Raw genomic sequence first — 52,228 nt, forward strand, 5'->3', positions numbered from 1 at the left:
TACCCATCCTACAGACCCATACATCACGCGCCGAGATAAGCCTTCTGCACCTGTGGGTCCTGCGCCAGCGCGGCGGCGGTGCCTGACAGCACGCTCCTGCCAACCTGCAGCACGGTGGCGAAGTCGGAGACTTCGAGGGCGAGCTCGATCGATTGCTCCGCAAGCAAGATCGTCAGCCCATCGCGATGCAGCCGGCCGAACGTCTCGTACATCGACTCCACGACGGCCGGCGCGAGGCCGAGCGACGGCTCATCCAGCATCAATAGCTTCGGGTCGCTCATCAGCGCGCGACCGACCGCCAGCATCTGCCGCTCGCCGCCGGACATGGTGCCGGCGCGCTGGCTGCGGCGCTCCTTCAATCGCGGAAAGATCTCGTAGACGCGCTCGAGCAAGGTCCTGATGCGCGTCTTGTCCTGCAGCGGAGTGGCGCCAAGCAGGAGGTTGTTCTCGACGCTCTGCTGCACGAACAGCCGCCAGCCCTCCGGCGACAGTGCGAGCCCCTTGCGCACGATGGCGAAGGCGCTCTGGCCCGCGATCTCCTCGCCGTTGAAATGGATGCTGCCGGCATGCACCGGGATCAGGCCGGCGATCGCATTCAGCGTCGTGGTCTTGCCGCCGCCATTGGAGCCGAGCAGCGCGACCACGCTGCCGGCGGGCACTTCCAGCGAGACGTCGGAGACGCCGATCAGGTCGCCGTAACGGACCTCCAGATGTTCGAGCTTCAGTAGCGGTCCGGTCATGTCGCGGGGCCGCCCATCAACTCGATCGGGGTGTGGCCGGCGGCGGCCTTGGCCGCGCGGGTGCCGAGATAGGCCGCGATGACGGCCGGATCGGACGTCACCTCGCGCGGGCTACCGCGCGCGATCTCCTTGCCCTGGTGGAACACCATCACCCGGCTCGCCAGCGACATGATCACTTCCATGATGTGCTCGACGATCACGAGCGTGATGCCGGAGCGATGGATGTCGCGCACCAGGTCGATCGCGAGTTGCACCTCGCGCTGCGTCAGCCCGGCCATCGCCTCGTCGAGCAGGAGCACCTTGGGTTCGGTCGCGAGCGCTCGCGCAATCTCCAGCCGCTTGCGGCCGGGGGTGCCGAGCGAGCGCGCCGGCGCATCCGCCAGGCGCATCATGCCGACGCGCTCCAGCACGGAGCGCGCTCTCGCCTCGGCCTCGGCGCGATGCGGCGTGCGCAGGAAGGCGCCGATCATCACGTTCTCCAGCACCGTCATGCCCTCGAAGGTCTGCGGCACCTGGAAGGTGCGCGCCAAACCGAGACGCGCGCGCGCCTCCGGCAGCAGCTCCGTGATGTCATGATCCTCGAACAACACCTGGCCCGACGTCAGAGCGAGATCGCCAGTCAGGCAATTGAAAAAAGTGGATTTACCGGCGCCGTTCGGCCCGATCAGGCCGAGGATGTCGCCCTGCTCCAGCGTCACCGACGCCGCATCGACCGCCTTGAAGCTGCCAAACGCCTTCGTTACTCCGCGCGCATCAAGAAGCATGGCTGGCCTCTTTCGAGATGCTTTCTTCCGTCGGTTTGGCCCGGCGCTTCGCCCACAGACGGTTGATCAGCGCCAAGATGCCGCCGGGCTGGAAGCGCGCGATCAGCACGATGATGGCGCCATAGACGACGAAGGTAAGACCGGCGCCCTTGCCGCCCAGGAGACTGTTGGAGATTTCCTCGAGCGGCACCAGGATCGCCGCACCAACGAATGGGCCGAACAAGAGGCCGGCGCCGCCGAGCGCAGCCATGATCAGGATCTTCACCGAGATCAGGATGCCGAGCCCGGATTCGGGATCGACGAAGCCGAATATCATCGCGTAAAGCGCGCCGGCGACGCTGGTGAGGCCCGCGCTCAGCATGTACGCGTAAAGCTTGGTGCGGCTCGCGGGCGCGCCCAGCGAACGCGCCGCGCGCTCGGAATCCTTGATGGCGCGCAGATAGAACCCCATCCGGCTGCTCGTCATCCACCAGGTGATGCCCAGCGTAATGATCAGGATCGCCAGGAACAAGTAATAGTACGGCAGTGCCGAAATGAAGGACATATCGAAGACGTTGCGCGGCACGGTCGGGCCGCTCAGGCCGACGGCCGCGCCGAGATATTCGGTGTTGGTGACGATGAGCCGTGCGAGTTCGGCAACCGCGATCGTCGCCATGCTGAAATAGTGGCCCGACAGCCGCAGCGTCGGCCCGCCGATCACGGCCGCGATCAGGACGGCAAAGACGATGCCGGCGGGAATTCCGATCAGCGGCGACAGCGCGAAATGCGCATACGCGCCCATTGCGGCATAGGCGCCGGAGCCGAAGAACACGACGTGGCCGACCGAGATCTGTCCGGCGTAGCCGCCGACGATGTTCCAGGCCGAGGCCGCGATCGCATAGAGCAGGACCAGCGCGCCGAGTCGCTGCTGGAACGGCGTCGTGAACACCAGCGGATAGGCGACCACCAGCGCGAGCGCGATCAGGAGCCAGAGAGTGCGCCGCATCAGGTCTTGCCCATCAGGCCCTGTGGCCTGAACCAGAGGAAGCCGAGGAAGAGCGCGTAGACCACGATGTCCTTGTAAACAGCGCCGATCAGATAGCCCGACAGCGACTCGATGACGCCGATCAGGAGCCCCGCGACCAGCGCGCCGGGCACGCTGCCGAAACCGCCGAGCGAGACCGTGACGAAGGCGACGATGCCGAGCGTCTCGCCGACCGTCGGCACGATGTAGAAGAAGGTCGCGATCAGCGCGCCTGCAAGTCCGGTGGCGCCGGCGGCGATCGCCCAGGCGATCGCCTGCATGCCATCGGGCCGGATGCCCATCAGCTGCGCGGCCGTCGCATCCTCGGCGACCGCCAGCATCCGCGAGCCGAGCGTCGTGCGCGTCAGCAGGAGATGCAGCCCGAACGTCACCAGCAGCGCGACCACGCCGGCGAGCAGGCGCGAAGCCTGGATGCGGATGCCGAAAATGTCAAAGGTGCCGCCGACGAGGTTTTCCGGCAGCGACAGGAAGTTGGCGCCGAACCACCAGAACACCGAATAGCGGAGCAGCAGCGCGAGCCCGAAGGTGCCAAGGATCTGCGCCAGCATCGGCCCCTTCATGATGTCGCGGATCAGGCCGAAATAGACGATGACGCCGAGCGTGGCGAGCAGCAGCGTCGCCAGCGGCGCGCCGATGAGCGGCCCGCCGCCGAGCAGCGTGTAGACGACGAACGCGACATACATGCCGAGCATGACGAAATCGCCATGGGCAAAGTTGACCACGTTCATCATGCCCCAGACCAGCGTCAGCCCGGAGGAGAACAGCGCGTAGACAGCTCCCAGCAGGAGGCCGCCGACGATCACCTGAACAAGTGTGAAGGTCATGAATTGGCGCGTGATGCCCCTAGTTGAATGAGTTCGCCGGGTGCCTCGGATCACCTCTCCCATCGGGAGAGATCGATTTGCGCAAGCAAATCGGGTGAGGGGTTACGCTCTACCGATAGACCTGATCCCCTCACCCGGCGCTTCGCGCCGACCTCTCCCGATGGGAGAGGTGAAAACCTCCATCACCAGCCCTTGTAAGGCATGATCGGCGCTTTCTCGGCGCTCGCCTTCGGCCAGACCGAGACGTAGTTCTCGCCGTCCTGGAGTTGAATGATGAGGCCGGACGCCAGGATGTTCTGGCCCTTGTCGTCGAACTTGACGCCCTTGTAGCCCATCATGATCTGATCGGGCTTGAGGTCGGTCGCCTTCAACGCGGCCTGGATCTTGGCCGGTTCCGTCGAGCCGGCGCGGTCGATGGCTTCGCACAGCACGAACAGCGCCTGCATCTGGCGCGCGGTGGTGTCGTCCATCTCGTCGCCGCTCTTGTCCTTGTACATCTTGGCGATGACCGCGGTCGGCGAGCCCGCAGGGCCGAGGCTCCAGGACGAGCGGTTGAACGCTCCTTGCGAGAGCTTGCCGGCCGACTTGATGAAGGATGGATCGGAATAGCCGGAGTCGTCGGCCAGCAGCATCGGCGGCTTGTAGTCGAGAGCCTGCATGGTCTTGGAGAACAGGATCGCATCCGACGTGTAGGAGATCATGATGACGACGTCGGGCTTCTTCTCCCTGAGCTGCAGCACCTGACTCTGCACGTCCGTCGCGTTGCTGGCATAGGCGACATCGAGGGCGATCGGGATGCCCTTCTCCTTGAATACCGTGGCGATAGTGTTGGCGACGGAGGCGCCATATTCGGTGTTGTCGTGGACGATCGCGATATTGTCGGTCTTGTTACCGGCGGCCTTCATGTCGGTGAGGAATTCGTAATAGACGCGCGCGAAATCGGTCGCGATCGGCGTGACGCGGAAGAACCATTTGAAGCCGCGCTCGGTGAGGTTCTGCGCCACCGACTCGCCGTTGACGAAGGGGATGCTGTATTTCTCGGCGATCGCACTCGCGGTCAGCGTGATGCCGGACTGATAGGCGCCGGTCAGCGCCACCACCTTCTCTTCCGTGATCAGCCGCAGCGCCTGGTTTTGCCCCGTCGCGGGGCTGCCCTGGTTATCCGCGTAGACGATCTCGACCTTGGCGTCACCCAGGCCTGCGAGACCGCCATTCTTGGCGAGTGGGAAGTTGCCGAGTTCGGGATGGGGATTGTTGATGATGTCGAGCGCGACGTCGAACGCGTGCTTGACGTGAACGCCGATGGTCGCGGCATTGCCGCTCATCGGGAATATTCCGCCGATCTTGACGGTCTTGCTTTGCGCCGCGGCGTTGCCTGCCAGCGCGACCGACATGACGGCAGCCGAAAACACCCCGATGACATGTGAAAATCTCATCTTCGAACGTCTCCAATATCCCTTGCCCGGTGCCGGGCTTTTTATGCATGGGAAGGCCAAGAGCCGTTGCAGCCCCCGCTCCCGCTGTTTTCTTGGTACACCACCATCGCATGGTGCCCTGACCTCGGCAAGCCGAGCAGACCGCGAGCGCACGTGCGCATCGCGTAACGGATCGCGCCGTCGCTGCTTCAACGCTAGGCAATCGCGCAATGCACGCACAGCGTGCGCATGTGAGTGCGAGGTGAGACGTCAGCGTCCGCGTCGCGCGCCATCAACGTGAACCCTGATGGCGACGGCCGCCACGCATGTTGCGCGCAAGAATCTGGGGCGCATCAAAGCCGGCGGCTGCTCGGCGCTGACCGTTCATCGCCTGCGGTGAAAAGCCAGTTTCGTATCAAGCCGTTGAGGTTAGCCTAATCTGGCTGGGGAACCTGGATTCGAACCAAGACAAACAGAGTCAGAGTCTGTTGTGCTACCGTTACACCATTCCCCACCTAAGCCATTGTTATTGCAGAGCTTTTCCTGAGAGTTTTGCAATAACGCCCAGGAGTTTTGCAAATCAAGCCTTCGGCCGACGTTCGTATAGCCGCGCTGACGTTCGCGGTCTAGTCCCTTTGCCCTCTCTGATCGAGAGGAACGGATAATGGCCCCGAGACCGAAGCCCCGATATGAGCGGTACGACGCGCCTAGCCCGTTCATGGGACCTCGCCCGACGGCGGACAGAGTTCCTGTTCCACGTCATGCGATTCGGCGAGACGCCGCTGCACAACATCCTCGCATCGGCCTACCTGCAAGGCTGCGCCGATGCCGGCGAGGCCATCCATCATCGTGCCGAGAAAATGGCGCCGTCCCTCATACCGTGGCAGTGCTGAAATGAAGTTCGACCCCAAAGAAGAAGCGCAAGGCTGCACGAACGAGCTGTTTTACCGTGACTGCCCGACGCCGAAGCCACTCGCGCTGACCGATGCCGTTTACATAGCGGAAACGATCGAAAACTCCCTTCGAGAGGCTTTCGAGGCCGGCAAGCGGGCCGCTACACCGGTATGGCCCGACGTCGCGGAGGACGACCCCGAGGTGCTCATAGCGGCCCGCGCGATCGCGGAGCACGGTATCGGCCGCCCTTGGGATGATTTCAAGGCAGTCGACGCCTACGGCGTGGATCATGGCGACCTAATCGAATACGGCCGCGCTGCGGTTGCGGCATTGCGCGCGCAGGGGACCAAGTCATGACCGACAACGTCCCCGAGGAATGGAAGGATTGCGAGCACTGCGGAGGCGAAGGCGGATTCGAAAAGCACTGCATGGTCTATGAGGCCGGTTGCGGCTTCCCTCACGACGACTCGGAATGGGTACGGTGCGAGGAGTGCGACGGGCGCGGCGGTTGGATTCAGGACTCGGAAGGCGATCCAGATCGCATCAGGCCGTGATCTTGGTCCGCGTCGTCGCGCCGCATTTTGTCGCCGGCCTCGAGACTGACGGCACGGTGCGGCGCGCGGCACCGATCCTGAAAAAGCTGGTTGGCATGACCGACGCCCAGGCCCGCGCCTTCATCGCCTCGAAGGGCTGGCGAGCGAGCATCGTGGAGAAGAGCCCATGAACGACGTCCCCGAGGAATGGAAGGATTGCCCCGAGTGTGGCGGCGAAGGCGGCTTCGAGCGGCACATTCGCGTCATACCGCGATCGTGGTGATGCCGGTCGCGCTCGACTTGTTTCTGCGGGATTTTGCGATGTCCCGGCGGCGTCCCCAACACAGTCCCCAACACGCGCGGGCCATCGGAGTGACCGGGCCTAGCCATAGAAAAGCCCGGCCAAGTCGCCTTGGCCGGGCCGCTCCCACGTGCACATGCCCTCTGAGAAAGGGCCGTGGATTTACTGAAGGCCGGTGTTCACAGCTTCCAGCTTAGTCTTGAGACTAGTTCCGATGTTCGTCAGAACACCGATGATCACGACGGCAATAAGAGCGGCAATCAAACCGTACTCAATGGCGGTCGCGCCGGACTCGTCCTTAATGAAACGGGAAACAAGGTTACGCAAGGCTGGTCTCCATGGGTGTTGTGTTGGTGTGGCCCGAACGCTGCGACGGTATGCGCACCGGCCTAAAGTTCCGTGAATCCAAGCTCGCGAACTCCCTTAAGACGCGTTAACCTGAATCGATCGCAATGCCCGCCGCCGGCTAACCGGCCGTTAACCAACGGTGCCGCGATCCCGGAGCCGGTGGCCGGCTATTGAGGCTGATGGAGCGCCGCAAGGTATCCCCGGAATCGGTGCAGAAACTCGCCAGCCCGGCGGCGTGATGCGTTATTTCGGGCCGGGCTGGACCCCCGCCGGCGGAAGGCCGCTCCACGGGCCCCGCTAGGCCCGCGTCCTACGGTGCCGGGAAAAGCGCCGCATATCGGCTGCGGAATAGAAGTTGACCGACCCGAACCCACCGCGCCATGCGCAGCCATCCATGCCGCAAGGTTCGCTTCGCCGGCAGAGGGAGAGGCAAAAGCGGAGGCTATCGAACGGTGCACTACTTTGCGGGAGATGACGTGCCCGTGCTTCTGCTGGCCCTGATCGACAAGGGCGAGCGCGCCAATCTAAGCAAGGCGGAGCGAAATGCGTTGCGTGTCGAGTTGGAAGAATACGCGGACGACTACATGTGAGCATGAACACGCTAACCCGCCGCCGCGACAAGGACAGCCGAGAAGAATGCTGGCACGTCTTCTATGGAGACGTGCACGTTGGAACAATTAATATCCGGGCCGGCGTTCCCCGAGATTCCCCGCGGTGGGGGTGGTCATGCGGCTTCTATCCAGGGCTAGAGCCGAACCAGCATCGGGCCGGTGAGGCCGAGACGTTCGAGGGAGCGCGAGCCGAGTTCGAGAAGGCATGGAACGATCTTTTGCCACGCCTCTCCGAAACCGCCTTCCAGGAATGGCGATTCAAACAGGCTGAAACCGCATGGAAACATCGCATGTGGGACGAGGGCCTTAAGTTGCCGACCCAGGAGCGTTCCGGAATCGCAAAATGCTTCTGCGGAGCCGTTATTTCGATCGCTGGCCTAGATGCCCACATCGCTGAAGCCCATAGCGACATGAGATGACTGCAATGAAATACGCCGAAGACCGTCCATACGCCGATCCGGAGAAAGCCGCCCGCCGCATCATGGAGCTAGCGCACGCCGTGGAGCCCGTCCAAGACGGGCGCATCCACGTCGAAAAAATCAACTACCCGTTTATCTTCCGAGACAGGGGATCGCCGGCCGAATATGGGGCTGGGCGAAAGCTGGCGATCGAGCGCGGCTGGCTCTGGATGCACGAAAGCGGCACCTACGTGAAGATCACGCCGGAAGGCGCCAAGCTGTTTGCCTAGCGACCTAGCTCGATGATCAGCAGGCCCAGCATCACGGTGGGCGCGCAGGGTCATGTTGTCGGCAAGAAGTGAATACTTGTTTGATATGTGTATATTGATGTAGGTACGCGCTCAGGTTGGGGGAGCATCACCATGAACATCTTGGAGCAAGTGGACGACTTTTGGCGCGAGGCTCTCCAATGGAGCGTGATCGACTGGAGTTCGCTCCAGAGCAAATACGCTGACCTTGTCCAAAGGATAGGAGATCAGGTCTCCCATCTGCCCGACGAGGAGCAAGCAGTGCTAATTAGGCAAGCCTTTGATCGTAATGCAGAGTACATCGCTTTGGCAAAGCAGGACCGAAACGCATTGAAGGTCAGATTAGGCCTGCCTGCTTCATCTGCCGTGGACCAATTGGACGACTTTTGGCGCGAGGCCCTCCGATCGAACGCGTATGATCAAACGAAATATACTGACCTCCTGAAGCGGCTGCACGATCAAGTCTCGCATCTGCCGCAATCGGAGCAAGATAAGTTCTTTCTGCCTTTTGTGGCTCGTAATGCGGAGTACATCGCGATCGCGAAGCGGGACAAAGACGCATTGAGGGTCAGACTGGGGGTGCCTGTTTCATCTCCATCTCCCGTCAACCCTGATCGGTTAGTTCAAGTCGCCGCTGACACGGTCGTTCGCGCGACCATATGGCAAAGCATTGCAGCGCTTTTCCGGGCCTTTCGATGAGGTTGATCATTTGCGCCGTGATGGTTTTGGTCGCTTGAGACTCGCATTCCACGGGCAAATCCCTACGTTCAGAAAATGAAGTGCTTACTGTGCGAGGATAGCGGCTGGGTTTGTGAGAACCACCCGAAGCGGGCGTGGGAGGGAGAACACGCCTGCGGTTGCGGCGGTGCCGGCGCCCCCTGCCCGGTCTGCAATGTCCCGGCCGCTGGCGAAGCGCCCCGTCTGCCGGAGGGCTTCAAGACAGACATCGATAAGGACGGTTGGCGCCACTGAGAGCCGCCATCGTGCAACCTGACTCGCGTTCCAACTGGCGATGACATAGCTTTGACTCCATCCAAAATGGAGTTTGGGTATGCGTACCTCGCCCTCGATCATCCCGACCGATCGGCTCGACCGGGACATCTACCTCGTATTAGAGGACTTCCGGAGCGGCCCAGCGTGGCGTGAGACGGACGAAGGCGAGACCGACTATCGAACCCTGATCGGTGACCTGCTCGCCGGACAGTACGATGAGCCGTTGCGCGTGGTGGCGTTCAATCCGGTCGAGGGATGGTCGCGGGACGCTTCCGAGGACGTTGCGCTTGATCTGGCCCGCCGGGTTGACGAGGAAGGGCGGGAGATTTCCGACGCGCTGTGGGAGTTCATCGAAAGCCACACCGGCCGGCCGATAGGCGTGCAACTTGCCCTGCCGTTCGGCTTGGTCAACTGAATGCGAATTCGGTATTATTATACCGAGGAACTGCAATTATATGTTGACAGTTGACCCCCACTGTACAAGTCTCTGTACAGAAACCCTGTACAGTTCCCTGTACCAAGAGGGTTGGGAGAGAACTATGGCATACGTTTCTTACACGGAACTCCGTGGCAACCTTGCTTCCTTCATGGACGGGGTTTGCGACGATCGTGCGCCTCTATTTGTCACCCGCCAGAACGCCCGCACTGTTGTTATTATGGCGGAGGATGAATACGAGGGCCTTATGGAGACCGTTCATCTCCTGAAGAGCCCGGCCAACGCTGCGCGCCTTCTTCGCTCTATTCGGGAGGCGAACGAGGGCAAACTAACTGAGCGCGAGCTAATCGAGCCAGCAAAGGCACGCTAGGTTGCGGCATGAAAACCGCATGGTCTGAGGATGGTTGGCAAGACTATCTTCATTGGCAAAAAGAAGACCCAAAAGTCCTCGAAGCCATCAACACCCTGATCAAGGACATCAAGCGCGATCCGTTTAAGGGGCTCGGGAAACCGGAGCCCCTTAAACATGATCTGGCGGGTTGGTGGTCTCGGCGGATCACGAACGAACATAGGCTCGTCTATCGGCTCAATGGGAAGGGTGAGACCCAGCAAATCGAAATCATTCAGTGTCGCTACCACTACTGACCTGATTCGCAATTCCCGCTCCGATACATATCTCCGGAGTATGCTCAAACCGAAGTACCTTCCCTGCATCCCTACCCGCGGGACCAAAGTTCCGGACAGGCCGGAATGGCTCCATGAGATCAAGCATGACGGCTATCGCCTGATCGTCCAGCGCGAGGGCAAGGTTGTGCGCCTATGGACCCGGAACGGCTACGATTGGAGCGAACGCTTTCCGCTGATCCGCGAAGCCGCGTTGCGCAACCAGCAAGACTCGTTTGTGGTCGACGGGGAAGCGGTCTTGCTGGGCGAGGATGGCCGGTCGGATTTCGACGGCCTGCACAGCCGGCAATATGACGATGAAGTCCATTTTTACGCCTTCGACTTGCTTGTGGCCGATGGCGAGGACATGCGCCCGCTGCCGCTCAGCATGCGAAAGGCGAATCTCGCGCGGCTGCTTGCCCGGAGTGTGGACGGCATCCACTTGGCGCCCTTCGAGGTGGGCGAGATCGGCCCGGACCTATTCCGGCACGCCTGCCTGATGGGGCTAGAGGGCATCGTCTCCAAACACCAGGATCGCCCATACCGCGCGGGCCTCTCGCCGCATTGGGTGAAGGTGACGAACCCCAAGCACCCGGCGATTCATCGCGTGAAGGATAGCTTTTCGTGAGTGAAGGCAACGCGCGCTGATGAAGCGCATATGTACGGGCCATGCTTATACAAGATCAATGGGGTTCTGCCCCGCTCAGGTTCGCGAAAGGAAACTTTGGATGCTCATCCCCCGCCAGAAAGCTCCGGCCCTTGTCGTCGAGACGCTCGGCCATGGTCGCTTCGATCTCGCAACAGAACGCCCAGAGCGCATGACGCTCGTCTGTTTCTATCGCGGCTTGCATTGCCCGATCTGCGCCAATTATCTCAAGGAATTGGACCGCCTGACCCCCGAATTTGCCGCGCGCGGTGTTGCGACCATCGCCATCAGTTCAGATGTGGAGGAGCGTGCGCGCCAGATGGCGGATAAGATCCAAGCCAAGGACCTGCGGGTCGGCTATGGTTTGAATTTGAGGGATGCTCGCGAGTGGGGACTTTTCATATCTGCCTCGCGAGGGAAGACCTCGATCGGCATCGAGGAACCACATCTGTTCTCCGAGCCCGGTGTCTTTTTGATCAAGCCAGACCAGACGATTTACTATCTCTCCGTGCAGTCTATGCCGTTCGTACGGCCTAATTTCGCTGAAATGGTCCAGGCTTTCGATTTCATCGTCAAGAACAACTATCCGGCCAGAGGCGAATACACCGGCACCGTATGAGATTCAGTGAAGCGCCCACTCTCGCATGCGCGAAGATGAATGGTGGCGCTCGATCAAATGACCCTGCGGAAATACATGCTGATAATCACGAAGGCTTGTCGCGAATTTAGACAGTACACTGCCTATCTCAGCAATGAGACTTAACGCGTTGGAGATGAGCCTACGGATGTCTACGCTTACGCTGTTCGTGATTATTTTCCTTGCGATCTGCGTCGCTGCCGGCGTTTTGTTCATAGTGTTTATCTTGTGAGAAAATAAAAAAGGCCCCGACTCCGATGAGGAGCCGGGGCCGATTTTCATTTTACGACGTGCGGCAGACTATCGAGCACAAAGCCCTTCAAGTCTTCCATCGTCAGATGCCACCGCTGGCAGGCATGGTCACCAGGACCGACGTTCAGTATCGGCTTGCCCGGCTCCGGAAAGGTGATCCGGGAAAAGCGAGCCCCTTGCGGCTCAGTCTGATTCGCGCTCGCGAACCCATCCAATGCGCTCATTTCGCGAACGGCAGGTGAAGGTATTTGGCCGCGAAAGAGGCGCAGAACCCCGCAAACGCAGCCATCCCGATAATCATCCACCGCACTCCTCTCGCCTGCATCAGAAGTTCGTACATGCAATTTACCTTCTTCTGCATGTCCGCGAGTTGAGCGGTGACAGCTTCGAGCTTGGTTTCCAGCCGGATAACCCGGTCCCGAGTATCGGTGTCGTCGGTCATTTCTTGATCGCCCTGATTGCGGCGACCGCGGCGACTGCCGTTGATGCACCGATAAAAAACGAGGTGAAGATGGCTTGTTCGGTTCGGTCCCAGGCGGATTGACCATCAAGCCCCGGCTTGCCGATCGACGGGACGCCCCAGGAGCCCGGCCGGTGATGGATCAATTTCGGCAGCGGGATGTACCAGTCCCAATTGAGGCCCAACAGGAAGGGACACGAGTCGAGAACAACCTGCCACTCATGCCAGACGAACGGAGCCAGGATAATCGACATCATGATGATTGTCGGCCCCCATGTCCCTTCCTTCATCCGGATTGCGGCGTTCTGGTTGTCCGCGTTTTGAAGTCCGCCGAGCGCGATGTTTGCGACCGAGCCAACGGTTTGAGTCGTGGTGATTTGGATTTGCTTGTCGGCATCGACCATGCCGTTAAGCCACGTGAACAGCGGCCCAAGCACCACCTTGAAGAGGGACAGAACCCCGCCGATGATTCCCGCGATCATTTGCCGGCATCCTTCCGGATGGAGCGCATGCGTGCGGCGATCGTGACGACGGAAACACCGATCAGGAAATAGCTCGCATACTGCGGATGATCCTTCAGCAACTCCAAAATCTGTTGCTTGATATCCGGAGCGCCGAACAGTTGCGCCAGCGGATCAAGGATTGACCAGACGGCCGCCAAGAAGGACAGGACGTAGCCCCAGAGCACGGTCGCGGACTTGCCGCATACTGCCCAGGCCTTGCGCCAGAACGTATCCGCGTCGTCGTAAAAGGCTTTGAAGGCCGGTATAGCGTGGAAGGCCGGACGCACTATGAGATACGCCGCGGCGAGCCCGCACGAGAGCAGGAACCACTTCATTTTTTCTTCCCGAAGACGGAGGAGATCGCCGCAGTCAGATCGGACAGCCAGGAGCTTTCCGGGGCGGGAGCCGGAGCGGGAGCCGGCGGTACCGGGGCGGAAGTCGGCGGCGCATCAGCGAAATACGGCCGGATATCGACATCATGGCCTTCGCTGTAAACCGGATGGCGGCTGCTGTTAACCGGGAACACCAGGACCTTGCCATTAGTGTTCGAGTACACTCCGGTTTTGAAAAGTTTCTGCTCAGCTTCCCGGCGCGGGATGATTTCCGGCGGGATTTTGTAGAGCATGATCGCATCGCCGATTTGATCGATTGTGCGATGGTGGCAGAGCGTCTGTAGATTGCTCTCGCCAAAGTTGTAGCAGCAAGACGACAAGGCGTCGTACTGATATTGGGTGAGATGCAGCCCGAGCTTGTCCACCGCATCGGTGTAGACCTTGATCTTGCGCTTGAAGAGGTCAACCGCCTGTTGCAGCGTCAACGTTCCCATCGTGCGCGGATCGATATCATCGGATTTCGTCTGGCCGATGCCGATGGTAGGGACACCGACGGAGTCCAAATACCAACTCAGGCAAATGCCTTCATGGGAGATGATATCAATCATTCCCTGTGTGGAGATGCTTAAGTTGGGCATGGCGGCTCGTACTCTCCGAACAAGGAAAGCCGTCCCTAAGAGCGGCTTAACCGTTGTTCTTTGACGAGCCGTTACTGCCGGTCGCGTTTCTGCGCAGCCGGAGCCACTAGCCGTTGAAAAGGTGCCATCAACTGCGCTTGCGAGAGCGGCACACCTTGCTTTGTCGCGATCAGCGCGAGCCGCCCGGACGCGCGAGAGAGCGACGCCGCGCGCTCCGGAGACATCCCGAGTCGCGCAACGCTCGCCGCCTTGCTCCAATTCGCCACTGCGCGCGCCGTTGCCGGCGCGGCCAGGAGGCGCGCGCCGATGGCGCCGCCGATGAGAGTCGCGATTGTGATGTACGGATGAGTCACAAGCCCAGCGCCAAGACCCACAAGGCCAGTCATCTTGCTTGTGCCGCTGGTGTTGCCGTATTTCTTCCCGACGGTCTTATTCCGCTGCGCGATCATCGCAATATCATCGAGCGCCTGCCGGTGAACAGGATCAGTGATAAGCAGCCGCTTCGCCGCGTCAGAATATTTGTTCCATTGCGTCACGAAGGCATCGAGCGAGAAGCCGCCTTCCTTTTGCGTGGTCTCGCCAAGCCGGCGGATCATCGCGCCAGTGAGGTTGCCGCGCTCCTCTTCCGGAATGGCGGCCAGGACCTTGCCGAGAGTTTTGACGTCGCCCGAGGCGCCCGAGCGCACGTAGCGGTCGAGCGTGGCGAACAGCGCTTCATCCGACTTGTTGCCGTGGCCGAGCACGGCATCAGCGAGTTGCTGCATCGGCCCGGCTTCCGGCTTCATCGCGGAAGGCTTCGTGATCTTGCCGAACTCCGCCAATTGTTCGCGCGCCGCCGCGCCCTGCCGCAACGTGTCAGCATAGGCGAGCGCGATTTGCCGCTGTGACGGCGTGAACAAGCGATTTGCGAGATCGCGGCCGGAGCCGTCGAAAAATTCGTGGATATCGTCCGCTACCTTCGCGGCATTCTTCCCGGTGACGCCAGCCGTGTTCTGCGTCAGCCGATTCCACACGCCGCCGCGGATGGCCTGCGCGGCCTCCGGATGGTCGCCCGTCGCTTCCATCACGCGCGCCAGGAGTCGCGAGGAAGTGCCCTTCGCGCCCACCTGCGTATTGCCGACCAGCCAATTCGAAAACTCTTGCGGCGTGACTTCGCCCGTCACCACCTTGTTAATCAGCTTGTCGCCGTCGTCGCGTTCGTTCCAACCGAACCGCGTGCGCCAGTCACGATTTGCCGCGCGTGCTCTCCGGAATGCTTCGAGCGCTTCCGGGCTTCCGGACATCAGATGATTGTCGATTGCGTCGTTTACCCAATCCTCATAGGCGCGAACAATTTGCCGCGCCGCCTCGCGATCGGTCGGAGTTGCAGCGTCTTGCGAAAACGCATTGAGACGCTTTCGCAGCCGTTCCAGGCCGTGAATGTTCACGGTGCCGACCACCTTCGGAGCTTCCGGAGCCGCGGCGCCAGCTTTCGGCTTCAGAGCCTCCGGAGAGATTGTCTCCGCCGTGCCGGCGCGCTTGCCCGAGATATCGACGATATCCGCCGGCTTGACCGGTTCGAGACCGAGCCCCAGGCCGGGCGCAGCCTCGACCTTCCCGGCTTCCTGCGCGTAGTGGCGGAGCGCCGTGGAAATCTGCGCGCTCGACGCCGCCCGCTTGCCGTCCGCGTCATAGAACAGCTTCATAAGCTGTTGAGACAGCGGAGATTGCTGCGTGAAAGCGTCTTGCTGCGCCAAATCCTCCGCCAGATCGCCGCCGCGAGCGCGGAGCCGCGCGGTGCGCTCGACCGCGTCAAGGAGATCGGCCGTAATGTCCATTTCCGGAGCCACATAGCCGGCAGCAACGCCCTCGCGTAGCGCCGCCATCTCCGGAGCCGCAGCGGTCAACGCGTTCGAGATCGACTTGATTGCGTCGTTCGTCGACTCGGCAATTCGAGACAATACCGGGCTGTCCCCATATGCCTTCGCCAGGATGGCGTTCCGGAGCCGCGTCGCGCCCTCCGCCGACAACCGCCCTTGCTTGTCGACGAAAGCACCCTGCTCCGTTTTTGGGAGCCGCTGCGCGAAAGAGCGGTGGAAATCCCGATTTTCGGGAGAGGCAATATCCGCCGGGTTTTTGATGCCGGCGAGAGATTCGGGAGTGATTGCGCTCGCATCCGCCAGCGCGCGCTCCGGCGCCGACATGGCGAGAGTCGCGGACTGGTTTGCGCCGACCGTGAAGGCCCGGCGCTGCTGTTCGGACATCGGAGTCGTGCGATCGCGGATCAGGACCGGCTCGCGCATGCCCGTCGTGTCAACGCCCTGCCCGGCCAGCCAGCGGCGATATGCATCCGCCGACTCGCCGTTCTCTCGATACGCCTGCCGGATCGCCTGCACGCGGCCGTTGCCGCTCTCGACCATGCCATCCGGCCCGACGATGGGCGCGCCACGGTCAGCCTCCGCCGAGCGACCGAGCCGTTCCGGGTTGAGATTGCGCGCGAGGTCTCGCACCTGCTGCTGCGACGCGGCGCGCGAGCGGTCGCGCGGCTGCAACGAAGCGTCATAGCCGTCATCGGCAGAGGTGAGGAGATCGGACGCCTCGACAACGCGCGGCTGCACATGAACCGGGTCCATGCCAGGGACCGCGACGGAATGCGCCTCCATCGTGCCGCCGCCAGGAGCGCCGGCAGCCGCCGCCGCTTCCCGCTGCTGTACCGCGGCGCTGACATCGCGAGCAATCGGCGTTTCCGGAGCGCCAGGAGCGCCAGGACGCCGCGGGACCGGAATGCTCCGGACTTCGTCAAGCATCCGCATCAATCGAAGCGAGACCGGCGTTAACGAGCCTTCCGAGACATCATCAAGGATAGCGCCCTGCTCATTCAGCCTCCGCATAATATCGGAGCGGAGTCCCGAAGCGTGTCCAGCATTGATTTCCGCATCATGCTCGCCGGCAATGTCGTAGAGCCGTTCTTTTTCAGCGCGCGCCGCCTGTTCGCCCTGCCGCAGCCGCGCAATCAGCGTTTGCCCCATATCCTGCGGATTCATGTTGCCGACGGCGTTGCGCGCCCTTTCGAGCGCGTTGCCTTCGTGAGTCGCAATCGCTTCGTCTGCCGCGTCTATATTGCGTTGCCACTGCGCTTGCAGCGCCGCATCGCCGCGCGCTGCCGCTTCCGTCGCTTCCGACGTTTCGGCCTGCGCCTGCCGCTGCAATTCCTGCCCGATCCGGCCCGCGACCGTCGGTCCCTCGCCCTCGCCGTATTGCGAGGCGATGTTGCCGGCGGCTTTCTGCAACTGCCCGGACATATTATCGATCGCGTTCGGTACCGCCTCGCCAGCGAGAGGAACGTTTTTCGAGGCTTCGGCGAGCCGCTGCGCCAGCGGGCTATCCGTCGCGAGCGCCATCGGCACGTCAATGTCTTGCCCCGATGCCTGCGCGATGCGTTGCGCGGCCTGCGCATAGTCGGAGCCAGGAGACGGAGCCGGCGGCGGAGTGGCAGGCGCCCGCCGGACATCAATGACCGTTTTCAACGCCTGCGCGTGCGGAGCCGTGATGTTCGGTAATTCCGGTCCGATCAAGCCAGGGCTGCGCGAAGCAAGCGCCGACATCGCCGTGTCAACGTCCTTCTTCGCCTGTTCGTACATCTCCCCTTGGTCTTGCGTGGCCGCCACCTTCGGATTGATGAGCGTGCCGATGAAATGCTCCGCCTGCGCCATCGGATGGCCGATCAGCGAGCGCGCCGGCCCGGTGACGAGCGCGCCAGGGAGCGCGAGCGCGGAGCCCACGCGCTTGCCGGTTTCGAGCAAATGCCCGACCGTACCTGGTTCGGTGGTCGACGGCGCCGTTACGCCCTGCCACGCCTCCGAAGCCGCTTTCTTGATTTCCGGCCCAATGTCGGTGAAGGCGTCAGTCCAAGACGGTTCGGACTGCGTTACCGGCGTGAATGGCTTGGACGGATCAAACGCGGGCTTGCCGCCAGCGGCGGGCGATGCCGGAGCGGCGGCAGCGGGCGCAGTATCTACGGGCTGAAACGGTTGCGACGGATCAAACGGCGGCTTATCCACGCCGCCGCCGTCCGCCTTCCGCGGTTTCTTGTCCCATGGTCTCTTGTGGGAGCCGATGCCGGCGTGCGCCGCTGCCTTCTCGTTGTGCTTGATCCGGGCGATAACGAGAGCTTTCCCGAGCTTCTTCACTTATATGTCCCGTCAGGCTGTAGTGTATACGTGAACCCGTTTTGCGTGACCGTCTTGGCCGGCGAAGCCGCACCACCGCCAGCGGGCGCCGCGCCAGGAGGAGGCGGAGCCGCCGCCGCACCAGTCGCCCCGGTGTACCGGTTCGCCGTGCCCGGCCCCATCTGCGCGAGGCCCGGTACCGCGTTCACGCGATAGCGGACGAGCCGCTGCACTTCATCGAGCGAGGCGCCCAACTGATCCACGCCGAAGTCGCCGTTAATCTGCTGATTTGCGAGATGCCAAGTCGCCTCAGTCGGCGCATAACCGCCCTGCGCGAGGTTGGCAAATTCCTCTTTCAGCGTGTTCAGTGAAGTCAGATAGCGAGCCGCAAGCTGACCTTCCGGAGAGTTGCCGCGCGTATTCACCAGAGCGGCGAGCTTGATCCGGTTGAGCGCTGGAATACCGATGTTTCCGAGTTGCTTCGATAGTTCGCGCACTTCGTCAATCGTGTTATCGACGCTATTCGCGAGACCGACGAACCGAGTCATTTGCGGACCATTGAGCGAAGCAATCTGCCGCTTGGCCGTATCCCACTCGACTTGTGCCTTGGACAGGTTGAAACCCTGCCGCTGCAACGACGCGCGCACCGCCGCGCTCTGGCCGTAGAGGCCCGTAAGCGTCGGCGGTTGATCGCCAGACTTGATGCCAGCCGCGATGTTCTCCGCAATCTCCGGGTTGTTCTTGCCGGTCGCATCCTTGCCCTGCACCTTGTCGCCCGCCTGCGGGGGCTTCTTGGTGACAGCATCAAGGATTTGACCATCGGCCTGATTCAGGACCGCAGGATGCACCTGCCCGTCGCCAGTCGTGACCGATCCGGCGGGAATGAACTTGTCCCGCTGGTTGATTTCGGCCTCTTGCCGCTTCACATCGAGATAGGCTTTGTTCGGGACCAAATTGCCGCTGGCGTCGCGAATGAGCGGAGCCTGCGCATTCGTCAAGCGCTGCTGATCGATGGTTTGCGCCAGCCGCCGGCCCTCCAAGTCAATCCGCTGCTGCTCCATCTTGCGCGACTGCGCCTTGTCGGCGGCTTCCCGCTCCTCCTTCCCAAGCTCGCCGTATTCGGCAAGCCCCTTCAGGCCGCCCTCACCGAGTTGCGTAAGAGCGAACGGCGATTTGCTCGCAGCTATGCCGAGACCGGCAGCAATGAGCGCCTGACGAGTCTTGTCGGACAGGTTGAAGGGATTCCAGCCGCCCATGCCGGGCGCGGACGGCGCGGGCGTCGTCAGCCGATCGGAGCCCGAGCCGCCGGCCAGGACATCATCGCCCTGCCCGCCGGCTTCCTCATAGAGGGAGCGCGCCGCCGCCGCACGGTGGCCCGTAGTGTCTGCCGAGCGCTCATAGAGGTGGTTCACGGCGTTCGCGGCTTCTTCCGGCGTCTTCGAGGCGCGGAGCGCCAGATATGCCTTGCTCTCTGGCCCCTCCAATTCCGACCGCATGAACGCCTGCTGCGCTTCCGTCGTCTGGTACGAGTCGGGGAACATGGCTTTGAGCCGGGCGAGCCGATCGCCGCGCCACTGCGCCGCGCCCTGCGCCGTGCCGGCGTCGCCGCTCACACCCCACGGCGTGATATTCGGCGTGCTCTCGTTCACGAGGTTGCCCACGATGCCATAGGCTTGATGTGGGGCGAGCCCAAGGCCACCCTGATCGCGTGGCCGCTGCGCGAAGTTCGCCCACGAAGCCGCGTTGTCGCTCATTGCAACATCAGTTGTCGGCTGATCGGCGCCGGCAATCTCGCGCGGAGGAAGCGAAACGTCCGCGCTCATGTCGACGCCAGCAATCGGCGGCAGCGGAGCGGACGAAATCGTGTCGTCATCCACATCGCCGCCGAGCGCAAAATGTCGCCCGCCGTTAGCATAGCCGGCGAAAGGGAGGTCGACAGTTACCGTACCCCCGCGCGCCTTCCGGATGGAGCGATGAATTTCGTTCACCGCATCGACGAACCCGCCGCGCTTGAAACCCTCACCGTAATCAGCCGCCGTCAGGCCTTCCAGCGGGCTTGAGGAGGAGCCGCCATAGGAGCCGGTAAAGATGTTGCCGCCGCCATAGGAAGCCCCACCCAGCGAGCCCTTGAGGCCGCCTAGACCCTGCGAAATCTGACCAAGGCCAAACTCGTCAGCCTGCGGCTTAGCGAACTGCAATTGCGGAGTCTGCAATGAAGTCGGGCCAGGAGCGCCGCCGCCCTTCCCAACCGGGACGTATCCGGGCGCATCAAGGATGGACATGCCGAACGGATAGACCGAGCCGCCGTCCGCGAAATTCTTGCTTCGCGCGGTCGCGAGATCGTAATTCACGGTCTTGATGCCGCCGACGTTGCCAACGGCTTCCGGATGAGACTGCTCGACATCCTGCGCCATCAGGCCCATTTGCGTGAATGGCGAGCCCTTGTAGCGGTAGGTGTAAATCGGCTGTCCATCGTGCGTCTCGCCGACGTGCTGGATATTTTCCTTCACGCGTTCGTCGGAGAACAGGCCGGCGCCGGCAATGCCGAGGCCGGCAATCTGACCGAAGATATTCGGGCCGGGCGTCGTTTGTGTTCCGAAGGTGTTCGTGCCCTGCCCGAGCGCGGCCGGGAGGCCGTACTGCGCCAGGAACGCCGCCGTCTGAAACGGATAGCCCTGCTGCTGCAAATACTGCTGATAGGCCGCCGTGTCGGCTGCCTGCTGCGTCTGCTGCTGCTGCCCGCCCACGCCCAACTGTGCGCCCGCGCCCTGCAACGCCGCCGTTTGGCCGGCAACGCCGAGATTGCCGAGTTGCGCCGCGGCCGCCAGCGGATTTTGCTGAAACTGCTGCTGCGCCGTCTGAAGCGCCTGCTGATAGCCCTGCGACTGGAGTCCAGCGATAACGGGAGCCTGCGCGAGTTGCTGCGCCTTCGCTGTCTCCGCCTGCGCGACCGCCTGCCGATCGCCGCCGAGCGCGCCAGCCGCCGCGGCCGAGCCCTTAACCTGATTCTGCTGTACCGCGTTCTGTTGATTGAACTGCGCCTGAGTCGCGTCAATCACGCTCTGCGTGTACGGATTCTGATACTGCTGAATTTGCGCAGCCGTGAGCGGAGTCGCCGCGCCGGAAGTCAGGCCGGCAGCCTGATTGATGAGCGGCTGCGCCTGACCAGCGGCAGCATTGATGTTGTTCGTTGCCGTCTGCTGCTGCGGATTCCAGCCCGCAGTCAATTCCCCGCTGTATGGCGTGAAAGGCGTGCTCGCCGCGCCCTGCACCGTGTTGTAAATCTGCTGCAACGCCGCCGGATTTGCCGGCGTAGAGAACTGCTGCGTTTGCGAGGTCTGAGACTTCGAGCCCATCACCGAGTCCTGTAGAGATGCCGAGGCGGATCGATATTTTCCGGCGGCGGATGCACGAAGAACGCGCCGGCCGGCGTCAATTGTCGCTCATAAAGCCGCACCTTCGCCGCCGCGCGCTTGGTCGAAAGCACGCCAATCACGAGCCTCACTTCCGGATGGTTTACGCGAAGAAGGTCAACCATGTGTTTCGCGTATGAAATCAGCGTTTTGGCATGACCTGAGTCGCGGTGCGCCGGATCAACGAAATTCAGATGTTCGTCGACCGTGATTTGATCGGAATACCAGGGAGAGCCGAAGGAGAGCATAATCACGCCTTCGAGGCGCGCGCCGCCGATGACACCAATCAAGCCGCGCGGCCCAGCGTCCTCCGCAACGATATTCTTCGGATCAAGAAGACGGTTGATATAAAAATCCGTCTTTTTCTGCGAATACGGCACAAGGCCATTTTCGGCCCAGCACATCTTGAACAGCCGCCAAACTTCGCTTTTGTCGTCGGGAGTGGCCGCGCGCACGATTGAGGGCTGATTTTTCATTTTAGTCTTTCCGTGGCTTCGGTAGTTTCTTCAGCGTCTTGATTGTGCGCTTGCGCACGTGCTGCACCATCGCATCAAGAATTGAATGACCTCTATCCAGATCGCCGCCGCCGACTTCCGCGACTTTCTCCGGCGGAATGACCATCTCGCCACTCGCCGCAACAATCGGCACCGGAGCGCCAGGAGATTCGATTCCGCCGCCGTCGGCTTTCGCATAGGGCCTGGTGATCGCCTTGCCGTATGGCTGCGCCTCCGCATACGGCCCCATCTTCAGATGAGACGCGACAGATGCCGCGCCAGCGTGCGAATTGCCTTCGCCCAGGCCCGAGAGGATATCGGCCGGAATAATGTAGGAGCCGGCGGCAACCGAGATATCTTTGTTGTCGGTTCGGCCGCCCGTGGTGCCCGGAATGTATCCGGAGAACACACCGCCGCCGGCCGCCTTCGCGATCCGAAGCGCCTTATCGATCGCGCCGCCGTTCTTCTTGCCAAAGCTGGATTCGGGATGCATTTCGTATTCCCCTGCCGTGCCCGGATAGTGCGATTCACGCACATCGAACACTTCGGAAAAGAACGGCTCTTTCGTGCCGCCGCGCTTGGTTGAATAGCCGACAATCGCGTCATGGCCCGCGCGCCGAGCCGCGCTACCTACCGCAGCCTCTTGCAGCGCATACCGAAGCTGGTTGCCCTTTTGGCTGTTGCTGAAAATGTAATGGGCGTGATCCTCTAATTCCGGAGCGTGCTTTTCGAGGAATTGACGGACCAATTCGATCTTGTCATCTCGCGGCAGATAGTACGCGCCGACCGACCGTTGGACATCCTTCTGCATGTCTTCGAACGCCGGCTTGCCCATCAACTGCTGATAGGCCACTTCCGGGGCCTTGCCGCCCGTCGCACCCTTGACGAACAGCGGCGCCTTGATCGCGGTTTCGCCCTTGATCGGCTGCGTCCCGCCGTAGTTCGTGGCGCCGCGATAGTGCTTCGCGTTCGGCGAGCCTTCCGGCAGATAGAACACACCGCCACGCGTCGACGGCTCCAATTCCTGCTCTGGCACCTGATTCCGCTGCATCGGCAGCACAAGCGAACCGTCCTCAATGCGCGCGCCCGGCGTGCCAGCGACCGCGCGCTGGAATGTCTCCGATTCCGGCAAGCGCGACTCGACGCCCTTGAAGGCCTTCCCGATATTGACGGGCACCACGCCGAGAGCAGTTTCGCCAGCGCCTGAGACGCTCGCGAACGGAGATGCCGCACCCATCATCGTGGTTGCGGCTTCCATCGGCGCCGAAGGGTCATAGGTGCCGCTATCGAGCGAATAGGCAGAGTTTTCGATCGCACGCCGCGGGAGCGTCGCCAGACCAGTCGCCGTGTTTGCGACGAGTCGGCTTCCGATATCTGCCGCGCGATTGCCGATATCGGTACCGGGCCAGGATGGCCCTGCCGAGACCAGAGGCGGCCCCACATCGGGCAAATCATCTACCGAGCCACCATCGGCCCTGCGCTTCTTGCGCGCATCACGGGCCACGCGGAGAGCCGCGGCGACCGCTTGATTCTGCGGATGGCCGGCGGCAATCATCTCACGAATATTTTGTGAGACTACGGCGCGAGATGAGCCTTTCTTTAGCGGCATGTCAGACTCCGTAGAGCGGAATCTTGAACGATTGCCCGGAGACCGTGATCGTTAGAAACGCCTTTGGATTGGGCGGCAGCGGCGGCGCGGAGCCGCCTGTTGCCGTCGTGCTGATGGAAGCACTGGCCTGCGGGAATGCCTGCTCAAGGACCGTCACAAGCCGCGAGAGCACCTGATTTCGGAGAATGTCGGCAGTGGTACCGGCCGCGGTGCCGCCACCAGATTGCGCGCTCGAAGCCGCGCCGCCGAGCGCATTGATAAAATCGTCTGCCATTATCGCCGCCCTGCTTTCGCCGCTCGCACGCGCGGATTGCCCATGCGCCAGAATGAGCCCAGATCGCTCGAAGTGAACGTGAACGAGATTTGCCGGCCGCGAAGGCGCAGGTTGATAAATTCCTGCGCGGCGTTCATCGTGAACGGCCCGAACGTGCGGACGGGCGAGTTCGGATAGGTCACAACGTTGATTATCACCTGCACCGACGCGGTTTGAGGTCCGTTAAAGAGGCCCCATTTCATATCTGGGAACAACCAATCCACGAACGGGAAATCTTGCGCCTCGGAAAGCACGAAATAGCCCGTTGTAAATGTCGAGATCATCGGCGCGCCGTCTGCATCGTTCGAAGTCTCATGCTGGAAGACGACACCACCCGGCGATGCACCAATCGGCTGACCGATGACGCTTTGATCCATCCACGCGGAGCGGCCGAGATTTCCATAGTCCCAGGTGCCATCAGTGACGTTCAGCTTGACGTACTTGTCGTTCTCCCCGGTACCGCCGGATTTCGACGGATAATAGAAAGCGACTTCATCGAATTGACTGTTCGCAGCGGCAACGCACTTCTCTTGGTTCGCCTCATCAAGGTCTTGGAAAACCACGTCCCAGACGGTGCAAGGGATATCCTGCACGCCGTTTCCGGAGAGCACGAAGAACGAGCCCGACGACATCCAATAGGTGTTGCCGCGAAGAGACGTGACCGCATGTGGGCCGATCAGGCCGCACCCGGACGAGAGCTTGTTGAAGCCGAAGACGAAGGGCGGCCCCAGGTATTGCATCGCGTAAACGTCAATATCCGTCCAAATAAGCGATTGCTGCGGACCCTGATAGCCGGCGACAACCTTCGATCCAGTCGGAATGCGGAATGAACCTGCCTGCGTTTCGGCAGTGACTTGCCAGTTCGTGAAGTCTTCCGAGTCGGACCAGCGCACGAGAAGCAAATCCTGCTGTCCGTTCGATAGCGTCGAACCCCACGCGACAAGGATTTGCTCAGGCATCGCCACGAAGATGCCGTTGTTGAATACAGGCCCCGTCGCGACAAGCTCCGCTGTCTGAAAGCCCGTGTTCGGTTCCCAGAAATAGATTGGCCCTCCTTGTGGGTTGGCGAGAATGTCCTCTCCGAAGTTATCGAGCGACCAATCGGCGGCGGAGATCGGCGTGCCGCGTTGCGCTTGCGGAAGCACACCCGTGCCAAAGCCGCCGAGACCAAAGGGGCCGATACCAAAGCCTGCACCAGGAGGTGGAGGCCCAAGCGTGATGAAATACTTCAATTGAACGGTTCCACCGTTCATTGAGAACGTATTTGCCGCGCTCGCCTGAGTCGGCGCGGTGATAACGAATTGGTTCGGATTCAACACATCAATGACGGCAAAAACGCCGTCAATAGTTACGCCGCTGACAGCATCAGTCGTCGGAATCGGAAAATTGAATGTGTCGCCGATCGCAAGACCGTGGCTTGGAAAGTTCACCGTGACGCGTGAGCTATCGACAATCGTTGTGAAAGTCGGAACCACGCCGCCATTTGTTACGGCAGTCGTCGCATTCGCGCCGGCATCAATATTGTAAGTCGAACCACCGCTGGCGAGCGTGATCGGATGCAATCCTGTCAGGACCACCCCACCAAGCGAAACCGGCGTGTTGAAGAAAATCGCGTCATCCGTCGTCACGTTCGCGATGCTGGGATCACTTACCGCGACCATCGAACTGCCTACCGTCGTCGAAAAGGTCGCCGAGGCATTCGGCGCCACCGGCGAGATGAGCGTTTGCGGCGTGATATCCTGCAAAGCGCCGTCAGTAATCACCGCGAGTTCAAGCGTGGTGCCAACGGCCAGATGGTTGCCGCCCCGGAGATCGGACCAACCATGAACAGCGCGCGGGATTCCCGGCAACGGATTCGGAAAGAAGCGCGACCAGCCGCCGAGCTTTTGCGGCAGCCGATCGCGAAACCGGATCAGATCGCACGAAGCAATTGCGGCTTGGTTCAGCGTCGGCGTGAAATCAGCATTCACGCCCGGCACAAGCTTGAGCGAGATTTCGGGCATTTACGCCGCCCGGATCAATCGAATACCGCCAATTGTGGTTGGCTGCATGTTGAGGTGCGCAGCGCCGGCAGTGCCGTTTGTAACAACGGTGATGCCGGCTGTAGCGCCGCCAAGCGCGCCCACACCTTCAACGAGGCCGGTACCTTGAGGGGTGATAAAGCCACCCGGACCAGCAAGACCACTAAACGCACTGGCAGGCGGCGCCGTCTGGAACAAGACGCGGCCTGGTACCGTGGTCACGGTAACGCCGACACCGCCACCCGTTGACACGATGGTTGGAATGTTGCCGGTGGCAAGTCCAACAACGTCAGCACCGCCGACCGAGAATAACGCGTCGCCATTCACGCTGCCGTTTCGGCCGCTGGCAATTCGACCCGTTCCTTGGTTCAGATAAGCCGGCGAGACGCCGCGAAAATCTGGCAAAGTCGGGCCGATCATGGCCGCGAGAATCGGGCAAGAAGCTGGGACTGGCGAGCCGTCGCAGTTCAGCCAATATGACCGCGTGTTCGCAGCATACCAGCGCGGAATCGCCGTCTGTGCCAAATCTAGATATGTGCCAATCCCAGGGAGATCGACAAATCGAACATGCGTGCCGTCACAGTAGATGGTCATGACGGCGCCGTATATGACGCTGACGATTTCGCCGACGCCGGCCGCGCGGATTTGCGTGACGGGCTGTCCGGCCGCGCCAGGGAAAAGCCCGATCGCATCCACGACGTACCGCCCAGGAAGCGGCAGCGTAATAATCTGATCGGCCACCGGAGCGCCAGTGAGGCGAAGAACAGCGTTGCTTGCCTGAAACGGGCCAGCGGCCGGAGCCGCAGCGCCGGGCGGAGCGGAAAGTGTGAGCGAGCCCGCTACCGCGATGTTGGCAACGCCACCCAAATATCCGTCGATGATTCCGGAATTGCCGTTTACCGGAATGTCCCACGTGCCAGGGTCAGCACCGCGCGCCGGGGTTTCGAGGATGATATTTCCAGTGGGCACAACTCACCTGCCGAAGCTAGTGCGTCCCCACGCGAGTCAGGATTTATCAACCCGGCGTTTCGGTCCCGTTACCGAGTCGGAGTAGCCGCAGGAGTCGGCGAGAGCGACGCCCAGGCGCCCGCAGCGTATCGCTTGCGTTGCTCCTCGATATTCACCGCGGCGGACAGCGTCTTGTATTGCGACTCCCAGGACTGCGCCATTTGCGGGTTATCGCTCTGCGAGCCGAAGTTCTGTTGCCAGCCGGTCATAAAAACCATCGTGGCCGCAAACCAGACTTGCGGGAGAAAGTTCGTCAGGAAGGTGGAAGTGTTCACCGTAGGATCGAGCGGAGCCGGGCGCACCGTGCCGACCACTTCGAGCAAATACTGCTGATCGGGCCACGCCGGCCCCACGATGATATTTTGGTCCGTAATCATCGCGTAGTTCGTCGGGACGCCGATGAAAGTGTTATCGCCGCCGACGGCATCGAGATAATCGCGCGAGGCCGGAACAAGCTGATTCCGCTTGCCGCTGCTCGCGTTTTGCGCGCTCGCTGGCGTAATCAGGTTGATGCCGTTCACCACGACGAAGCGGCCGCCCTGCGTCGGCAGCGCGAAATCGCGCTGAGCCGCCGCAATGTGCGTCGCGGTGCGGACCACCGTCGAGAGCAAATCCAACTCGGAATAGATGCGCTGTTCGGCGTAATCGATGCACGAAGGCAGTTGCGCCTGAAAATCCGGGTTTGCCGGATCATCGACGATCATTTCAGCCAATGCAGCAACCCAAGTGTCGTATGTGTAGCTCATTCTCGACTCTGTGATTTCAGTCCAATTGATTTCCTACGACTCATTGTCGTAAAGGCCTCCCCGCCCAATGGGCAGAGTTTGGAAGTGGAGGCGGGTGACATGGCCCGACTTGTCGAAGCATTCTTTTTTCTGCTCGCGATCATAGGCACGACAGCGCTAATTTATTTCCACAACCCAGCGCCCCGCGTTTGCTCCGGTCCTGTCGACGAGATTTTCGCTGACTGCGTTCACCCTCACCCGCCGAAGCCACTCATATGAACTTCGATCACGACGACGAGAGCGACTGCAAAGTATCGATCCTCCGTTTTGTGATCGGCTTCAGCTTTGTGATCGGCCTTGTTTTTGTCCTGACATCAGTGGTCGCGTCGATCTTCGAATGGATATTGAGCTACCTGCTCTAGATTCATCGAACGCCGTGCGGATTCGCCGGATCAGGAAGCGGCCCATCCTCCTCCGCTTCCCAATTTCCGACAGGTTCGGCGATGAATTGATGCACCATCGGGCCTTGCGCAAACGATGGGATATTTGTCGGCGTAGACGGCCCTACGAAGCCCGGCGGCATCGCGGCCGCGGCAGGAATGAACGTCTGCGCTACTGGCGTGGTGACATCTTCCTGCGAGAATGGTTCGGGGAACGGCCGGTAAACCGGCATCGGATCAGGCGGGATAATGATCGTTTTGAGTTGCTGTTGCGGCTTGTCGTAACACGTGCGCGTGCAGACGTAGAGTTCCTGATTTTGAAGCTGGACTCCCGCCCACTCGAATTGCGGGACAAGTTCGGCCCGATTGTACCAAAATCCGCAACGCTGGCAGACGCCAATCGCTTCCGGCTTCCGAGCGCTTACCCGAGCCCGGCCCGATGGATGCCACGGCCCGCTCATTGGTTGTTCACGTAGTTGTAGAGTTGTGGGACAATGAACATGGGCACATTTTCCGTGTCCTGCGTTGCCGCCACGTGCCACGCCTCCGCCGCGTCCTGCTTGCGGGCCGCTTCAAGTTCGGGCTTCCAGATACGCGAAAGACGGTGCGCCAGTTCGGCCACCATGCAGTCAAGGAAGCGGTAAGGCACTTCCGGAATCTCGCCGCCAGGAAGGTTTGCGTCCTGAATTTGCCTCGCGCGGTAGTAGTTCAGCACATACGCATTGGATGCGTCGGGAGCCTGCCAGAGCGTGATTGTCGGGTTGATGAGCCTATCGAACCAGAACACCGTGGGCACGGCCTGCGCCATCTTATTGGGATAGGAGGCGTATTCCGTCCGCGAGATCGGGAAGATAAGCCGATCGCCTTCCGGCTGCCCGACGAACGAAATGTAAGCGTCAAGAATTTGAATCGTGGACGGGTCAACGTCGTAAGTCACCTGTCCCTGAATGAGGGGCACGGACACGAGATCGACCGTCCATAGGTTCGGCTGCAAGTTCGAGAACTTGGACAGCATCAGGTTGGTTTCGACTCGCGCGTCTTCCATGTGTTCGGCGAGCAGAGCCGTTCGCCGAATCTGGATTCGCGAATAAGCGGATACGGCAAGGCCGGCGTTCGACAGGCTGAATGTCGTGATGCCGCTCGTTGGCATGATGGCCTCAGTGATACGTCCACGCGAACGCGGTGCCGTCTTCCGACGCGCATGCAACAAAGCGCGTCGCCGGCCCCGTCGTGGTTCCTACGGCCGCGCCAAACCCGGCATTAGCCGTAGTCTGTCCATTGTTGACCGTCGCGATTTTGCCGGCGTCAGCCGTAGCCGCGCACGTCCCCAAGTTTGCTATGGTTGTCGGAGACAACTGAATAATGCCACCGTTAGCAGAGGTGGCATTAAGAATGGTGACGACTCCGGCGCCCTTCGGCACAAGCCTTATCGAAGAATCAGGCCTTGTGCTGCCGGCTGTAATAGCCACCGGGTTCGCAGCGTTGCCGCCAGCAAGAATAAGGGTGCTGTTGTTGGTAGGGCCAGAGGTGGGATTGATGTTCACCGTGCCGTTCGTCGTGAAAGCGCCCGTATGCGTCCAAGCGCCGGAACCACTATTCGATGTGATGGCGCCGGCCGCAGCCGGGACGGTAAGCCCGGCACCATGCACCGCCGCAACCGTCGGATTCGGATAGGTGCCTGCGAGATCGCCGCCGGCAGTGCCGGAGGGCGGACCGCCACCGCCGCCACCGCCACCGCCGCTGCTACCACCACCGCCAGCCGGCGGGAAGATTTGCGCGGATGCCGGCGCGATCGTCAGAGCGACCGCGACCGCGAGAGAGACGAAGAAACGACGCATCATGGCATCAGCCCTCAAGCACCGCCACGCTCGACGGATTGATCGAGCAGACCCAGATTGGATTCGACGGAATGAAATCATCCTGCCAGAGGAAAAAACCGCCCTGCCCGCCCGCGGTGCCGCCAGGGGCCAAGATGATGCCAGTCTCCGGCGTGACGGATGAATCGAACCCGACCACGATGTTATCGCCGCCGATATTCTGAATGAGCAGGTAATTCCGCAGGCTATTACCCGGAACGGCCTGCACTGCCGGCGCCGCGGCCACGGTCGGTACTACCGTGAGCCTCAGTTCACCATTTGCCATGTGGCACCTTACTGTTGGGCCGGCGCGGCCGGCGCGGGCGGAGCAACAACGATCGGGGCCGGCTTGTTCAGCACGGCAATGTCGTTCTTCAGCGCAGCGATTTTCGCCTCGACAGCGGCAACGGCCGCCTTGATATCGTTCTCCGCCGCCGTCACGAGGTATTTGTGGCCCTTGAACCACGAAACGACCTTGCGGCCGACATTGACGAAGAAGTTCTTGAAGTGCCAGACCAACGCGCCGCCTACGAGGCCGCCGATCCAAAAGCCGATGTTAGCGGCGAACATATCTGCGGGGTCGAACATGATTACGAGCCTTTCTTGCAGTGGCCGAAACGAGCGCAAAAACGATCGTACCAGCGGGGGGTTTCGAGCTTGTTGACGGTGACCGGCGAGCCGTTCGGCGTGATCGCCGTCGGAGCGGGCTTTGCCGGGCTCGCGACGGGCGCGGGAGCGCGTTTCGCCGCTACTGGCGCTTTCACTACCGGCTTGACGGCATGAACCTTGCGGACGCTCTTAACGACCGGAGCGGGCGCGACGAAGTGCGAGGCCTGCGCGGTCGGCATGAATGACGGGCGCTGACCAGCGCAGCCGGCGAGCGAGAGGGCAGCGAGCCCCACGACAACGAGATGTTTCATTTTCCTCATTCCCTTGCGAAAAGGGCCGCTCGAAAGCGGCCCCGATCACTTCCCTATGTCGGGATACTTTCCATGGACTTTCGCGGTTACGCTTCGGTGTTCTGCTTCGGAGTTGCCGCCGAGGAGAACGGGGATTTGTCGGAGCCGACGCGGCCACCGCTGGCCTTGCGCGGACGTTTGTCGCCGCGTGCCTTGGCCTTCTTGCCTTCCGGCTTCTCAACTTCCTTCCAGACCCGGCCGCCGTGCTTCTTCTCCATCGCCTCTTTGGCGACGTTCGAACCGCCACCGGCGTAGACTTCGCCGCCGCCGGCCTTCTTCATCTTGTGTCGTGCGCGAGACATCGTGTGTCCCTTTCCTTGATTACGGGGCCAGCATGCCCGCGGTGCGAAGCGCCGCGAGCAGGTTGTTGAAATCCGCTTGTGTCGGCGTGTCGCCGATGTTGGCAAACGTCGCCATCTGCTTGACGCCGCCGATCGTCGCCGTGGTTGCCGCGGCCAGGGGACCGACGGGAGTCGGATTGGTCGGATCGCCCGTCGTGAAACCCTGATCGGCATGCAGCGGGGTATCGGCGACGCGTGTGTGTACCGGTTCAGCCATCGCTTAGCTCGTTGGGTTGGAGCCGTAGAGCGAGCGTGGCTCGTTGTACGAGTAGCTGTTGCGCTGGTAGCCCTTGACCAGGAGGTTATCCGTCGAGAACTCAACCATCATGTCGGTCTCGTAGGGCACGCGGTTCATGTAGACGAGACCGTCCTGGTTCGTCTGCAAGAACCAAGCGAACTGCGAAGTCAGGTAGTTCCAGACCAGATAGCCGTCCGGAATGCCGCCCTGAGTCGACAGGATGGCGTTGACATCGTTGTTCGCGGTGCCAGGCCGGAGCTCGGTCTTGAGCAGACGGATGGCCGTCGGTTCAAGCTGCGGCGGGATAATCAGCCGGCGAGCCTTCGCGTTCATGCGCTGGTTGGCGTTGTCGCGGAAGTTCGCGTTGATGGCAACCTGACCGTTGAGCAGCGAGGTCTCGTTCAGCGACGCGGCTGGAGTCGCGAGGTTCGAGAACGAGCCACCGTCGACCGGGTGAGCGGCCGAAAGCAACGGCTGACCGTCGCCACCAATCGCCGGGTTGAACACGGTCGCGCTGTTGAACACGTCCGCGGCAAACGCCTCGTTGGTACGGTCGAAGGCCTCGTTGAGGCCCATGACGGCCGGGCCGAACTCCGCCTTGTACAGGTTGTCATCGATCGCCTTGCGGGTGATCGCGAACAGCACAGCCAGTTCAAGGTGAGTCTGGTTGTACGTGAACATCTGCCGCATGGCGTTGTCGGCAGAGGTGGTGCCACCTTCCTGCTTCACGAACGCCTGCGCCAGATAGCGCATGCTGGTTGTCTGTTCGAGCGCCATGTTGGACTGACGCTCGCGGAAAATCTGCTTACGGACAGCCGGAAGCTGATCGTACTTGCCGGTGACGGCCCACAGGCCGGGCAGAAGCAAGTTGCGGATTGCGCCTAATGCGACGGGCATGGTCTATTCCTTTCCTATCGCTTAGGCGACGCCAGCGAGTTGCTTGCGGGCCCAATTGTTGGGCGCGACAACCACGAAGTTGTTGGGAGCCGAGTCGTCGATCGCCTGTTCGGAAGGCGAGACATAATCCGTCAGAAGGCCGACGACACGGAAGCCGGCACTTGCCAGCGCCGCGCCATCAAGGGCAACGCCGTTGGTGCTGTCTCCGGTAAACACGTTCGGGGCATTGACATCCGCGAGGTTTGCGCCCGATCCGACATGAGCATCAGTTGCCGGGCCACCGACCACCTGCGCCACAAAAAGCTGATCCGAATCATCGACGATATGCGCGATGACATCGGTACCAGGAACGATTGTGTTGTCGCCACCCGGCCAGAACGGCGAGAAAACCAGCTTGCCCACAGCCGCCGAAACGTATTCGCAGCTATAGAAGACGCCCGCGAGACCCTGCGCGGGAGCCGCGCCAGCCGGAGCCATGACGATGCCGCCGGTCGCGCCATCGGTCACAACCGGGTCGCCGCGACCAATCGGAGTCGCGAAGTTGGCAGAGGCAGCGAAGATTTTGCGAGTGGTGAGGCCAGCGGTCGGAGAGCCGCCATCCTGACGGCCGAACTGCTGGAAGCCGTTCGGAGCGAGAACGTTGGGCACGATTGGAGTGTCCTTTTGCCATCTCCACTTCGCGACCCTCGCGAATTAGAGCGAAAAGAACACCAGCGCGGTGCCCAATTAGAATGTCTAAACCGTCATAGATGGGAATAATGAATAAGAAGCAAATGGCGGCGGGGCATAACTCCCGCGTATGACGGCGCATTATCTGCGTACGGGCCGTGATCCTGACTCTGATCCACGCCAACCGATGAAACTGTACCGGTTATTCGGTCGGAACGTCAATCGGCGCTTCAATCGTTCGATTGAATACGTTCTTGGAGACCGCCGTCGGATGATTGGCCTCGAAGCCCGAGGACAGGCCAGGAATGCCGGCACCGCCCTTAATCATCTTCTCTTGCGCCTTCAGCGAGGCAACGCGCGCCGCGTTCTGTTCGGCCTTGGCTTCGAGCGTCAAATCCATCGGCCGCCACATGAGGACAAGGCCGGCGTGACGCACTTCGCCGCGGACGCCCTTGCGCAGGTACATGCCATCGAAAGCGCCGTCGAACATATCAGTCGTGACGGGCTCCCAGGCGTTGATTTCGTATTCCTGCCGCATCGCGGGTTCGTCTTTGTTTAGCACCTGATCCACAACCCACTGCAAATCCGCATCGTAATTCTCGCGAATGCGGGCAATGAGATCGGCCGGGAGATCAAGCGCCGAACTCTGCGCCTGATTCTTCCGGAGGCGCGTCTTGCCGTGGTGCGGCTTGGCGACACCATCGCCGGCGGGCGCATCCACGCCCTTGGCGGGCTTCCGAATTGCTGTACGTGCCATGTTGGTTCCTTACTGCTGTACGAAGTATTTTTCCGGATTGGCCTTCTTATCGGCCTCCATCCGCTTGACCTGCCGGGCGAACTCGACATCGGTCACGCCGAGCCGGCGCGCCATGTCGCGTTGTTCCGGATCAAGCTCGACAAGGCTCGAATTGCGCTTGCCATCGCCGTTCGGCTCTCGCCGGCTGACAGGAGGTGACACGTTGACATCCCTTTCGTCGTCATGGCCCGCATCGGCTTCCTTGAGGCCGGTCGCGCGCTCGATATGGTCGAAATAGGCTTGTGAACCGCGCACAAGACCGTTCAGCATTGCGCCCTGATAGGCCGTTTCCAATTTGCGATTGAAATCGGCATCGCCGAACGCCTTTTCGTTCCGCAGCATCCAATCCTTTTCCGCCTGCATCAGGCCGGGATTCGCATGGACGCTTTCGGAGAACGTCACCTGCCGCGGTGCAGCCGGCGCCGGAGCGGGCTTGCGCTCCGCAATCTCTGCCGCGCCGCCTTCGAGCGCCAGGACTTGAGCCGACGCACGGCCAATCTTGGCCTGCGCGTCCGCCATCGCCGCATAGTCGCCAGCCTCGCCGGCGCGGACGAGATCGGCTTTCGCCGCCGCGAGATCGGACTGAGCCGCCGCCAGACCGCCGGTCACGACGTCCTTTTCGAGCGACTCGGCGCGCGCACGGGCGGCGTCAGCCTCCATGCGGCGCTGTGCAGCCTCACGCTCTGCCCGAGCGGCACGCTCGCCTTCGGCCCTCTGCGCGGCCAGGGCAGCGTCAAGCTGTTCCTGCAAGCGCTTCGAGCCGTCATCCGTTTCCGGAGCGGCTTTCTTGCCCTTGTCGGAAGGCACATCGACGTCGGCCGCAATGTGCGTCATGCCTTCGGGCAGCTCGATCAATACGGGCTGATCCAGCGGAACAGCGCCGATTTCTTCGTCAGTCTTCAATGCGCGGAGCGCCATGTCACATTCTCCTCTTAGCCGCGATGGGTAACCACGCTGGGGTCGGCAACGACCATGTCCAGCAAGGAATCCTCGACCATGCGGCAGTCGACGCCTCGAATCTGGACGCGCCGAGCATCGCCCGGACGAAACACCACCCATTCGCCCGGCTTCACGTCCTGACCGTGGAAATCGGTATTGGCGTCATCCTTGAAGGCGGTCTTGCCCTTCTTCAGGACAAGTCCGACGGTCCCCTGCCAGATCGACTCCTTGATCGTGGAATCCGACAGGATAATGCCGCCGGCAGTCTTGCGCGGCTCGATATAGATCGCGACCAAGACCTTGTTGTGCAGAACCTCGACGTTCGACAGATCGCCGACCGAGGCGAGAATTTCCGCCCGCTGATCTTCCGCGCCGGCAAGCCGGTCAATTGTTGCTGTAGCTGTACGCATTGCCTCACTCACTCTTTCATCACGTCTTCCAAGCATTCCGCCAGGATGGTACGCACATCGGCAATCGCTCTGCGATATCCGACTCTGCGCTGGTATTGGCCCCAATCGGTAAGATTGCCTGCCGCCATCCCTTCCACGGTCTTATCATCGAGAGCGTCAACCTTGGCCTTGACGCTCGCGGCCAACTTCGTATCCAGAACTTTCGCGCTCATTTCCGCCCCGTTATATTTTCGACAAGCCAGTGCTTTGCCATCTCGCATTGAATGATCGGATCATTCCGACCTTCGATGTCGCCCCAGCCGAACAGTAGCGGATAACCATCCGCCTGCGGGATCAGCAAAATCGCGCTGCTTACCTTGCCAAACTCGCCGGCTTCAACCTGATCGGCCATCCGTCGCAGCATGCCAGGGATATCAGTCAGAGCCGGCCCGCCATCCCTGATAGGGACAATGTTGCTCATTCCCGCCCCGCAAATAAATTCCGCGCCCAATTCTTGCAGCGCCAGGAATGCAGCGTCATGAACTCGCGTGCGTTCTGCTTCCGCTTGGCGGCCTTCTTCGGCGCTTTCGGATCAATCTCGCGGAGCGTCTTGACCATCACGCCAGATTGCGCGCCGATCGCTCCGGCTACGAGCGCGGCCGCATCATGCAGCCCGCCGATCGCGTCGATAATCTGCGCGTCAGCCTTCGCCCGTTCATGCTCGCGCGCCCGCTGCGTCAGGTATTGCGGCCGCTCCATCAAGGCTTGGCCGCCGTATTCGAGCCACACCGAGTTGTCGCTCACGGATTCGGGATGGCGCTCGCGAGGTACGCGCCGCCATCCCGACTTTTCGAACTTCGCCACCTCGCTGAAACTCGCATCGCCGAGCAGAGCGGTGGTGACGAGCTGGTAATCCATCCCGTCAGGGACGCTATCCAGGGTAATCATCGCCTCTCCCTTCGATGATTATTTCTTTTTGGCGTTGGCGCCGTACTCGCGACCCTTTTCGAGTCGGCCCTCGCCCGAACCCGCGCCGGCATCCATCGACGGATAGGCCTTGACGCGGCCGCCGTTGGCGAAACCCTTCTTGTTGCTCATCTGCTGCCGCACTTCGGCGGAGCGACGCTGCGCCTCGCCGACATATCGCTGACCCTTCATTTACTTTGGCCCTTTCGTCGCCGGGGAATAAGCACGCGGCTTTGCCATCGTGCGTTCGAGCGGTACCGAGCCCTTCGGCTCGCCCCGCAAGATCAGATCGGAATCCCTGACGGCCGGATCGACCTTGATCGTTTCCGTCGGGAACATGGAATTGAACAGAGCGCGGTCTTGCGCTTCATCTGCATGCTTTGCCATTTACTTTGCTGCCTTCTTTGCCGGCTTTGCGGCGGGTTGCGGTGCGGGCTTTGGTGCCAGGGCGGCATTGTGTGCCGCCATGTCCTTGGCCCTATCGTGAGCCACGGCAGCGGCTTCCTGAGCCCTTTGGTGCGCTGCTGTGTCTTGCTGCATCTTATGGGCATGGGCTTGATGGGCCGTTTCCATATCGTGCGCCTGATCGTGCGCCTGCGCCGCCGTGTCGCCGGCAATCTTCACGTTCGCCGCGCGCTCCGCCGCATCCAACTCGGAAGCGTGGATTGCGACCGTGGACGCCAGCCGGAGCCGTTCCTGCGATTCCTCGATTTGCGCAATCCGGAGATCGTTCGCGCGATCGGCTTCCTTGTCGGCCAATTCGGCATGCTTGAGCGTCATCTGCGCTTGCGTGGCCTGACCCTTGGCCGCAGCGTCTATCTGCGCTTTCTGTTGCTTGTGCGAGATATCGGCCATCTTGGCTTGGACATCGGCCGCCTTGTTCGGATCGATTTGCGGCTGTTGCGGCTGACCGAGCGTCGGCGATAGCGTCGCCTCGACGCCGGTAATCCCCATCTCCTCCGAGTACTTGAGGAGAGCCTTTTTCGGATCGAACGCCTGCGGAGCGGACGTAACCATGCCCTTGTAGGCTTCCGCCTTCGCCATGCGGTGCATCTTGGTCGGATTGTTCGGATCAGACACGGGCGATAGCTCGTATTCTTCGAGCGCCTGTAGGAATTGATCCTTTTGCCACTGCATCGCCGGCTTGCGGTTGAAGCGCCAGAACGCTTCCGGGTCCTCACGGAACCGCTCTTTCAACAACTCGAACTCGCGCGCCTGCGACGCATGCAGCCGCTTGTTGACGGCGCCGACCGGCTTGCTCGCCTGCTCAATCAGCGCCAGCGTGGTACCGACCGGAGCATCCGCGCGCCCTTCCGCGACCGCCGTTTGAGCGGTACCGCCGAGCCGCTGGCCCAATTCCTCGACATGCTGCACGAACGCCGTGAACGCCGCGTCGGGCGATTTGTACGGCAGCGGCATAACCGCCTGCCGGATATCGTCGACAGACGCATCCAGGCCCACGCCAGAGCCCGGAGCCACGCGGAATTGGTTCGTCAATTGCCGGGCCGCACCCTTGAGGTACAGGAAGCCCGGGAAATTGGCGAACATGCCGGCATCAATGAACTCGCGCCACAGCGCCGTGAGGGCTTTCGTCGTATTGCCCAGGAGATGCAATAAGCCGATGCAATAAAACCCGAATGCGCGCATATACGGGAAATCGACAAACCATTCCTTGGCTTGGCACTGCTCATCATCTTCCCGCCAATTGCGCCTGATTTCCAGCACTTGGCGAGTCCAACGCTCAATCGAGACCTTATACGGGAGCGGAACGCCCTTGCCCTTGAATTGCTTTGGCGCGTATTCGTCCAAATCCAATTCACAATAACATTCGAATACCTCGTAATCCAAATCGCGAGGATCGGTCTGAATTTGAACGCCCGAGATTTCAGCCTTCGTTTGGTCAACCTGATTTGGCTGATCGGATTGCTGCGTCGGCTCGCCGAGCTTGATATCCCGATACGCGCCAGCGATTTGCATGCGGCGCATGGTCGATTTGGACATCTTTTGACGATGCGTGATGCGGCCAGCGTCGGCGAGATCGCTGACGTTCTTCGAGACGATGAAATCCTCGATATCGATCGAACGCGAAAGCGGCCGGCGCTTCAGCGGATCATGATAGACCTTCTTCACGCCGAGCCCGCCAAAGCCGACCTTGAAGAACATTTGATCCGAGTCAGGCACCCAGCCTTTATCCACCACCGTCAAATAGTGGTTGAAGTCTTTTTCGAACGCGTCCGCCAGTTCGTCGCGCTCCTCTTCTTCATCCGGCAAGACCGGCGGAGGAACGGGCATAGGAGGCGGAGCGCCAGCGCCAGGAGGCCCGGCGGGAGCCGCGCCGGGAGGCGGAGCACCCGGAGGCCCAGCCATCGGCGGAGCGCCAGGAGCGGCTTGCGGAGGCGGCTGCATCCCGCCGGCAGCGGGAGGAGGCGGGGGACTGCCGGCGGGAGCACCAACGCCCGGTGACGGTGGGGACGGCACACCGGGCGAAGCAAACGGATTGAGCCCACCATCCAAGGCCGGCCCGTTATTGTGCCCCATCATCTCCGCCAGCATTTCGGCTTGCGCCTGCTTCGGAGTGCGGGGCTTGTCGTCGCGAATCTTGACCGGGCCAGCGGCCGGGAGCAATTCACCGAGCGCGTTCGCTTGAAATAGCTGGCAAGCTTCGAGCAACAGCGGATGGCGAACGGTCGACATGCCGGTGAGAGGCGCGGACGACTCAACAGCCGTTGCCGTCGCAGTCTCGATCACCAGGCCGAGAAGCTTGATGCCTTCGGCGAGCATTTCCAAATGCTCAGAACGCGATTGATCGTCTCTCTCAATTCCTTCAAGCAATCCGGTCGCAATCTTATTCAATTCGCCATCGGGAATTGACTCGGCCAAATTCGAATTGAATTTATCGGCCTTCGGCTTATTCGAATCCGAGCCGCCCGATAGGTCGATCACCACCGACCCGTCGGGCTGTTCCGAGACCTTCGCGCCATCTTGAAACGACACGCCGCCGCCATTCTCGCCGCCGAGGTCGACAGTGAGAGCGGGAGGCAGCGCATTCTTGTCGTCATCCCGTCGATTGAACGCAATGACGGACGGCGCGAAGGGATTTGCCATTACTTCAGCTTTCGGAACCGCGAAACGAGCCGCTGCAAGCCGATGCCCACAGCGACACAGAGCAGATAGAGCGAGACCAGCACCACAGCGTCAGTCATCTTTCATCTTCCTGCCCGTGCTGATCGTGTTCATGTTGAACAGGAGCAACAGAGCCCAGAACCCGTAACAAGTGCGCGTTGCAATCGCGACGCCGACCACAATCAACGCGATTATCATGAGCGTGATTATGTTTTCGATAACGAGCCACTTCACAACGCCAGCATTCATTTTCGCCTCACTGGTTTCGATCCGAAGAATTGTCGGAAATTCGCCCCGCGCGTAACCAGCAACAGATGCTCATTGTGGCGCATCATCGCCCGCGCCTGACGCTGTTGCATTTCCCCTACCGTTTCCTCTTGCCGAGCCGGCGGCTCATCGCCGAAGAACTTCGCCAGCTTGCGCGAAACATCTTCCTCCGGATGAAGCGCGGACAATTCATGACGGTCCGCGACTTCCGCAACGAGTTGCAGGGAAACGCCATCCGTCGCCGGATTGTAGACAAGGCCTGCATGCTTCACGCGCAGCCCGCGCACATGCTGCCCAACCATCGCCTTAACAACAGGGTTGAGATCGCGAGAGAGATCGGAACACCGGTTCATGTCCAATCCTCAGCCGCTTCCGCGATCTTGCTCAGCTTCTCCCCGATTTCTTCGAGCCGAGCGTTAATCGCTTCCATCGTTGCGACCGCCAATTCCAGGCCGTCGGCAATCCGCTTCATCGCCGCCGCCTGCGCGAACGCGAACACAAGCGCGGCTTCCTCACCGTTCAGCCTGTTCATGGGCGGGACAGCTTCGAGCCGCTGAAAGTCGAAATTCAAGTCAGCCATTTGCCTTCTCCTCTTTCACCTCGACAGCGGCGAACCGCGGCCACGAATACGAAGGGCAGGCACATTGCGCCTGCCGTTCCCCGTTCTTGAGCGTCACGATTTCCGGATAGGCTCCGCAGTGACGACAGCGGAAAGCCTTCACCGCCGGCTTCATCCCGCGCGCTCCAAATCGGATTGCTGCGCCTGTTCGGCCTTGCCGGCGTATCCCATCGCGATCAATGCGCGGGCGACCAGATGCCAGACGTGAACGGAGAGGCGCGGATAGTCCCTGACCTCGCCGCTCCGCTGCACGACTCGCCTATCGAACGCTTCCTTATCGCGGCCGCGCAGCGTCGAGACCGAATAATTGCCCTTCGTCGCGGTACCGCCGATGTTGCAGATATGCGCCCGAGCGAGTTCGGTTATACGGCCCGTGATCGCGCTATGGAGTTCAACCCGAACAACGATCATTCCGGCACCACCTGCTTTTTGGTGCGCTTCTTCCCCTTCGGCCATCCGGGCTTGCGCTTTTCCTGCGCTTGCGGGGCTTCAGGAGCGGCCGGCGTTTCGGCAGGCACATCGACAGGAGCAGCCGGCGCTGACGCGCTGGGAGCCTCCGCATAACTCGCAACAGACCACGCCGCGCCGATGATCTTGAGCCGGTCAAGGTGCGCCGTCAGAGCAACCCGATTGGCCGCCGTGAGCACATCGGTACCGCTGACGAAGTGAACCATTTCCTGTATGTTTTGCAGGAACAGCGCGCGCCATTCGGTTCGCGAGATCGCGAAGGTATTCGGCTTGTCGTTCATCGCACGTCACCGGAGCACGAGGGAGTTTGCCCGGATCGTGAGCCAGCGTAGCCAGGAGACGGACCGCCGACAGCCGCCGCGGCAGCGCGATCGACCGGACCGCCAGCGGCATAGTTCAGCCCGCGTTCTGCGGTACCGCCCACGCTCTGACGGTTCAGAGCTTCCAGAATGTCGCTCATCGAAGCGTCAATGCGCTTCACGCTTTCACCGATCGCAGGGAACGGTACCGGCCCCGATGGCGGAGCCGGACGAACAGCCGGCGGCGGAGCGGCAGTGAACGCGAACCGCGCCGCCCGCATCGAGTTGCCGAAGCACTTCACGCAAAGGTCAACCGGACCAAAGACCGTCGGCGCTTCTCCCTCCGCCTTCACAGTGCAGGTAACGTTTTCCTTGTGGCCGTCGCCCTCTTCCAGCGTCTTGAAACAATGGTCGCACGTGATGACCAGCTTACGCATGCCCGGCCCCATTCTGTGCGAGGAGTTTCTGCGCCAGCGTGAGCAGATCGGCGAGCGCAATCCCCTGATTTGGAATGACCTGCATCGCCCGATCATCCCACTGTTGCAGCATGAACCGGTCTTTCTTGCAGGTGACAGCCAGCGGCTTTCCGATATGCTGCGAGCACCACGCCGCGATAGCCATTCGAGCGGCCGGCGCTTCCACCTCATCCGCAACGCGCGCCGTGAATATGCGAACGTCCTTGCCCATCGCGAGCCAGATTTTGACGCGATCGACCATCGGCTGAATCGGCTCCCCGATATGGTCGACGCCGCGCCAATGGTCATAGAATGCAAGCGTGCCGTCGAGATCGACCGCATACCAACCTTGCGACTCGGCAGACTTCCGACCCGCCGAAATGAGGGAATCTACCATCTCACTTCCCCTCATGAATGCGATGCGCCAGGACAGCGACGCGATCCCAGCGAGTGCGAATGAACACCCGCAGCGCCTGCGCGTTCACGCCAGCGATTCCCAGATCGCCCATCACCATCCGAGCCAACAGGATTTCCGGAGCCGGCGTGACAGCCTGCCCGGTGTACGCCTGCGCGCCATAGGCATTGTCCGCGCTCGCCTGCGCGGCGTATATTGCCGGCACTTCCGCCGTGGACTTCGGCGCCTCTTCGAACCTCTTCACCGCTTCGAGCCGCTGCAATTCCAAGAACTCAGCGCGCTTGATTGTTTCGACCTCATGCGGCTGGTACCGCTTCAAGAGATCATTGACGGACAGGCTCCCACCTTCCGGCTTCTCGCCGTTGTCGATCGCTTCCGCCCGAGCCCGAGCCGCCTGCCGGGAAAGCGTGTCACGGTTCTCGTATTCGGCGAGCGTCTTCCGGACAGCGGCCAACTCCTCCAGCGCCGCTTTCGCCTTATCGCGCCACTTGTCGCGGCTTTCAGTTGCCAGATTCAACCTCTCCGCCAAAGTCAGTTCGTGCGCGTAACTTCCACCACCACACATTTTGCCTTCTCCTCATTGAATTGAAGTGAGAGTTACAGCCCCGACCCTTGCCGACACGGGACACACAACCTTGACCGCTATGAAAAACGCCGATGCCGACGCGCGCAGGGACGGAGGTTGTCTTTCTGAAATCCGACTCTCTCACCAGCCGAACGGAGTACCCCCTGCGCTAGATTTGAATTGCGCGAGGGTTATGGGCTTGGGAGGTTTCCGAGGACTAATTGAATGGAGCCGGCGGCAGGAATTGAACCCTGCATAACTTCGGCACTTCGCGCCGGCTAAGTGATTGCAGGATCAGGATTTGAACCCTGCATAAATTTGGAGCCGGCGGAGGGAATCGAACCCCCGACATTCGACTTACAAAGTCGCTGCTCTACCATTGCAGCTACACCGGCAATTGCTACGTCGGCGTCACGCCGCGCCACAGTCGATTCATCAACGCGGGAGCCAACCGCACGAATGAGAACCGCAACGCCGTCTAGCCGGACGTCTCCGGCCGCCGAACTTATCTCAATAGCCAGGAACCGGCGGAAACGGCTCGATTGGCTCACTCACGTGCGTGGCGACGTCGACATGCAACGTCACCACGCTTCCCGGCCCGACAGCGCCGGCCTTGATCGCATCGAGAAGGCTTGCGAAGCTTCGCGGCGCCCAGCCCTCGCAGCCGTTATCCGTCCACACGATGATTGGGCCGGCGATGTCCTGTTCCGCGCTCACATGACACCTTTTCGGGCAAGCCTCAACCGCTCTCCCGGCGTGGTCTCATGCCATTCGCCGCCCGCAGGATTCATTTTCATTGGCTGGGTTCCCGTGGCTGGTATGCTGCATCTAAATTGGACGGGCTCCGCTGCCGCATTATTTCAGTCTTGGGAAAACGATTACGATTGTAGTCTATTTCTCGGCTTCCCATGGCTGCCAATAAACCCGCTTGAGGATTTGGGCGCGCCCGGGACTGGCGATTGCTGCATTTGGCCGGCGGTTGCGATCGGGCCGAGGATTTCCTCGTCTCGGTCGACAACCCATTCCGGAAAGCGTGCCGGGAATAGCAGCTCGCCCGGTTCGGTCCGCGGATCACGGAAGCCGATGGACGTTTCGCAGGCCAGAACACGACAGTATCGGCCGGCGCGACCTCATCCCGAGCGCGAGCGTCCCAAAACCGGTGAATGAAATCCGGACGGCCGAACGCCCGCACCGCGGCGTGATATCGATCGTCCTTGAAGCCGATGAAATGCAGCATAGGCCGTTCATCGTACGCCGTGCCAGCGGTCGCATCGCGCCACGCCTTGGCAGTCAGCCGCACGGTACCGTCATCGTCGACCGCAACCACGCCTTGGCTTGCCAGGAGATGGAGCGCGGACACGTCAAACCTCACGAGTAAACGGCCTCTTGGGATTTATTGAGAAACCGATCATGATACCCAGCCGCGCGAGCGCGGCACCATTCTACGTCCCACACCGACTCCGGCTTTCCGCGCGCGCGCTCTCGTCTGCCGGCGTTAAAGTATCTGGCATGATCCGGATACGTATAGGGATTGGCCTGTCCGGGGACGGACTCCCAGCCAGCGAGCCACGCCTGCGCGTCCTTTTTCGTGAACTTCCGTCGCTTTCGCTTCATGGTGAGACCTCATGTGCTTATCGGTGAGAACCGGCATTTCACGCAACTTCCTTCCGCTGGCGCGGTGAGACGTCGCCATAATATTTCGTGGTCAGGTATCGTACAGCGGCTTTGGCTTGGACTTGTGCTCCATTGCCCGCGCCAGTTCGGCCGAGACCTCGAAATCCATCGGGAGGAAGCCGCGACGACGCAGCCAGCCGATCGCTTGCGTCGTCGTATCGTGAATGTCGTCGTTCTTGCCTTTGGGGAAGACTTCGGACGATTCAATGACGCGCTCCGCCCATTCGGAATCCGGAGCGTATACCATGCGAGCGGCGAACGTTGGCTCAACAGCGTGTGTACGCGCGACCTTGTCGACCTTCGGCGTCACCATCTCGATTGCCCAGCCATCTTCGCTGTACAGCCGGCGGACTTCCTGCGCCACCGTGATGCCGCTTGCCTTGGCCTCGATCAGGAGTTTGTCGACACGGAAGCGCCGGCAGGAATAGGCGACCCATTCCACAAGGCCCCAGGAAGGCATGGAGCGCTTGTCATATGCGGCTTTCGTCTCGCCCGGTAGTTTTTCCAGGGGAACGCCGTGCAGCTCGCATTTCTTCGCCCAGCCCCACATAAGCATGGCCCGCGGCCGGTCCATCTTGTCCCGGAATATGCCCCAGATCGTCAGAGCGCTAAAGTCGTTCTCCTCTTTCTCACCGTAAGCCGTGTCAAGCGATGCCAGGATGAACTCGACGGCCGGATATTTCTCGGCTTCCCATAGCTGCCAATATTCCCGCTTTAGAATCTGACCGCCGCGCGGGACGGGCGATTGCTGCATTTGCCCGGCTGTAGCGATTGGCCCGAGCACCGTTTCGTCACGGTCGACAACCCAGAGCGGGAAGCGCGCCGGGAATAGCAACTCGCCATCCTCTATCCGAGGATCACGGAAGCCAATGGAGGTTTTGCAGCGCCGCTCAGCATCGAACCGCATGGGCAGCATCAAATGCTCATAGCCCATTTGGTCGGGAGCCGAGAGGATCACGCCGCTTGTGTCATCTTGGTGCAAGCGCTGCATGATCACGATGATAGCCGAACGGTCCGGATTGTTCAGACGCGTTGTCAGAGATTCGCGGAATGTCAGGTTGATGGACTCGCGCTCAGCGTCCGACAGCGCGTCGTCGACCGACATCGGGTCATCTAGGATCACATAATCGGCGCGTTCGCCGGTCATAGACTTGAACGGCACACCCTGACGGAAGCCCGTCGCCGTGTTCTCGAACTTGGTTTTCGTGTTCTGATCGCCGGCCAGGGTGACGAGATCGCCCCAGCGCCGTTGATACCATCGGCTTTCAATCAGGCGACGGCACTTGACCGTGTCGCGGACCGCGTTGCGCTCATTGTGCGACGTCGCCAGGAAACGCTTGGAGGGCTTTGCTTTCGGCCCCCAGACCCACGCGGGAAAGAACACGCAGGTAAGCAGCGATTTCATGGTGCCAGGAGGCACATTGCCCAAGAACCGCGTTATCGGCTCGCAGTCCTCCGGATAGCCATGCTCGCTTAAATCCTCACCGCATTCACTGAGAAAGATCGCTTCGAGATGATCGGCCAGCACATCAATGTGCCAGTTGTGGGCATAAGGCTGCCCAGGCTCGACGACATGCCAGCCGCGCTTAATGAAGGTCGCTAGACTTTCCGCGCACGCGCGCCGGTCCTGACGGACTTGCTTTTCCTCGATCGCCGCCGCTATTCGCAGCTTCTCCGCCCGAGATAATTGCATCAAGTTCATCGTCACTCAGTCCCGCGAAGTCGCCCGGCTTGCCGACTTCCTTGCGATCGATGAACATGCCGAGTTCCTTGCCCAGCAGTTCGAGCGCCCGGTTAGCAACGCTGCCCTGATATTGATACTCGCCAGTCCCATTCTCGCCCGCCGGTATCGCCTGCAAAGCCCTTTCAGCGTTCTCTCGAAGTCGCTCGATTACCCATTCCTTGGTAAGCGCCGCTTTCTCGATCGCGATAGCCGTCGCTTGAGCGTGGACCTTTTCCCGCTCCGCCAGGAGTTCAGCCACCCGCTCTGAAATGCTTTGCGTCGCCTTTAGTGTGGCTGCATTACCGCTCGAAGGTTTATAGCCTGCTTCTACATAGGCTTTAGCCGCTGGCGTTCCCTTCGCTAGTTCCTGCGCGAACCTTTCGTGCTTTGCGTTCTTGAGGACGGGCATAGCTCACACTTTCCGCTTTCGGCGATGGAAGGTCGTTCCTTCTTCCTCGACCAGACTTGCAGCGTATTCGGCTTTCGAGAGCCATTTGCCGGTTGCCTCGTATTGGCTCATCATGGTGCGAAGCTTCTTGACCATCAGCGGCCCGAGCGCTTCAGCCATTCCAGGCCTTTGGAGCAGAGCCTTTGTGCGTTCGTATTCCTGCCGAGCGCTCATCTTGTCTCAGTCTTTTCAGTGAGAAATGGGAGAGGCATTGTTGTCCCCCATCGGGGTTTCGCCTCTCCCTGCTCTCTCACGGGTTATTGGTTAGATGCCGGCTCCGGATATGCCCGACCAGTCCATTCATCATGAACGACCGTATAGGCCAGAGCCGACGCCGGCCGACCGCACATCGATTCCAGCGTTGCGCTATCCTCATCATTCTCAGCAAAGAGCGTGATGGAATATTTCTTGTCGAACATATGAGAGACGGTCGCCTTCATGGTAGCTCCGGACCGAAGTTGAGTTTCTGGAATATCCAGCCGAAATCCCGCCGCTTGTCGTTGCGCTCCTCGCACCTGAAGCAGTTTCCGCCCTCGGTCAATTGCTCGCAATCGAGGAAGCAAATCGGGCAGCGAACCTTATTTGTGCCCAACCGGGATGTTTGCGGCCGCGTCGGGATACATGGCATGGTTCACCCAATTGTGGTGACGAGCCGAGCGCATGTAAGCCGTCAGGTTGATTTCTACTCGCCCAGGCGGCGCATGCTGGACAGCCAAAAAGCCCGATGCGTTCAGCATCCAGGCCGGAACATTGGAAAGGTTCGGCTTAATCTCAATCCAAAGATCGCCATTCGTGTCGAAACGCCCGATCATGCCGGCCCACCGTTCCCGTTCGTGTTCGGCGTAAGCGAGGCTTTCAGTTCCTCGATTTCCGCTTTCGTGTTGTCGAGATCGGTTTTGACTTCGGCCAGGACTCCCTTGGCCTCCGCGTCCAACGCCTCATGCTGCGACATCAGATTGCCGGTAAGCGCCTCACGCTCTTTTCGTGAGGCTGCAATCTTGTCGCGCAAATCGGAAAGCTTGCTCATTCGTTTCACCTGAATCGGTTGAGCCGCCGCCTGTATAGGCGACGGCATATCCGGAAGTGGTGTTGATGGCTCAGAGACGGGCGCCGGAGCGTCTTGGGTTGGCGCCGGCTGTTCTGTTGCCGGCGGGACGACGGGCGCCTGTATGGACGCCGCAAGCGAGGCAATCGCGCCCTTGGCCGCATCGGTCGGAACGGATTGCCGCGCCTTCTCCAATTCACGAAGCCGCATATTCATTTGCTGCGCCCAGAACTCGAAGTTGGTTTCCAGCGTCGCGATTATCAACGAACTCTCAAGTTGAGAGAGTTCGATTTCTCCAAACGACACCGCTGCTTAGCTCTCTGTTCGATACGCGAAAGAACTGAGTATCTGGTTACGATCAGAACCGCGGCAGCCATGAGGCCTGCCGATCCTTGATCGCCGACTCGACTTCGAGCGCGAGTTGCTTGGGCTGCATATTCTCATCGAACAGCGTCGGCCGCTGTTGATCCAGCCGAAGGTCCGAATACTTGTCGGACAACTCCCAGGAGATGAACGCCTTGACGTTCGAGAACGACAGCACGTCGCGAATGTAGGGACGCGCGAACGCCGCCACAAACGGGTCAATTACCGTCGGGTCGGTAACGCTGTGATCCAGCGCGCCATTGCTGCCGCCGAACATGCTGACATCGAACTCGGAAATGTGAACTTCGAGATTGCGCTTTTGCAACTCGCCGAGCAGCCACATGATGCCCTCATGCGAAACGCCGCCGGTCCACTTGATAATGTGGCTTTCGAAGCCGATGCCGTGGATTGGAACGCCCTTGCCAAGCAGGCTATCTACAAGATTGAGGAACGCCACCCGGTTCTTTTCCATGCCCCAACGCTCAATTGCTTGTTCGTTCATGAACAGCTTTGCATTGGGATCAGCGGCGTGCGCGAGATTGAATGCGCGTTCGATATAGGACGGACCAAAAACCTTTAACCAGGTTTTAGACCGCAGACAGTCCGCGCGACCGTGGGCCGGCTCAATCGGTTCATTGACCACATCCCACCAAGTGATTTTGCCGGCATATCGCGACACCGTTTCGGTGATATGCCTATCGAAGTCCGCCGCGGCTTCATCGACCGGGACATTCAGCACGCCGAAGTCTGGCGCAGTCGTGTTTGACGTCCACAGCCACGCCGGATTGCTTTCGTTCCAGGCGAGGTTATGGCCCTTCACCTTGATGCCGTTCGCCAGGGCGAAATCGATCAGCCTATCCGCATTCGTCCACACCGGGACCATGTCCCGCGTTGGGCGCACGCGCGACCATTTCAGCGCTGTGTCGGTTGTGATGAGACCACAGTGCTGCAAATAGAGCGCCTGATAGCTGGCATCCGAAAGCGTCGGAGTGTCGGCAGCGGCGCCGAACATCATTCCCTTGGTGAGCGCAGTTGCGTTCAAGCTGTCCATTTTACTTTTCCTCTCGCGGCTCATTCGCCGCGCTACAAGCGTTCGACGGCCGAGCATTGCTCGCCTCACGAACTAGTTACTATAGGACGTATTGCCCTATAGGATATTTCATCCTATACCTACATCCATCAACAACGAGGCACGGCCCCAACCGATGGAGACCAAAATGTTCAACGCAGCCAACTCCGCCCACACTGCTCGTTTCGGCCGCGGCGCAACCATTGTCCGCGCTCGGGGTAACGAACCACTTACCATCGAACAGCTTCGCGCCGCCGCCCCGTCGGTTTTCGCCGAAGAGGCACACAGCAGCCGCTCCGCGAAATATACCTACATCCCGACAGCCAACGTTCTGGCCGGCTTGCAGAAGGAGGGTTTCCAGCCCTTCGAAGTTCGCCAGGGCGGCAGCAAGGACGCGGAAAAGCGCTCTTTCACGAAACACATGATCCGCTTCCGTCACGCTTCGCTTGCGACGATGGGCGACTCTCACCGGGAAATCATCATGGTGAACGCTCATGACGGCACTTCGAGCTACCAGATGTTCGACGGCGTGTTCCGTATCGTCTGCGCCAACGGCTTGATTGCTTCTGACGGCCCGATGGACATGGTTCGCGTCCCCCACAAAGGCGACGTTGTCCATCAGGTGATTGATGCCGCCTATACCGTCATCGAAAAGGGCAAGGAGATCGCTTCCCGGCTCGACGTTATGCGCCAGATCGAATTGAAGCCCGCCGAGCAGGAGGCTTTCGCCGAGGCAGCCGCGCACCTGCGGTTTGAAGAAGAGACCGTTGCCGCGATCCAGCCCCGGATTATCAATCAGGCCCGCCGCCGCGACGACGTCGGTAACGACCTCTGGCGGACCTTCAACCGCACCCAGGAGAACCTTGTGCGCGGCGGACTGCACTACACCCAGACCAACGCGAACAACATTCACACCAACAAGACCACTCGCCCGGTCAACGGCATCGACGGCAATATGGCCCTCAACCGCGCGCTCTGGACCCTCACCGCCCGCATGGCCGAATTGAAGGCCGCCTAAACCAACCGGCCCCGCTCACAAGGCGGGGCCGCCCTCACTCTCTTGTGATGAAGATCGATATAGGTCTTATTGACCTATAGGACGTTTCACCCTATAGTCTCTTCATCAACAACAGGGAACGGCAATGTCCATCAAGATCAATTCGAAGTTCATCTCGGTCAACGGCAAGCGCGCTGGCGTCACCTACTCGGCTGGCCCCTGGATCGGAAACATCGATCCGACCACGATCAAGATTCGCCCGAAGAAGTATTCTTTCCCAGCCGAGTTCACGGAGGCTTTCGCGATCGAAAACAACAGCGACAGCATGACCGACTATTTCGAGAAAGATTGCATCCGCATCACCGCCGCCCACCCGCTCTATGCAGCGGTCAAGGAAGCCGCAGCCGCCTAAACCTCCCCACCATAGCCCACGGCCCGCGGGGAAAGCCTACGGGCCTTGAGGCGTCAGAGAGACCAGCCAGGAGCCGCCACAATGATCAAGGGACGCATCAATCTCAAAAAACTGAATTTGCTTGGCTACACGCCCGAAACTCAGGTTTTCATCGTGCAGAACGCCGGCGGCCCCAATGGCTGGTCAACCAACACCTTCCACTTCCTGAACCGGATTGCCCGGCACATGGACCGGACCACCGACGGTTATGCGATCACTGCCCCGCGCGTTGAGAAGTTCAAGGATTTTTGCCTCGCCCAAGGCTTCGAAGTGATCGAAGCCGGTTCGACCTCTTAACGACCAACGAGTCCCGCCGGCAAGGCGGGGTGCCACCCCAGGAGCCGCCCCGTGTTCACCGCCCCTTTCTCCATCGACATCGCCAAAGGCGCGATTGTCAAAATCAAGACCACCAACGGAGGAGAGACCACCGCCAAACTGCTTTTCGACTATCGGCGCACATACGACGCCGTTCTGTCCATCGGCGACGAACCCGCCATCATCCCGGCTTATCGCATCAAGAGCGTGGAGACCCTGCTCTTATGCATCCCAACCCGCCACAGCGAGGAATGACCATGACCAAAGCAGCACTCGCGCCGACCTCGACAATCGATGCAAATATCTCTGACCTGTTTTTCACCCGCGAACTCGATCACTGCACCATCACCAACAGCCGGGGACAATATCAGGGATACGACCGCCCCAAGCTTGAAAGCGAGGCCGACCTTTTCCTATCCTCCCTGTCCCGGCTTGGTGTAGATGTTCCGTCCCGCGACGATTTGCTGGCCGATTTCTTCCACCGGCTTTGAGACCGCCCAGCCCGCGCCAGACCATCGGCGCGGGCTTGCCCATAGGATCAATCAGGAGCCACACCGATGCCAAATGCAGAAGTTGAAGGCTGGAAGGCCGAAGTTGCGCGCTTGCGCCAGGAGAACGAAACCCTCCGCAACAAAGAAGACGATACCATGACCCTAACCCAAGAACTCGCCGCGTCGCTCGCTCGCGCGCTGCGCTACATCGAAGTTTCGCAAGCCTACCGCGGCGCCATGACGCCGGCCGAAGTGGAGGCCGCCATCATCCAGAACCGCGACGTCGCTACCGCGCAGATCGCCGCGAACTCAGTGACGACGCTCGCGAGCTTCAACCTGCACAAGGCCCGCGAGTTGATCGCGAAGGCGGAGGCCAGCCAATGAGCGCAATTTTCTGGGTAAGATTCGACAACGGCCAGACCGTTTCTGTATCCAGCGCCGACGCCAAGTCAATGAAACGCGCCGACCTCACCGCAGCAACACGGAAAGCCATCACCAAGGCAAAGGCGAAACTCGCCAGGCAAGGCGTGAAGGCCAAGCCCGTAGCCTGCAACTGCGTCGGATAGCCCAGAGGAACGCATTAGGGAGCCGCCCATGCGAGTATTCAAGAGAAGGGCATGGCCAGCCGCCCCCGACCAGCAACCCCGATGCCATCGCCCTCATTGACGCCGCCATGGCGAGTTGCCAAGGCTGTAAAACATGGTGGCGACTCAAGTCGAAATGGGTACACGGTGGACCGGGGAAACTCCCCTGCACCGCCATTGCCGAGCGCCAGGCGCTTTTAGAAATTGCCTTCAATAGGAAGACGACACCATGACCGGCCAGGAATTTGATGCAGCCCTAGACAAGGTTGGGCTATCCCAGAGAAGCGCCGGCCGGTCCGGTATTTTCGGCGTCGGAGATCGCCAAATACGGAAATGGGTTGCCAACGAATCAGCCATCCCCGAGAGCGCCGCGAACCTCATCCGGATCATGATAAAATACAAGATCAGCCCGGAAGACGTGGAGAAACTGGCAGAGCGCGCGGCGCGGAAATAACCACGCCGCGCGCCAGGATACTACCGATCGGCCGGAACCTTGCCGAAGAATGGCGACGCCAGCGTGATATCCGCCGCACATGCCCCGACTTGGAAACCAAGCGAAACCTGTACGGTTGTTGACGTATCAGCGGCAGCCAGCGGGGCAGTATTCGGCGGCCGAAGCACGCCAGACAACTCATCCCCAGGGATCACCTGCAAAGCGATAAGACCGTTCACCGGGAACGGAAGAACCGGCATTTGCGTGGTGTCGGACGAGCAGCCAATCGTTTCGAGGTTCTGAGACCCCGCGGCAAGCTGGAAATCCCACCACGTTTCATAAAGCTCGCCAGCCACACCGGAGTAAGTCACCGTGTTGCGGAGAATGACCGCCCGGCCCTTGGTGTCGTTGTTGCCCGAGACGACGATACGCTGAGCGTCCTGCCCGTTAAGCGTGACCTGCGAAACATCCACGGTAAAATTG

General features: G+C 60.8%; 76 protein-coding genes and 2 tRNA genes (1 of these 78 cut by a window edge). 21 read left to right on the forward strand and 57 right to left on the reverse strand.

Translation table 11 applies throughout. The annotated features are described in order from the left end of the window. Positions 1–23 precede the first annotated feature (23 nt). From J6497_RS12605 to J6497_RS12630, 6 genes are all read right to left on the reverse strand, one after another. Complete coding sequence (locus J6497_RS12605; RefSeq protein ID WP_225704587.1) at positions 24–740, reverse strand: ABC transporter ATP-binding protein; 717 nt, start codon at positions 738–740, stop codon at positions 24–26. After that, on the reverse strand, positions 737–1,504 hold the full coding sequence (locus J6497_RS12610; protein WP_225704588.1) for an ABC transporter ATP-binding protein: 768 nt from the start codon (positions 1,502–1,504) through the stop codon (positions 737–739). Before J6497_RS12610 ends, J6497_RS12605 begins: the two co-directional genes overlap by 4 nt. Next, on the reverse strand, positions 1,494–2,489 hold the full coding sequence (locus J6497_RS12615) for a branched-chain amino acid ABC transporter permease (protein ID WP_225704589.1): 996 nt from the start codon (positions 2,487–2,489) through the stop codon (positions 1,494–1,496). The genes J6497_RS12610 and J6497_RS12615 overlap by 11 nt, the downstream gene beginning before the upstream one ends. Continuing rightward, complete coding sequence (locus tag J6497_RS12620) at positions 2,489–3,352, reverse strand: branched-chain amino acid ABC transporter permease (RefSeq protein WP_225704590.1); 864 nt, start codon at positions 3,350–3,352, stop codon at positions 2,489–2,491. Before J6497_RS12620 ends, J6497_RS12615 begins: the two co-directional genes overlap by 1 nt. Before the next feature lie 182 nt (positions 3,353–3,534). Further along, positions 3,535–4,788 carry an ABC transporter substrate-binding protein gene (locus tag J6497_RS12625; protein WP_225704591.1) on the reverse strand — a complete coding sequence of 418 codons (1,254 nt, stop codon included), beginning with the start codon at positions 4,786–4,788 and terminating at the stop codon, positions 3,535–3,537. Between the two features lie 419 nt (positions 4,789–5,207). Next, positions 5,208–5,281: transfer RNA gene (locus tag J6497_RS12630), tRNA-Gln, on the reverse strand. Positions 5,282–5,456: 175 nt separating this feature from the next. Between J6497_RS12630 and J6497_RS12635 the strand changes: the two genes are divergently transcribed. Genes J6497_RS12635 through J6497_RS12650 form a run of 4 tightly spaced genes read left to right on the forward strand, consistent with a single transcriptional unit; the run spans position 5,457 to position 6,385 of the window. Next, complete coding sequence (locus tag J6497_RS12635) at positions 5,457–5,660, forward strand: hypothetical protein (protein ID WP_225704592.1); 204 nt, start codon at positions 5,457–5,459, stop codon at positions 5,658–5,660. A gap of 1 nt (position 5,661) precedes the next feature. Beyond that, entirely contained in the window at positions 5,662–6,018 is a 357-nt protein-coding gene (locus tag J6497_RS12640) for a hypothetical protein (RefSeq protein ID WP_225704593.1), read from the forward strand. Further along, positions 6,015–6,215 (forward strand): hypothetical protein, encoded by a 201-nt coding sequence (locus J6497_RS12645; protein ID WP_225704594.1) that lies wholly within the window; start codon positions 6,015–6,017, stop codon positions 6,213–6,215. Before J6497_RS12640 ends, J6497_RS12645 begins: the two co-directional genes overlap by 4 nt. A gap of 2 nt (positions 6,216–6,217) precedes the next feature. Then, positions 6,218–6,385 (forward strand): hypothetical protein, encoded by a 168-nt coding sequence (locus J6497_RS12650; RefSeq protein ID WP_225704595.1) that lies wholly within the window; start codon positions 6,218–6,220, stop codon positions 6,383–6,385. Between the two features lie 272 nt (positions 6,386–6,657). Here J6497_RS12650 and J6497_RS12655 read toward each other — a convergent pair whose 3' ends face one another. Next, the gene (locus tag J6497_RS12655) at positions 6,658–6,822 is read right to left on the reverse strand and encodes a Flp family type IVb pilin (RefSeq protein WP_225704596.1); all 165 of its coding nucleotides are present in this window, start codon (positions 6,820–6,822) and stop codon (positions 6,658–6,660) included. A gap of 613 nt (positions 6,823–7,435) precedes the next feature. Between J6497_RS12655 and J6497_RS12660 the strand changes: the two genes are divergently transcribed. From J6497_RS12660 to J6497_RS12695, 8 genes are all read left to right on the forward strand, one after another. Continuing rightward, positions 7,436–7,873: a hypothetical protein gene (locus tag J6497_RS12660; protein ID WP_225704597.1), complete on the forward strand. Its 438-nt coding sequence runs from the start codon at positions 7,436–7,438 to the stop codon at positions 7,871–7,873. A gap of 5 nt (positions 7,874–7,878) precedes the next feature. Beyond that, the gene (locus J6497_RS12665) at positions 7,879–8,142 is read left to right on the forward strand and encodes a hypothetical protein (protein WP_225704598.1); all 264 of its coding nucleotides are present in this window, start codon (positions 7,879–7,881) and stop codon (positions 8,140–8,142) included. A 132-nt stretch (positions 8,143–8,274) separates the two neighbouring features. Beyond that, entirely contained in the window at positions 8,275–8,859 is a 585-nt protein-coding gene (locus J6497_RS12670; RefSeq protein ID WP_225704599.1) for a hypothetical protein, read from the forward strand. A 352-nt stretch (positions 8,860–9,211) separates the two neighbouring features. Next, positions 9,212–9,568 carry a hypothetical protein gene (locus J6497_RS12675; RefSeq protein ID WP_225704600.1) on the forward strand — a complete coding sequence of 119 codons (357 nt, stop codon included), beginning with the start codon at positions 9,212–9,214 and terminating at the stop codon, positions 9,566–9,568. Positions 9,569–9,692: 124 nt separating this feature from the next. Further along, positions 9,693–9,959, forward strand: a complete 267-nt coding sequence (locus J6497_RS12680) for a type II toxin-antitoxin system Phd/YefM family antitoxin (RefSeq protein WP_225704601.1) — start codon at positions 9,693–9,695, stop codon at positions 9,957–9,959. 8 nt (positions 9,960–9,967) lie between these two features. After that, the gene (locus tag J6497_RS12685; protein ID WP_225704602.1) at positions 9,968–10,234 is read left to right on the forward strand and encodes a Txe/YoeB family addiction module toxin; all 267 of its coding nucleotides are present in this window, start codon (positions 9,968–9,970) and stop codon (positions 10,232–10,234) included. Between the two features lie 40 nt (positions 10,235–10,274). After that, entirely contained in the window at positions 10,275–10,880 is a 606-nt protein-coding gene (locus J6497_RS12690; RefSeq protein WP_225704603.1) for an ATP-dependent DNA ligase, read from the forward strand. A gap of 100 nt (positions 10,881–10,980) precedes the next feature. Continuing rightward, positions 10,981–11,517 (forward strand): peroxiredoxin-like family protein, encoded by a 537-nt coding sequence (locus J6497_RS12695; RefSeq protein ID WP_225704604.1) that lies wholly within the window; start codon positions 10,981–10,983, stop codon positions 11,515–11,517. A gap of 490 nt (positions 11,518–12,007) precedes the next feature. Here J6497_RS12695 and J6497_RS12700 read toward each other — a convergent pair whose 3' ends face one another. The 12 genes from J6497_RS12700 to J6497_RS12755 all read right to left on the reverse strand — a co-directional run bounded on the left by J6497_RS12700 (position 12,008) and on the right by J6497_RS12755 (position 27,472). Next, complete coding sequence (locus tag J6497_RS12700) at positions 12,008–12,229, reverse strand: hypothetical protein (protein ID WP_225704605.1); 222 nt, start codon at positions 12,227–12,229, stop codon at positions 12,008–12,010. Then, entirely contained in the window at positions 12,226–12,729 is a 504-nt protein-coding gene (locus tag J6497_RS12705) for a hypothetical protein (RefSeq protein ID WP_225704606.1), read from the reverse strand. Before J6497_RS12705 ends, J6497_RS12700 begins: the two co-directional genes overlap by 4 nt. After that, positions 12,726–13,085: a hypothetical protein gene (locus J6497_RS12710; RefSeq protein ID WP_225704607.1), complete on the reverse strand. Its 360-nt coding sequence runs from the start codon at positions 13,083–13,085 to the stop codon at positions 12,726–12,728. The genes J6497_RS12705 and J6497_RS12710 overlap by 4 nt, the downstream gene beginning before the upstream one ends. Beyond that, on the reverse strand, positions 13,082–13,720 hold the full coding sequence (locus J6497_RS12715) for a lysozyme (RefSeq protein WP_225704608.1): 639 nt from the start codon (positions 13,718–13,720) through the stop codon (positions 13,082–13,084). The genes J6497_RS12710 and J6497_RS12715 overlap by 4 nt, the downstream gene beginning before the upstream one ends. Positions 13,721–13,791: 71 nt before the next feature. Next, positions 13,792–17,889, reverse strand: coding sequence for a hypothetical protein (locus tag J6497_RS41550; RefSeq protein ID WP_225704609.1), 4,098 nt, complete (start codon positions 17,887–17,889; stop codon positions 13,792–13,794). Next, a complete protein-coding gene (locus J6497_RS12725) occupies positions 17,886–21,224 on the reverse strand; it encodes a phage tail tip lysozyme (protein WP_225704610.1) in 3,339 nt (1,112 codons plus the stop codon). The genes J6497_RS41550 and J6497_RS12725 overlap by 4 nt, the downstream gene beginning before the upstream one ends. Then, positions 21,224–21,661 (reverse strand): GNAT family N-acetyltransferase, encoded by a 438-nt coding sequence (locus tag J6497_RS12730; protein WP_225704611.1) that lies wholly within the window; start codon positions 21,659–21,661, stop codon positions 21,224–21,226. Before J6497_RS12730 ends, J6497_RS12725 begins: the two co-directional genes overlap by 1 nt. Before the next feature lie 97 nt (positions 21,662–21,758). Then, positions 21,759–23,384, reverse strand: coding sequence for a hypothetical protein (locus tag J6497_RS12735; protein ID WP_225704612.1), 1,626 nt, complete (start codon positions 23,382–23,384; stop codon positions 21,759–21,761). Between the two features lies 1 nt (position 23,385). Beyond that, on the reverse strand, positions 23,386–23,658 hold the full coding sequence (locus J6497_RS12740) for a hypothetical protein (RefSeq protein ID WP_225704613.1): 273 nt from the start codon (positions 23,656–23,658) through the stop codon (positions 23,386–23,388). Further along, positions 23,658–25,700: a hypothetical protein gene (locus tag J6497_RS12745; protein WP_225704614.1), complete on the reverse strand. Its 2,043-nt coding sequence runs from the start codon at positions 25,698–25,700 to the stop codon at positions 23,658–23,660. The genes J6497_RS12740 and J6497_RS12745 overlap by 1 nt, the downstream gene beginning before the upstream one ends. Further along, complete coding sequence (locus J6497_RS12750; RefSeq protein ID WP_225704615.1) at positions 25,701–26,687, reverse strand: hypothetical protein; 987 nt, start codon at positions 26,685–26,687, stop codon at positions 25,701–25,703. Positions 26,688–26,755: 68 nt separating this feature from the next. Beyond that, on the reverse strand, positions 26,756–27,472 hold the full coding sequence (locus J6497_RS12755; protein ID WP_446479925.1) for a phage adaptor protein: 717 nt from the start codon (positions 27,470–27,472) through the stop codon (positions 26,756–26,758). 254 nt (positions 27,473–27,726) lie between these two features. On the opposite strand from J6497_RS12755, the gene J6497_RS12760 reads away from it, so the two are divergent. Continuing rightward, positions 27,727–27,873, forward strand: coding sequence for a hypothetical protein (locus J6497_RS12760; protein ID WP_225704617.1), 147 nt, complete (start codon positions 27,727–27,729; stop codon positions 27,871–27,873). Between the two features lie 2 nt (positions 27,874–27,875). Here J6497_RS12760 and J6497_RS12765 read toward each other — a convergent pair whose 3' ends face one another. The 37 genes from J6497_RS12765 to J6497_RS12945 all read right to left on the reverse strand — a co-directional run bounded on the left by J6497_RS12765 (position 27,876) and on the right by J6497_RS12945 (position 48,480). Beyond that, positions 27,876–28,352 (reverse strand): hypothetical protein, encoded by a 477-nt coding sequence (locus J6497_RS12765; protein WP_225704618.1) that lies wholly within the window; start codon positions 28,350–28,352, stop codon positions 27,876–27,878. Further along, positions 28,349–29,041, reverse strand: a complete 693-nt coding sequence (locus tag J6497_RS12770; RefSeq protein WP_225704619.1) for a phage adaptor protein — start codon at positions 29,039–29,041, stop codon at positions 28,349–28,351. Before J6497_RS12770 ends, J6497_RS12765 begins: the two co-directional genes overlap by 4 nt. A gap of 7 nt (positions 29,042–29,048) precedes the next feature. Beyond that, positions 29,049–29,732 carry a hypothetical protein gene (locus tag J6497_RS12775; RefSeq protein WP_225704620.1) on the reverse strand — a complete coding sequence of 228 codons (684 nt, stop codon included), beginning with the start codon at positions 29,730–29,732 and terminating at the stop codon, positions 29,049–29,051. A 4-nt stretch (positions 29,733–29,736) separates the two neighbouring features. Further along, entirely contained in the window at positions 29,737–29,994 is a 258-nt protein-coding gene (locus J6497_RS12780; protein ID WP_225704621.1) for a hypothetical protein, read from the reverse strand. A 47-nt stretch (positions 29,995–30,041) separates the two neighbouring features. Further along, a complete protein-coding gene (locus tag J6497_RS12785) occupies positions 30,042–30,335 on the reverse strand; it encodes a hypothetical protein (RefSeq protein WP_225704622.1) in 294 nt (97 codons plus the stop codon). A 2-nt stretch (positions 30,336–30,337) separates the two neighbouring features. Further along, a complete protein-coding gene (locus J6497_RS12790) occupies positions 30,338–30,667 on the reverse strand; it encodes a putative periplasmic lipoprotein (RefSeq protein ID WP_225704623.1) in 330 nt (109 codons plus the stop codon). 86 nt (positions 30,668–30,753) lie between these two features. After that, a complete protein-coding gene (locus J6497_RS12795; protein ID WP_225704624.1) occupies positions 30,754–31,008 on the reverse strand; it encodes a hypothetical protein in 255 nt (84 codons plus the stop codon). 19 nt (positions 31,009–31,027) lie between these two features. After that, on the reverse strand, positions 31,028–31,264 hold the full coding sequence (locus J6497_RS12800) for a head fiber protein (protein WP_225704625.1): 237 nt from the start codon (positions 31,262–31,264) through the stop codon (positions 31,028–31,030). A 3-nt stretch (positions 31,265–31,267) separates the two neighbouring features. Further along, on the reverse strand, positions 31,268–32,152 hold the full coding sequence (locus J6497_RS12805; protein WP_225704626.1) for a phage major capsid protein: 885 nt from the start codon (positions 32,150–32,152) through the stop codon (positions 31,268–31,270). A gap of 51 nt (positions 32,153–32,203) precedes the next feature. Then, complete coding sequence (locus J6497_RS12810) at positions 32,204–32,830, reverse strand: hypothetical protein (protein ID WP_225704627.1); 627 nt, start codon at positions 32,828–32,830, stop codon at positions 32,204–32,206. A 223-nt stretch (positions 32,831–33,053) separates the two neighbouring features. Continuing rightward, on the reverse strand, positions 33,054–33,608 hold the full coding sequence (locus J6497_RS12815) for a hypothetical protein (protein ID WP_225704628.1): 555 nt from the start codon (positions 33,606–33,608) through the stop codon (positions 33,054–33,056). 9 nt (positions 33,609–33,617) lie between these two features. Further along, the gene (locus tag J6497_RS12820) at positions 33,618–34,565 is read right to left on the reverse strand and encodes a hypothetical protein (protein WP_225704629.1); all 948 of its coding nucleotides are present in this window, start codon (positions 34,563–34,565) and stop codon (positions 33,618–33,620) included. Positions 34,566–34,579: 14 nt separating this feature from the next. Continuing rightward, positions 34,580–34,996, reverse strand: coding sequence for a co-chaperone GroES family protein (locus J6497_RS12825; protein ID WP_225704630.1), 417 nt, complete (start codon positions 34,994–34,996; stop codon positions 34,580–34,582). Between the two features lie 8 nt (positions 34,997–35,004). Then, positions 35,005–35,208, reverse strand: coding sequence for a hypothetical protein (locus tag J6497_RS12830; RefSeq protein ID WP_225704631.1), 204 nt, complete (start codon positions 35,206–35,208; stop codon positions 35,005–35,007). Then, positions 35,205–35,456, reverse strand: a complete 252-nt coding sequence (locus J6497_RS12835) for a hypothetical protein (RefSeq protein ID WP_225704632.1) — start codon at positions 35,454–35,456, stop codon at positions 35,205–35,207. Before J6497_RS12835 ends, J6497_RS12830 begins: the two co-directional genes overlap by 4 nt. Then, on the reverse strand, positions 35,453–35,923 hold the full coding sequence (locus J6497_RS12840) for a hypothetical protein (protein WP_225704633.1): 471 nt from the start codon (positions 35,921–35,923) through the stop codon (positions 35,453–35,455). The genes J6497_RS12835 and J6497_RS12840 overlap by 4 nt, the downstream gene beginning before the upstream one ends. 18 nt (positions 35,924–35,941) lie before the next feature. Then, entirely contained in the window at positions 35,942–36,133 is a 192-nt protein-coding gene (locus J6497_RS12845) for a hypothetical protein (RefSeq protein ID WP_225704634.1), read from the reverse strand. Continuing rightward, a complete protein-coding gene (locus tag J6497_RS12850; RefSeq protein ID WP_225704635.1) occupies positions 36,134–36,328 on the reverse strand; it encodes a hypothetical protein in 195 nt (64 codons plus the stop codon). Continuing rightward, positions 36,329–38,887: a portal protein gene (locus tag J6497_RS12855; protein ID WP_225704636.1), complete on the reverse strand. Its 2,559-nt coding sequence runs from the start codon at positions 38,885–38,887 to the stop codon at positions 36,329–36,331. It lies immediately after the preceding gene. Between the two features lie 249 nt (positions 38,888–39,136). Next, positions 39,137–39,313 (reverse strand): hypothetical protein, encoded by a 177-nt coding sequence (locus J6497_RS12860; protein ID WP_225704637.1) that lies wholly within the window; start codon positions 39,311–39,313, stop codon positions 39,137–39,139. Continuing rightward, a complete protein-coding gene (locus J6497_RS12865) occupies positions 39,310–39,690 on the reverse strand; it encodes a hypothetical protein (RefSeq protein ID WP_225704638.1) in 381 nt (126 codons plus the stop codon). Before J6497_RS12865 ends, J6497_RS12860 begins: the two co-directional genes overlap by 4 nt. Beyond that, positions 39,681–39,911: a hypothetical protein gene (locus J6497_RS12870; RefSeq protein ID WP_225704639.1), complete on the reverse strand. Its 231-nt coding sequence runs from the start codon at positions 39,909–39,911 to the stop codon at positions 39,681–39,683. The genes J6497_RS12865 and J6497_RS12870 overlap by 10 nt, the downstream gene beginning before the upstream one ends. Next, positions 39,904–40,065 carry a hypothetical protein gene (locus J6497_RS12875; protein WP_225704640.1) on the reverse strand — a complete coding sequence of 54 codons (162 nt, stop codon included), beginning with the start codon at positions 40,063–40,065 and terminating at the stop codon, positions 39,904–39,906. The genes J6497_RS12870 and J6497_RS12875 overlap by 8 nt, the downstream gene beginning before the upstream one ends. After that, a complete protein-coding gene (locus J6497_RS12880) occupies positions 40,062–40,361 on the reverse strand; it encodes a hypothetical protein (RefSeq protein ID WP_225704641.1) in 300 nt (99 codons plus the stop codon). Before J6497_RS12880 ends, J6497_RS12875 begins: the two co-directional genes overlap by 4 nt. Continuing rightward, positions 40,358–40,699, reverse strand: a complete 342-nt coding sequence (locus J6497_RS12885; protein WP_225704642.1) for a hypothetical protein — start codon at positions 40,697–40,699, stop codon at positions 40,358–40,360. The genes J6497_RS12880 and J6497_RS12885 overlap by 4 nt, the downstream gene beginning before the upstream one ends. Then, positions 40,696–41,154: a hypothetical protein gene (locus tag J6497_RS12890; protein WP_225704643.1), complete on the reverse strand. Its 459-nt coding sequence runs from the start codon at positions 41,152–41,154 to the stop codon at positions 40,696–40,698. Before J6497_RS12890 ends, J6497_RS12885 begins: the two co-directional genes overlap by 4 nt. After that, positions 41,147–41,569: a hypothetical protein gene (locus J6497_RS12895; RefSeq protein ID WP_225704644.1), complete on the reverse strand. Its 423-nt coding sequence runs from the start codon at positions 41,567–41,569 to the stop codon at positions 41,147–41,149. The genes J6497_RS12890 and J6497_RS12895 overlap by 8 nt, the downstream gene beginning before the upstream one ends. A gap of 1 nt (position 41,570) precedes the next feature. Next, complete coding sequence (locus J6497_RS12900; RefSeq protein ID WP_225704645.1) at positions 41,571–42,104, reverse strand: hypothetical protein; 534 nt, start codon at positions 42,102–42,104, stop codon at positions 41,571–41,573. A gap of 367 nt (positions 42,105–42,471) precedes the next feature. After that, positions 42,472–42,547 (reverse strand) — tRNA-Thr (locus J6497_RS12905). A gap of 115 nt (positions 42,548–42,662) precedes the next feature. Beyond that, positions 42,663–42,869 (reverse strand): hypothetical protein, encoded by a 207-nt coding sequence (locus J6497_RS12910; RefSeq protein WP_225704646.1) that lies wholly within the window; start codon positions 42,867–42,869, stop codon positions 42,663–42,665. Positions 42,870–43,857: 988 nt separating this feature from the next. Then, positions 43,858–45,528, reverse strand: a complete 1,671-nt coding sequence (locus J6497_RS12915; RefSeq protein ID WP_225704647.1) for a hypothetical protein — start codon at positions 45,526–45,528, stop codon at positions 43,858–43,860. Continuing rightward, positions 45,413–45,958, reverse strand: coding sequence for a terminase small subunit (locus J6497_RS12920; protein WP_225704648.1), 546 nt, complete (start codon positions 45,956–45,958; stop codon positions 45,413–45,415). The genes J6497_RS12915 and J6497_RS12920 overlap by 116 nt, the downstream gene beginning before the upstream one ends. Before the next feature lie 3 nt (positions 45,959–45,961). Beyond that, positions 45,962–46,117: a hypothetical protein gene (locus tag J6497_RS12925; RefSeq protein WP_225704649.1), complete on the reverse strand. Its 156-nt coding sequence runs from the start codon at positions 46,115–46,117 to the stop codon at positions 45,962–45,964. Positions 46,118–46,254: 137 nt separating this feature from the next. After that, a complete protein-coding gene (locus J6497_RS12930) occupies positions 46,255–46,437 on the reverse strand; it encodes a hypothetical protein (protein WP_225704650.1) in 183 nt (60 codons plus the stop codon). Positions 46,438–46,575: 138 nt separating this feature from the next. Next, entirely contained in the window at positions 46,576–46,809 is a 234-nt protein-coding gene (locus tag J6497_RS12935) for a hypothetical protein (RefSeq protein ID WP_225704651.1), read from the reverse strand. Then, positions 46,806–47,306: a hypothetical protein gene (locus tag J6497_RS12940; protein ID WP_225704652.1), complete on the reverse strand. Its 501-nt coding sequence runs from the start codon at positions 47,304–47,306 to the stop codon at positions 46,806–46,808. The genes J6497_RS12935 and J6497_RS12940 overlap by 4 nt, the downstream gene beginning before the upstream one ends. Before the next feature lie 94 nt (positions 47,307–47,400). Then, positions 47,401–48,480, reverse strand: coding sequence for an endo-1,4-beta-xylanase (locus J6497_RS12945; RefSeq protein WP_225704653.1), 1,080 nt, complete (start codon positions 48,478–48,480; stop codon positions 47,401–47,403). A gap of 142 nt (positions 48,481–48,622) precedes the next feature. Here J6497_RS12945 and J6497_RS12950 point away from each other — a divergent pair, with 142 nt between their 5' ends. The 8 genes from J6497_RS12950 (at position 48,623) to J6497_RS12985 (ending at position 51,766) form a co-directional block, all read left to right on the forward strand. Next, positions 48,623–49,492, forward strand: a complete 870-nt coding sequence (locus J6497_RS12950; RefSeq protein ID WP_225704654.1) for a DUF932 domain-containing protein — start codon at positions 48,623–48,625, stop codon at positions 49,490–49,492. Positions 49,493–49,616: 124 nt separating this feature from the next. Continuing rightward, on the forward strand, positions 49,617–49,883 hold the full coding sequence (locus J6497_RS12955) for a hypothetical protein (protein WP_225704655.1): 267 nt from the start codon (positions 49,617–49,619) through the stop codon (positions 49,881–49,883). Positions 49,884–49,964: 81 nt separating this feature from the next. After that, positions 49,965–50,219 carry a hypothetical protein gene (locus tag J6497_RS12960; protein WP_225704656.1) on the forward strand — a complete coding sequence of 85 codons (255 nt, stop codon included), beginning with the start codon at positions 49,965–49,967 and terminating at the stop codon, positions 50,217–50,219. A gap of 51 nt (positions 50,220–50,270) precedes the next feature. Next, positions 50,271–50,492, forward strand: a complete 222-nt coding sequence (locus J6497_RS12965) for a hypothetical protein (RefSeq protein ID WP_225704657.1) — start codon at positions 50,271–50,273, stop codon at positions 50,490–50,492. Positions 50,493–50,494: 2 nt separating this feature from the next. Next, positions 50,495–50,728: a hypothetical protein gene (locus tag J6497_RS12970; protein ID WP_225704658.1), complete on the forward strand. Its 234-nt coding sequence runs from the start codon at positions 50,495–50,497 to the stop codon at positions 50,726–50,728. 111 nt (positions 50,729–50,839) lie between these two features. Beyond that, a complete protein-coding gene (locus J6497_RS12975) occupies positions 50,840–51,112 on the forward strand; it encodes a hypothetical protein (protein WP_225704659.1) in 273 nt (90 codons plus the stop codon). Next, on the forward strand, positions 51,109–51,294 hold the full coding sequence (locus J6497_RS12980; protein ID WP_225704660.1) for a hypothetical protein: 186 nt from the start codon (positions 51,109–51,111) through the stop codon (positions 51,292–51,294). The genes J6497_RS12975 and J6497_RS12980 overlap by 4 nt, the downstream gene beginning before the upstream one ends. Before the next feature lie 247 nt (positions 51,295–51,541). Next, positions 51,542–51,766, forward strand: a complete 225-nt coding sequence (locus J6497_RS12985; RefSeq protein ID WP_225704661.1) for a hypothetical protein — start codon at positions 51,542–51,544, stop codon at positions 51,764–51,766. Between the two features lie 20 nt (positions 51,767–51,786). On the opposite strand, the gene J6497_RS12990 is transcribed toward J6497_RS12985, so the two are convergent. Continuing rightward, on the reverse strand, positions 51,787–52,228 hold the 3' portion of the coding sequence (locus tag J6497_RS12990) for an SGNH/GDSL hydrolase family protein (protein WP_225704662.1). The gene runs 878 nt beyond the window's last position; only the last 442 of its 1,320 coding nucleotides appear in the window; the start codon falls outside the window, past its right edge; its stop codon occupies positions 51,787–51,789.

It is taken from the genome of Bradyrhizobium cenepequi, assembly GCF_020329485.1.
In the GTDB taxonomy this organism is placed as follows: domain Bacteria; phylum Pseudomonadota; class Alphaproteobacteria; order Rhizobiales; family Xanthobacteraceae; genus Bradyrhizobium; species Bradyrhizobium cenepequi.

Excerpts from the sequence above, each read along its gene's own strand:
- J6497_RS12745 (WP_225704614.1), bottom strand. The coding sequence starts at position 25,700 with ATGCCCGAAATCTCGCTCAAGCTTGTGCCGGGCGTGAATGCTGATTTC.
- J6497_RS12770 (WP_225704619.1), bottom strand. The coding sequence starts at position 29,041 with ATGCCAACGAGCGGCATCACGACATTCAGCCTGTCGAACGCCGGCCTT.
- J6497_RS12670 (WP_225704599.1), top strand. The coding sequence starts at position 8,275 with ATGAACATCTTGGAGCAAGTGGACGACTTTTGGCGCGAGGCTCTCCAA.
- J6497_RS12815 (WP_225704628.1), bottom strand. The coding sequence starts at position 33,608 with ATGGCACGTACAGCAATTCGGAAGCCCGCCAAGGGCGTGGATGCGCCC.
- J6497_RS12695 (WP_225704604.1), top strand. The coding sequence starts at position 10,981 with ATGCTCATCCCCCGCCAGAAAGCTCCGGCCCTTGTCGTCGAGACGCTC.
- J6497_RS12875 (WP_225704640.1), bottom strand. The coding sequence starts at position 40,065 with ATGAAGCCGGCGGTGAAGGCTTTCCGCTGTCGTCACTGCGGAGCCTAT.
- J6497_RS12725 (WP_225704610.1), bottom strand. The coding sequence starts at position 21,224 with ATGGGCTCGAAGTCTCAGACCTCGCAAACGCAGCAGTTCTCTACGCCG.
- J6497_RS12635 (WP_225704592.1), top strand. The coding sequence starts at position 5,457 with ATGAGCGGTACGACGCGCCTAGCCCGTTCATGGGACCTCGCCCGACGG.
- J6497_RS12705 (WP_225704606.1), bottom strand. The coding sequence starts at position 12,729 with ATGATCGCGGGAATCATCGGCGGGGTTCTGTCCCTCTTCAAGGTGGTG.
- J6497_RS12625 (WP_225704591.1), bottom strand. The coding sequence starts at position 4,788 with ATGAGATTTTCACATGTCATCGGGGTGTTTTCGGCTGCCGTCATGTCG.
- J6497_RS12765 (WP_225704618.1), bottom strand. The coding sequence starts at position 28,352 with ATGAGCGGGCCGTGGCATCCATCGGGCCGGGCTCGGGTAAGCGCTCGG.
- J6497_RS12935 (WP_225704651.1), bottom strand. The coding sequence starts at position 46,809 with ATGATCGGGCGTTTCGACACGAATGGCGATCTTTGGATTGAGATTAAG.
- J6497_RS12870 (WP_225704639.1), bottom strand. The coding sequence starts at position 39,911 with ATGGCTGACTTGAATTTCGACTTTCAGCGGCTCGAAGCTGTCCCGCCC.
- J6497_RS12885 (WP_225704642.1), bottom strand. The coding sequence starts at position 40,699 with ATGAACGACAAGCCGAATACCTTCGCGATCTCGCGAACCGAATGGCGC.
- J6497_RS12735 (WP_225704612.1), bottom strand. The coding sequence starts at position 23,384 with ATGCCGCTAAAGAAAGGCTCATCTCGCGCCGTAGTCTCACAAAATATT.
- J6497_RS12620 (WP_225704590.1), bottom strand. The coding sequence starts at position 3,352 with ATGACCTTCACACTTGTTCAGGTGATCGTCGGCGGCCTCCTGCTGGGA.
- J6497_RS12945 (WP_225704653.1), bottom strand. The coding sequence starts at position 48,480 with ATGAGCCGCGAGAGGAAAAGTAAAATGGACAGCTTGAACGCAACTGCG.
- J6497_RS12700 (WP_225704605.1), bottom strand. The coding sequence starts at position 12,229 with ATGACCGACGACACCGATACTCGGGACCGGGTTATCCGGCTGGAAACC.
- J6497_RS12895 (WP_225704644.1), bottom strand. The coding sequence starts at position 41,569 with ATGGTAGATTCCCTCATTTCGGCGGGTCGGAAGTCTGCCGAGTCGCAA.
- J6497_RS12685 (WP_225704602.1), top strand. The coding sequence starts at position 9,968 with ATGAAAACCGCATGGTCTGAGGATGGTTGGCAAGACTATCTTCATTGG.
- J6497_RS12795 (WP_225704624.1), bottom strand. The coding sequence starts at position 31,008 with ATGTCTCGCGCACGACACAAGATGAAGAAGGCCGGCGGCGGCGAAGTC.
- J6497_RS12675 (WP_225704600.1), top strand. The coding sequence starts at position 9,212 with ATGCGTACCTCGCCCTCGATCATCCCGACCGATCGGCTCGACCGGGAC.
- J6497_RS12760 (WP_225704617.1), top strand. The coding sequence starts at position 27,727 with ATGAACTTCGATCACGACGACGAGAGCGACTGCAAAGTATCGATCCTC.
- J6497_RS12690 (WP_225704603.1), top strand. The coding sequence starts at position 10,275 with ATGCTCAAACCGAAGTACCTTCCCTGCATCCCTACCCGCGGGACCAAA.
- J6497_RS12915 (WP_225704647.1), bottom strand. The coding sequence starts at position 45,528 with ATGAACTTGATGCAATTATCTCGGGCGGAGAAGCTGCGAATAGCGGCG.
- J6497_RS12980 (WP_225704660.1), top strand. The coding sequence starts at position 51,109 with ATGAGCGCAATTTTCTGGGTAAGATTCGACAACGGCCAGACCGTTTCT.
- J6497_RS12825 (WP_225704630.1), bottom strand. The coding sequence starts at position 34,996 with ATGCGTACAGCTACAGCAACAATTGACCGGCTTGCCGGCGCGGAAGAT.
- J6497_RS12835 (WP_225704632.1), bottom strand. The coding sequence starts at position 35,456 with ATGAGCAACATTGTCCCTATCAGGGATGGCGGGCCGGCTCTGACTGAT.
- J6497_RS12880 (WP_225704641.1), bottom strand. The coding sequence starts at position 40,361 with ATGATCGTTGTTCGGGTTGAACTCCATAGCGCGATCACGGGCCGTATA.
- J6497_RS12820 (WP_225704629.1), bottom strand. The coding sequence starts at position 34,565 with ATGGCGCTCCGCGCATTGAAGACTGACGAAGAAATCGGCGCTGTTCCG.
- J6497_RS12645 (WP_225704594.1), top strand. The coding sequence starts at position 6,015 with ATGACCGACAACGTCCCCGAGGAATGGAAGGATTGCGAGCACTGCGGA.
- J6497_RS12660 (WP_225704597.1), top strand. The coding sequence starts at position 7,436 with ATGAACACGCTAACCCGCCGCCGCGACAAGGACAGCCGAGAAGAATGC.
- J6497_RS12930 (WP_225704650.1), bottom strand. The coding sequence starts at position 46,437 with ATGAAGGCGACCGTCTCTCATATGTTCGACAAGAAATATTCCATCACG.
- J6497_RS12740 (WP_225704613.1), bottom strand. The coding sequence starts at position 23,658 with ATGGCAGACGATTTTATCAATGCGCTCGGCGGCGCGGCTTCGAGCGCG.
- J6497_RS12960 (WP_225704656.1), top strand. The coding sequence starts at position 49,965 with ATGATCAAGGGACGCATCAATCTCAAAAAACTGAATTTGCTTGGCTAC.
- J6497_RS12950 (WP_225704654.1), top strand. The coding sequence starts at position 48,623 with ATGTTCAACGCAGCCAACTCCGCCCACACTGCTCGTTTCGGCCGCGGC.
- J6497_RS12845 (WP_225704634.1), bottom strand. The coding sequence starts at position 36,133 with ATGAAGGGTCAGCGATATGTCGGCGAGGCGCAGCGTCGCTCCGCCGAA.
- J6497_RS12610 (WP_225704588.1), bottom strand. The coding sequence starts at position 1,504 with ATGCTTCTTGATGCGCGCGGAGTAACGAAGGCGTTTGGCAGCTTCAAG.
- J6497_RS12985 (WP_225704661.1), top strand. The coding sequence starts at position 51,542 with ATGACCGGCCAGGAATTTGATGCAGCCCTAGACAAGGTTGGGCTATCC.
- J6497_RS12925 (WP_225704649.1), bottom strand. The coding sequence starts at position 46,117 with ATGGCTGAAGCGCTCGGGCCGCTGATGGTCAAGAAGCTTCGCACCATG.
- J6497_RS12605 (WP_225704587.1), bottom strand. The coding sequence starts at position 740 with ATGACCGGACCGCTACTGAAGCTCGAACATCTGGAGGTCCGTTACGGC.
- J6497_RS12665 (WP_225704598.1), top strand. The coding sequence starts at position 7,879 with ATGAAATACGCCGAAGACCGTCCATACGCCGATCCGGAGAAAGCCGCC.
- J6497_RS12840 (WP_225704633.1), bottom strand. The coding sequence starts at position 35,923 with ATGATTACCCTGGATAGCGTCCCTGACGGGATGGATTACCAGCTCGTC.
- J6497_RS12920 (WP_225704648.1), bottom strand. The coding sequence starts at position 45,958 with ATGCCCGTCCTCAAGAACGCAAAGCACGAAAGGTTCGCGCAGGAACTA.
- J6497_RS12955 (WP_225704655.1), top strand. The coding sequence starts at position 49,617 with ATGTCCATCAAGATCAATTCGAAGTTCATCTCGGTCAACGGCAAGCGC.
- J6497_RS12640 (WP_225704593.1), top strand. The coding sequence starts at position 5,662 with ATGAAGTTCGACCCCAAAGAAGAAGCGCAAGGCTGCACGAACGAGCTG.
- J6497_RS12710 (WP_225704607.1), bottom strand. The coding sequence starts at position 13,085 with ATGAAGTGGTTCCTGCTCTCGTGCGGGCTCGCCGCGGCGTATCTCATA.
- J6497_RS12715 (WP_225704608.1), bottom strand. The coding sequence starts at position 13,720 with ATGCCCAACTTAAGCATCTCCACACAGGGAATGATTGATATCATCTCC.
- J6497_RS12755 (WP_446479925.1), bottom strand. The coding sequence starts at position 27,472 with ATGAGCTACACATACGACACTTGGGTTGCTGCATTGGCTGAAATGATC.
- J6497_RS12800 (WP_225704625.1), bottom strand. The coding sequence starts at position 31,264 with ATGGCTGAACCGGTACACACACGCGTCGCCGATACCCCGCTGCATGCC.
- J6497_RS12860 (WP_225704637.1), bottom strand. The coding sequence starts at position 39,313 with ATGAATGCTGGCGTTGTGAAGTGGCTCGTTATCGAAAACATAATCACG.
- J6497_RS12615 (WP_225704589.1), bottom strand. The coding sequence starts at position 2,489 with ATGCGGCGCACTCTCTGGCTCCTGATCGCGCTCGCGCTGGTGGTCGCC.
- J6497_RS12680 (WP_225704601.1), top strand. The coding sequence starts at position 9,693 with ATGGCATACGTTTCTTACACGGAACTCCGTGGCAACCTTGCTTCCTTC.
- J6497_RS12830 (WP_225704631.1), bottom strand. The coding sequence starts at position 35,208 with ATGAGCGCGAAAGTTCTGGATACGAAGTTGGCCGCGAGCGTCAAGGCC.
- J6497_RS12785 (WP_225704622.1), bottom strand. The coding sequence starts at position 30,335 with ATGTTCGACCCCGCAGATATGTTCGCCGCTAACATCGGCTTTTGGATC.
- J6497_RS12790 (WP_225704623.1), bottom strand. The coding sequence starts at position 30,667 with ATGAAACATCTCGTTGTCGTGGGGCTCGCTGCCCTCTCGCTCGCCGGC.
- J6497_RS12970 (WP_225704658.1), top strand. The coding sequence starts at position 50,495 with ATGACCAAAGCAGCACTCGCGCCGACCTCGACAATCGATGCAAATATC.
- J6497_RS12890 (WP_225704643.1), bottom strand. The coding sequence starts at position 41,154 with ATGCGTAAGCTGGTCATCACGTGCGACCATTGTTTCAAGACGCTGGAA.
- J6497_RS12850 (WP_225704635.1), bottom strand. The coding sequence starts at position 36,328 with ATGGCAAAGCATGCAGATGAAGCGCAAGACCGCGCTCTGTTCAATTCC.
- J6497_RS12775 (WP_225704620.1), bottom strand. The coding sequence starts at position 29,732 with ATGATGCGTCGTTTCTTCGTCTCTCTCGCGGTCGCGGTCGCTCTGACG.